The following is a 57671-nucleotide window of genomic DNA, read 5'->3' as shown; positions in this document are numbered from 1 at the left end:
GCGCCGGGTGCGACGGTCGAACTGATGCTGCCTGGCGACGCTCTGTCCGCCTCGGCCAGCGTGCCTATATCGGCTGTCCTGGAAGGTCGCGACGGCAGCCAAAGTGTGCGCGTCGTTGGCGCGGGCAACCGCTTGCGCGATGTGCCGGTGCGCATGCTTGGCCTCGCTGGTGCCAGCGCCCTTGTCCAGGGCGGTCTGGCGGCCGGCGATCTCGTCGTCGCGGCCGGCGGCGAATTTCTCGAACCTGGCTTTGTCGTCCGCCCCCATCTCGCTGCGCGTTGAAGCCATCATCGCCCGAATCAGGATTCAACCCATGTCGATTACTGCGACAGCGCTCCGCCGGAGCCGCTTTACCATCGTGGCCGCCATCGCTCTCTTCCTGTCGGGACTGGTCGCGCTGCTCGATTTCCCGGCCACCGAGGAGCCCTTTGTCCAGGTGCGTGCCGCCACGGTCGAGGCCTATCTGCCCGGTGCGACCAGCGATCGGATCGAACAGCTTGTCGCCAAGCCCATCGAGGAGCGGCTGCGCGAGGTCGCCGAGGTCAAGACCATCGACACCGTCGTGCGGCCGGGCTCGGTGTTCATCGCGATCACGCTTCACGATGGGACTGTCGCCGGCCGGCTGCCGGCGATCTGGCAGCGTGTGCGCGTCAAGATGGACGAGGTGCGTGGGCAATTGCCTGACGGGATCAGCCCCATCGTCATCAATGACGAATTCGCTCGCGTCGCCGTGCGTAGTTTGGCCCTGACCGGCAAGGGCTATAGCGCTGGGCAACTGCAGGATTGGGCGCGCATCGCGCGTGACCGGCTGCAGACCGTCGAGGGCGTGGAGCGGATTTCGCTGCATGGGGTGCGCGAGGAACGCGTGTTCATCGATCTGGCGCCGGCCAGACTGGCCGCCGCCGGCCTTTCCTATGACGCGGTGGCGCGCCATCTCGCCGAGCGCAACATTGTCGCGACCGCTGGCGAGATCGATACCGGTCGGCGGCTGCTGGCGCTGGAACCGACTGGCGATCTGTCCGGCATTGCGGCCCTGGCGGCTGTGCAGATCCCAATGGCCGGTGATCGCCGCCTGCCGCTTGGCGCGCTCGGCAACATCACCCGGCAAGCGGCCGATCCACCGCAGACAGCGGTCGTGGTCAATGGCCAGCCTGCCGTGGTGCTGGGCATATCGATGCGCACCGGTCTCAATATTCTGTCCTTTGCCGATCGGCTCGATACACGGGTGGCCGAGGTCGAACAGGCGCTGCCGGCCGGCATGCGGCTGACCACCATCACCGACCAGTCGCAGGTGGTGGAAAAGGACCTGTTCAAGGTCGGCCAGACGTTCCTTGAAACCGTTGCGGTCGTGATTCTGGTGGTCGTGATGTTCCTTGGCTGGCGGGCCGGACTGGTCACCGGTGTGATTGTGCCGTTGACCGTGATGGGCACGCTGATCATCATGCGCCTGCTCGACATCGAACTGCACATGGTCTCGATCGCAGCCATCATCATTTCGCTGGGGCTGTTCGTCGATAACGGCATTGTCGTTGTGGAGGATTATCAGCGCCGGCTGGCGGAGGGCGAAGCGGCTGACGTGGCAGCCGAAGCCGCCGGCCGCACCATGGCCCCGCCGTTGCTGACCTCCAGCCTTGCCATCATCCTTGCCTTTGCGCCGCTGGTCGCCGGCACCAGCGACACGGCCGAGTATATGCGCAGCCTGGCCATCGTCATGGCCATCACGTTGCTGCTGTCGCTGTTCCTGGCGCTGACCGTGACGCCGCTGATGTCGCGCCACTATGCCGGTGCGCACGATGCCGCCCATGATGACAAGGGTTGGCTCGCCAGCGTGCGGCGCTGGTATGAAGGCAAGGTCGGCTTCATCGTCACCCGTCCTGCTACGGTGGTGGCGGCCATGTTCGGGTTGTTGCTGGCTTCCCTTGCGATCTTCGCCACCATTCCGCCGCAGCTGCTGGCCGCTTCGGCGCGGCCGCAAATTCAGATCCCGGTCGAACTGCCGGCCGGCGCTTCGACGCGGGCGAGCTATCGGTTGGCCACCGCCATGTCGGCCGTGCTCGCCGACGCGAAGCGCTTTCCCGAACTGACCGGCAACGCGTTCTACGTCAACGATGGCGGCCCGCGCTTCATTCTCAGCCTCAACCCGCCATCGCCGGCGCCGCACCGCATCTATGCCGTCGTCAATCTCGACAAGGATGCCGATATCGAAGCGACCCTTGCAAAGCTGCGCCAGACGTTGGGCGCCCGCTTTCCCGCAGCGCGGATCGAGCCGAAGCGCTTCTCGCTGGGCATGTCCGAAGCCGGTACGGCGGTGTTTCGGCTGACCGGCCCCGATCGCGCCGAGCTGGAGCGCGGCGCGACGGCGCTGAAGCGGGCACTGGCGGCCGTCCCCGGCACCACGGACATTCGTGACGATGCCGAGGGCCGCGTCACCCGGCTGGTGGTTGATATCGATCATGCCAGGGCCATGGCGGCCGGTGTGTCGGCCAGTGCGGTTGCCCGCAGCCTTGAAACCGCGACCGCGGGCATGCCGGTGACGATGCTGCGCCAGGGCGATGTGCTGGTGCCGGTGGTGCTGCGGGCGCCAGAGGAGGCGCGCACCGCGCCCGAGCGGCTGGCCGCCCTGCCGGTGTTTGGCGCCAATGGCAGCGTGGCATTGGGCCAGATCGCCAGCGTGCGTCTGGCCAGCCAGCCAAGCGTGCTGATGCGCCGCGATCAGAGCCCGGTCATCACCGTATCCGCGCATCATCCGGCGCTTGGGTCACAGGAGATTGTCGATCGCGTTGCGCCTGCCATCGAGAAGCTTGCGCTGGCGCCGGGCCACGCGCTCGAACTTGGTGGCGAAATCGAGGAAAGCCGCATCTCCAATGAAGGCATCGAGCGCTATTTCCCCATTGCCTTGATGGGCATGGCAGCGCTGTTCCTTTGGCAGTTCGGGTCGATCCGCAAAACCGCGATCATCATGCTGTCGATCCCCTTTGTGCTGATCGGGGCGTCATTGGGGTTGAAGCTCAGCGGCGAAGCGATGAGCTTCACCGCCACGCTCGGGCTGCTCGCGCTCGCTGGAATCATCGTCAACAATGCCGTGCTGCTGCTCGAGCGAATCCAGGAGGAGCGCAGCGCTGGCCTGCCGCTGAACCAGGCAGTGGCGACGGCTGCTGCGGTGCGCCTGCGCCCCATCGTGATGACCAAGCTCGCCTGCATCATGGGGCTGGTGCCGCTCTATCTGTTCGGTGGCGCGCTTTGGCGGCCGATGGGTGCCGCCATGATCGGTGGACTGGCGCTTGGCACCCTCATCACCCTTGCCCTTATCCCGGCCCTTTACGCGCTGCTGTTCCGCGAGCGGCAGTCGGTAGCCGCTGCTTGACGAAAGACAGATCATGACCCGCTCCCTCCTTGCAACGATTGCGCTTGCCGCTCTGCTTGCCGGCTGTGCCGGCGCGCCGCCGCCAAGGCCGGTGCCGGCGCCACCTTCGCCGCAATGGAGCGCCGATGACCCGGCGCTCGCCAATGGCGCGCTGCGCTTCGATTGGTGGACGGCCTATGGCTCGAAGGATCTTGATCGATTGGTTGCCACGGCCCTGGCAGCGAACTTCGAACTGGCCGCAGCCGATGCCAATCTGAAGGCCGCCGGCGCACTGGCGCGTGAAGCCCGGGCCCGGCGTCTGCCGCAAGGTGGCGTCGCAACCGGCGTGCAGCGCCTTCGCGAGCCATCGGCAACGCAGCCGCCGATCTTCCGCATACCGGAGGCCTTCCCTGATCAGACGATTGCCACCGTTGGCGGCGAACTGTCTTGGGAGATCGATTTTGCTGGCGGTCGCGCGAAGTCCGAAAGGGCAGCCGTTGCGGATGCGCAAGCGGCACGCTGGCAACGCCGGCAGGTCGAAGCCGCCATCGCTGCACAGGTGGTGCGGGCATGGCTCGATCTCGGACGGAATCGACAATTGGCAGCGGTGATCGACCAACGGCTGATGGCGCTGGACCGGCTGATTGCGATGGCACGACTGCGGGTGACGCGTGGCGGCGGCACCGCTGCCGATGTTGCGGCGCTGGAGCAGGTGCGTGCGCAAGCCGCCGCGGAGCGTCCGGCGCTTGACCTGGCCATGCGCAATGCGCTGCGCCGACTGGCGGTTCTGACCGCGAACGACCCGGTGCGCTTCGTCGCCGACGGGGCGGTGGTAAGCACGCAGGCCCGCATGCCGACGACGCTTGCCGTCCACGATCCGCGCGCGCTGCTGCGGATGCGCCCGGATGTACAGCGCGCCGAACAGCAGCTGCTGGCCGCATTCGAGCGGGCCGGTGCGTCACGCGCCGCGCTCTATCCCAGCCTGTCGTTGGGCGCTTCCGCCGGGCTGGCGGCGTCTCCCGCCGATCTTGGCAAGGTTGGCGCCTTTCGCTTTGCCATCGGGCCGTCCATCAACTGGGGGATCCTCAACCTTGGGCTGGTCAAGGCCGGGATCGCCGCCGCCGATGCCAACAGCGAGGCCGCGGCGGCAAGCTGGCAACAGACCCTGCTTGCGGCCGTGGAGGAGGCCGACGGCGCCATCGATGGCTGGCTGAGTGCGCGGCGTGGCGCCGAGGCCGCCAGCGCCGCAAATCGCGCAGCGCAAGTGGCGGTTGAGGCCGCGCGCTCCCGCAGCCGTGCTGGCCTGGCCAGCCCCTTTGAACGCGCCCAGGCCGAGGCAGATCATCTTGCCGCGCAGGCCGCGCAGACCACCGCCGAGGCAGGCGAACGGGACGCCTGGGCGTTCGCCAATCTTGCACTTGGGGCTGGATGGCGCAGCGAGGCTTCCAAGGTCCGGCCAAGCTGATGCAGCCCCACAGATTAACCTTGGCCACTGACTCGTCAGCAACGTGATCCTGAGGTTTCGCCGTTGGGGGTTTGACCTGACCCCCTGATTTTCCTCCACGATGGATTGGGTTATCTCCTTTGCACGCAGAGGGTCGGGGGTTCGAAACCCTCACCGCCCACCAAAAAAGCCGCCGCCTGACCGATCAGGCGGCGGCTCTTTTGTTCGGTTATCGGATCAATGAATGATCAGAAGCCGACGCCAACGGTGAGGATGAAGGCGCGCGGCGCGCCGATCTGCACGAACTGGGCATTGTTGGCCGCGAGGCCGCCACCGAAGCCACCGACATAAAGTTCGTCGAACAGGTTGGTGACGTTGAACTGCACGAACGACTTGGGCAACTGCGTGAAGCTTTCCATGGAAACGCGGATGTCCAGATCGACCAGCGTGTAGGACGGCACCTTGCCATTGTAGACGACGGTGGGGATGTTCTGCGCCGTGTTCTGCGGGTTCGGTGCGTTGATGGTGGTCACCAGGTTCTGGTCGTTCACCCAACGCGGGCCCGTGCGCTTGGCCTGGATGCCACCCGAAACCGGACCGAAGTTGCCGCGGACACTGCCGCCCAGCGTATAGACCGGCGTGCCGGCTTCACGCTTGCCGGCGGTGGCGGCGCATTGCACGGGCACGGTCGAGCCACTGCCGCAATCGATGGCACCGCCACCCGACAGCTGCACATTGTCCTGAATATCCGAATTCAGGTACGAACCGAACACGCGGAACGCGACTTCCTTGATCGGCGCCCACGAGACGTCGGCATCGAAGCCATAACGATCAACGCGGCCCAGGTTGCGGAACACGGTCACATCCAGATCGGGATCATAAGCCGAAGCGAGGCGATCGTTGAACTGGGTATACCAACCGACCAACTGGAACTGCAGCTTGCGGGTGCCGTAACGCACGCCCAAATCGAAGTTGTTGGTGGTTTCGGGACGCGGCTGCGCCTGCGGCGTGGCGCGCGCGAAGAAGAAGCTGTTGTAGAGGTTGTCGGTGCCCGGAACCTGCAAGCCCTTCGAATAGTTGAAGAACAGGTTGGCGCTCTTGGCAACGTCGAGGGTGAAGCCCACGTTCGGCAGGATCTTGTCATACTTCAGCACACGCTGTTGCGGGCCCTGAACCGTGGGGTTGAACCCGGCATAGGCCGTTGCCGCCGCCGTGTTGGTGGTGAAGCACTCCACGAAACCGCCGGCGCTGGACGTGTAGCAATTTTGGTTCAGGTCACGCGTGAAGAAGGGCGCGCGCACCCCCAGGTTCACGTTGAGCTTATCGTCGGCAAAGCTGCCGCGATATTCGCCCGACACCTGGTTCAGGATGGCGAAGGACAGGCGATCGCGGCGTTGCAGGATGTTGCCGCCCGCATCCGCCATCGGAATGTTGACCGGGAACACATCAACCGGCGAACCATTGCTGTTCAGCGGCGCGACCTGGCCGGTCTGGCGGTGACGGGCACGATCATAGCTGTAGGCGAGACGGATCGTGTGATCCTCGTTGATGTCGTAGCGCAGTGAGGCGATCAGGCCGTAACGGCGGGTTTGCGTCTGGTTGGCAGCCAGCACGCGCACCGTGTCCAGCGTGTCGCCATCGCGGTTCAGATCGCGGCCGAAATAGGGCAGGCCGGACAGATAACCGGTCTGGCAGCTCAGCTGGGCGGCCAAGGCGGTCGCGCAGTTCTGGTTCAGGCCGCCAGCTGGATTGAGATCGCGGCGACCTTCCTGGCCCAATGCGGTGCCGCCACCGTTGGCCTTCACATACTGGAAGCTCGGATCAACGGTGAGCACCAGGCCGTCGGCCAGGGTGAAGCGCGAATTGATACGGATGTTGCCGGTGTTCGACGGGTTGAAGCGCTCATCGAAGGTCGAACCGCACGTGTTGTCGGCATCGGCCACGCCAGCGCGGGCGACCGTGTTCACTTCGCAGGGCAGGATCTGATAGAAGCGCTCGTTGCCGGTGGTCGGGAAGCGATCCGGCACGTTGCGCGCCGCGCCGGCGGCGTTCAGGATGCGATCAGTGCGCAGCGGCACCGAACCGAAGAAATTGTTGCGGTTCTGGTTGTAATGGCCGGCAACCGAGATGAAATCGCCGTTGCTGCCGATCGGCTGATAGATGCGGGCGTTCACCTGTTTTTTGTCGATCACACCGCGATTATTGTAAACATTGTCGTTCTTGGCCATGCTGCCGGCGATGAACATGCGCGTGCCGAACGAGGTGAACGTGCCGGTATCGATTTCACCGAACAGGCGGCGGAAATTGTAGCTGCCCAACGAGCCGATGACACGGGCGCCGATGGCTTCGGTCGGCAAACGGGTGCGATAATTGACCGTGCTGCCGGTGGCCGCGGCGGTCGGGCTGTCGACGTCGGTCGACCCGAAGTTGACGTTGACCTGCTCGATCAGTTCCGGATCGAGCTGCTGGTTGGAGAAGAGCGCATAGTTGCCGGAATCGTTCAGCGGCACACCGTCGAACGTTTGGCTGATGCGGGTGTTGTCAAAGCCGCGGATGTTGAGCGTGCCGCCTGCCGAACCGAACGGATCGTTGTTCTGGAAGCTGACGCCCGGCAGCTGGTTGATGATGTCGTTGACCGTCTGGCCCGGGGTCTGGTTGCGGATGAACGCCTGGGTCAGCACGCCCTTGGCCTTGGAGGTCTTGGGCTGCACGACGCCCTGCACGCCGGCGGCCTGGCCGTTGCGCGCGGCGGTTACCACGATCAGTTCCTTGTCGAAATCGAGCGTACCGGTGGATTGGGCCAAGGCAGCAGCGGGCGAAATGAGTGCGAACAGCGCCACACCGATATGAAGACGGGATTTCATAGGTTTTTTCCCTTCAATGAAGGCGCGCCAAAGCGATTCGGCCCTCGGATACAGTCATCACCTGTTGAGAGTGGTTCATTGCAATCTTGTTACAGTTTTGTGGCGCTCGAATGATCTTGGCCATCCGAAGGCCATCGGAAATTGCTGCGTTGCAAAATGGACACACACGCCGCCGGTCATTTCCGTTCGCCAGCACCAACTCCGGTGTGCCGGCTAGCCAAAAGCTCCCGTGTCCCGCACCGCTGCCGGCGCATTTCCGGCCGAACGAGTGCGCGTGCGCGCTTGGCTCGCGCTGTTGCTGCATCGCAACACACGGCGCCCATTTGCCTGCAAGGGGCGCGCGTCATGAACAGGCCATGAACCTGTAACATAAACGTCATAAATGGCCGGCAATGGCGTCGTGTCGCCCGCCGGCCGAATCATCTTGTTCGTGCCGTTCTCACGTCCCACCAGCCCCAGGGGGTCCTTCCGATGCGTCATCTTCGTCTTGGTGTTGCGCTTGCCGCACTTGCTGTTCCCGCACTTGTCCAGGCGCAGGAAGTCAGCTCGGCCATCTCCGGGTCGGTGACCAGCGCCTCGGGCGCGGCGGTGGCCGGTGCTTCGATCGAAATCCTGCATGTGCCCACCGGCACGCGCCGCACGGTCACCACCAATGCCGATGGCCGCTTTGCCCAGTCGGGCTTGCGCGTTGGCGGTCCGTTCACGGTCACCATCAAGGCGGACGGCTATCAGGGCCAGACGATCGAAGGTATCCAGGCCGGTGCCGGCGAGAATTTCAGCGTCAACGCCGCGCTTGAAGCCTCCGGGACGGAAGCCACGATCGTCGTGAAGGCCAGCTCGCTGCGCCGTTCGGGTGTGGTGACCACCGGTTCGGCCACCGTGTTGTCGGCCAAGGACATCGCGTCGATCACTTCAGTGAACCGCGATATCCGCGATGCGGCGGCGCGTGATCCGCTGACCAGCTTCGATCCAAACTTGCGCGGCGTGTCGATCGCCGGCGCTTCGGCCCGCTCGAACCGCTTCACCATCGACGGTGTGGCGGTGCAGGACGATTTCGGCCTGAACCTCGGCGGTCTGCCGTCGCTGCGCGGCATCGTCAGCCTGGAAGCCATCGGCCAGCTGGCTGTCAAGTCGGCGCCGTTCGATGTGGCCCAAGGCAATTTCACCGGCGGTGCCATCGATGCCGTGCTGAAGTCCGGCACCAACGAATATCATGCGGTTGCTTATGGTGTGATCGGCGGCAAGGGGCTGACCGGGCGCGAAGTGCGCGGCACGGTCATTCCGCAGGCCCTGCCGTTCCGTGATTATGGCTTCTTCGCGTCGGGCCCGATCATCAAGGACAAGCTGTTCGTCGCCTTGAACTATGAAAAGCTGACCGAAGGCAATATCGTCAACTCCAACGGTATTTCCGGTGAAGGCTTTGCCGCCACCATTCCGGGCATCGGCGATGCGACCACCAATGCGGACGACCGCAATATCGTCAATGGCATCATCGGCACCACCAACAGCCGGTACAAATATGATCCGCTGAATACATGGCAGCAGGAAACCGAAAGCGACCGCAAGATTTCGGGCAAGCTGGACTGGAACATCTCGGACGGCCAGCGCTTCTCCTTCACCTACATCAACCACTTCAACTCGGTGCCGCTGCCAGGTGGCGGTTCGTCCAACTCGAACTCCACGCCGAACGTCGGTCTGAAGTCGAACAGCTATGAAGGCACGGAAGCCACCAAGATCTACACCGGCCAGCTGAACTCGACCTGGTCCGATCGGCTCTCGACGGAACTGCGGGTCAGCTATCGCGATTATGAACGCGGCCAGATCGGCTATGCTGATTCCGGCTTTGCCCAGTTCCAGGTCTGCACCAATCCGACCGGCATTGCGGCTGGCACCAACCCGACCAACAACAACATCAACTGCGGCACCAACGCGCGCGTGACGTTTGGCACGGATTCGTTCCGTCACTCGAACTCGCTGGCGACCACGAACCTGAACTTCCAGTTCAACATGCGTTACAATGCCGGCGATCACCGCATCAAGTTCCAGGTGGAAGGCGCGCGCCAGAAGATCAACAACATCTTTGTACCGAACAGCCGCGGCAATTTCTATTTTGACTCGGTTGCTGATTATGTTGCCGGCAATGCCAACCGCGTCACGTTCGCCAACTCCATCGACGGTGATCCAAATTCGGGCGGTGCGGCACGCTTCACACTCTTCTCTTACGCGTTCGGTCTTCAGGACGAATGGAAGATCACACCGGAACTGACCGCGCTGATCGGCGCCCGGTTTGATGGTTATTCGATGGATGATGGCCAGATTTCGCTGAACCAGAATTTCGTCAACCGCTATGGTTTCCGCAACACCGCCTCGCTCGATGGCGTTTCGGTGTTCCAGCCGCGCTTTGCGCTGAACTGGAAGCCCAGCGACCGGGCGCGCATTTCGGGTGGCGTCGGCATCTTCAGCGGCGGCGTGCCGCTGGTGCTGTTCTCGAACAGCCTGGCCAACGATGGTGCGCGTCTCAACACGATCGATCTGGAGCGCCAGTTCGTGAATGGCGTGGCCACCGGCAATTTCATCGATCGCAACAGCACCGCCACGGTCAGCCCGGAACTGCAGGCCCAGATCAACGCGGCCGGCGCTGCGGCGCTGAACAACGTCGATGGCTTCGGCTTGCAGAAGAACGCGGCGGTGAATGCCTATCTTGGCCGCAACCTGTCGTCGCTGGCGCAGGCCACCACCAACTCTGTCGATCCCAATTTCAAGATGAACTCGGTGGTGCGCGCCAACTTCAGCGCCGAATATAGCGCTGATCTCGGGTTCCTGGGCGATGGCTGGGTGTTCCGCGGCGACATCGCCAAGACCTGGAACCGCAACAGCTATATCATGGTTGACCTGCGTGCGATCGCCAACGGCACCTTGCCTGATGGCCGCCCACGCTATCAGGGCATCGCCGGCAGCGCCGGCAATGATCTGCAGTTGCGCTCGGCCACGGGCGGCGGCGCCTTCGTTGCGGCAGCCTCGCTGTCCAAGGATTGGGACAACGGCCTCAGCGTGCAGGCAGCTTATACCCGCAGCCGCATCACCGATTTCCTGACCGATACCGGCGGCACCACGGCGGCAGGCTCTTATGGCGTTACCGTGCGGGATCCAAACCGTCCCGATCTGGCCACATCCAGCCTGCAGACCGGCAACCAGGTCCGCCTGACGCTGAATTATCGTCATTCCTTCTACAAGGATTACGAAACCAACTTCCAGATCTTCGGTCTTTATCGCCAGGGTCGCCCGTACAGCTTCACCTTCAACGATCCGGGCGCCGGCCGTGGCACCGTGTTCGGCACTACCAATGGCAACCGTTACCTGATGTACGTGCCGAACGTGGCCAATCTGGTGATCCCGACGGGCACGGCTTCGGCCAACACACAGATTGATCCCCTCGTGCAGTTCAGCGGCACCCCGGCGCAGTTGCAGGCGTTCCGTGATTTCATCCTGGGTTCCGAACTGGCTGGTTTCCAGGGCCAGATCGCGCCGCGCGGCATCGCCCGCAACCCTGATTTCTACACGGTCAACCTGCACTTCTCGCAGCAACTCCCGACCTTCATCGGCAAGAGCCGCATGACAGTGTTCGCGGACATGGAGAATTTCCTGAATCTGCTCAGCGACAAGTTTGCCTTCCGCGAAATCGACGGTCGCGCACAGAACGTGCGCCTGGTCGATGTGGCGTGCCTCAACGCGGCCGGCACCGTGATCGGCTCCTCGGGATCAGGAACCTCGCTGACCACGCCGTGCGCGTCCTACCGCTACTCCGGTTTCACATCGCCGGCGTTCGCCTTCCCGAACATTCAGCGCACATCGGTGTGGGCGGTTCGCATCGGCGCACGCGTCGAATTCTGATCACATCCAACAGTGCGACAGGAGGGGCGGCCGCACGGTCGCCCCTTTTGTTTGCCATCAGGCCGTTGTGACGACAATCAAGGCCGGCGCGCTCCGGCGGCTTGCGCTGCCTTGCGTCTCTTCGCGATGCCCGCCAGCCCAAATCCCAGCACCAGCATCGCCCAACTGGTCGGTTCCGGAACGCTGGCTTCATAATCGTTGATGTCAAAGGTGGGGCCGACCGGCTCATAATCGGATTCATAGCGGGTCAGCACCGCCCAGGATTTGCCATGCCGCCAGTCGCCCGGCGGAAATTCCAGAAGCACCGGGCCGGCCAGCCAGAAATCATTGTCGCCACTATGGAAGCTGACGCCGGCGCCGCTGGGGCGATAGCCGGGCTGGGTGACGATGTTGTCGGGCTTTGCGGCTGGCAGCGCCGGCGGTGGCGGCGGCGGCGGGTTGAGCGCGATGGCCAGCCCCCCATAGCTGCCTGAAATCGCCGTGATCGCGCAGTTTCCGCCGCCACCCGCGCAATTGAGCGACATGATGCCGACGGCGGCTGATCCGTCTGCCGTGAAACTGAAGTTCACCGTTTTGGTCACGGCGCTGGCCGGAACGGCAAAGAGTGCCAGTGCGACCAGGCGGGTCAGGTGCGCGAAGTGGATTCGGGCCATTGCAATATCCTTTCGGGCTGAAAGGGGAAGTGTGGTCCTGCCGGCCCGGGCCCGCCATCGTGGCAACTACGCAGGCTGGGGCCGCGCCGCCTTTTGATAAGATTTGATTGCCACCGCGCTGCAACCAATCTGCCACGCCATTGTCATGTCCTGGGCCTAAGGCTTCCGGGCAAGGGCGTTCTACCTGGGTTGAGACAGGGGGCTTCGATGGCTTCAATGCCGCTTGCTGTTGCCGATGCACTGATGTTCCGCGAGACCGAGGTTCGCAGCCGCGTATCGTCGCCGCCGTCGCCACCGCCAGCCTGGCTGTTCGACGAGGATGAGCGCCCGGATGAACGCACCCCATCTGGCAAGTTCAAGCTGCGCACCGTGTGGATTTCGGACATTCATCTGGGCACACAGGGCTGCAACGCCGATCTTTTGCTGGATTTCCTGAAATCGGTGCAGCCGGAAACCCTGTATCTGGTCGGCGACATCATCGACGGCTGGAAACTGCAACGCGGCTGGTATTGGCCGCCGCGCCACAATGATGTGGTGCGCCGCGTGCTCAAGATGGCGGCCAAGGGCTGCCGCGTCGTCTATATCCCCGGCAACCATGATGAAATGCTGCGGCCCTATGCCGGGCTGGGCTTTGGCGGCGTGGAAATCGCGCTGGAGGCGATCCACACCACGGTGGATGGCCGGCGCCTGCTGGTCTGCCACGGCGATGAATTTGATGGCGTCGTGCTGTATCATCGCTGGCTCGCCTGGGCCGGCGACATTGGCTATTCCCTGCTGCTGCGCCTGAATGTCCACTACAATGCGGCGCGGCGCCGGCTGGGCCTGCCCTATTGGTCGATTTCGGCACACATCAAGAAAAAGGTTAAGAACGCCGTCGCCTTCATCGGCAAGTTTGAAGAGACCGTGGCCGAAGCGGCGCGGCTGCGCGGGGTCGATGGCGTCGTGTGTGGCCATATCCATTCGGCCGAGATCCGCGATTTCGGCGGCATCACCTACATGAACGATGGCGATTGGGTCGAAAGCTGCACCGCGCTGGTCGAACATGGCGATGGCCGCATCGAAATCCTCGATTGGGCGGCGCGCAATGCCGCCCTGGCGCAGGCGCGGGCCGCCGCGGCAACGCCCGTGCCGGCCATGGCTTGAAGGACGATGATGAAGCTCACCCTCGTCACCGATGCCTGGGAACCGCAGGTCAACGGCGTGGTCCGAACCCTGGCGACGACGGTGCGCCTGCTGGCGATGCGCGGCGTGCGTGTGCAGGTGATTTCGCCTGATCAATTCTGGTCGCTGCCGATGCCGTCCTACCCGGAAATCAGGCTGGCGATGACCTCGCGGCGCCGCGTGGCGCGCATGATCCGCGAATTCCGCCCCGATGCACTGCACATCGCCACCGAAGGCCCGCTGGGCTGGCTGGCGCGCGGCTGGGCAGTGGCCAACAATTTCAAGTTCACCACCAGCTTCCACACCCGCTTTCCGGATTATGTCGCGGCGCGCATCGGCATCAATCCCGATCGTGTGTGGCGGGTGCTGCGCCGCTTCCACGGCCAGGCCAGCGCCATCATGGTGGCGACGCCGCGCCTGGCCGCCGAACTCGCCAGCCACGGCCTCTCCCACACCATGCCATGGTCGCGCGGCGTGGATACCAATCTGTTCCGGCCCGATGCCGCGCCGCATCCGGCCGCCGCTGGGCTGAAGCGCCCGCTGGCCCTGCATGTCGGCCGCGTGGCGGTGGAAAAGAACATCGAGGCCTTCCTGAGCGCGCCGTGGGCGGGTGACAAATTGGTGGTGGGCGACGGCCCGGCGCTGGACAGCTTGCAGAAACGCTACCCGAACGCGCATTTCCTCGGCGCGCTGCATGGCCCGGCGCTGGCCAGCGCCTATGCCGCCGCTGATGTGCTGGCTTTCCCCAGCCGCACCGACACGTTCGGGCTGGTAATGATCGAGGCGCTCGCTTGCGGCACCCCAGTGGCCGGCTATCCGGTGCCCGGCCCGCTCGACATCATCGGCCAGGATGGCTTTGGCGCCGATGGCCGGGCGTCGGGCCGGATCGGCGCGGTGTCGCAGGATCTGTCGGTGGCGATGAGCCAGGCCACCCGCGCCCGTCGATCGGATTGCGTGGCCGCCGGGCGCCGTTACGGCTGGGATGCCTGCGTCGATCAGTTTCTGGCGGCGCTGGTGCTGGGCGATGGCGCGCCGGTGCCGATGCTGCCGGCGCTGCGACCCGCCCTCGTTGCCTGAACGTCCGGCCTGAAAGGCCAGCTTGCGGCGCGCATGGTGCAGCCCTATCCCTTGGCCATGCAGGGGAGAGCGTGACGATGCGAGCTATGATGTTGATGGCGGTGTTGCTGGCCGGTGCCGCGCCGGCGGCGGCCGAAACCGTGGCAATCAGCGCGGCGCGGATGCTCGATGTGAACAGCGGCCGGATCAGCGACCGCCCGTTGGTGATCGCCGTCGATGGCCGCATCACCGCGGTTGGCGTGCAGGGCACGCTGGCGGTGCCAGCCAATGCGCGCCGCATCGATCTGGGCAACCACACCATCCTGCCCGGCCTGATCGACATGCACGTGCATCTGACCAGCGATCCCACCCTGTCGGGCCTGCAGGCGCTGCGCTATCCGAACAGTTTCTGGACGGCGATCGGCGTTGGCATGGCCAAGCGCACCATCGAAGCCGGCTTCACCACAGTGCGCAATGTGGGCTCGGCGGAGTTTGCCGATATCGGCCTGAAGCTGGCGATCGAGCGCGGTACCATCCCCGGCCCGCGCATTGTGCCCGCCACTTATTCGATCGGCGCCACCGGCGGTCATTGTGATAGCAACGAACTGCCAGCCAATTATGTCTTCGACCGCCCCGGCATCGCAGATGGCCCCGAAGGCGTGCGCCAGAAGGTGCGCGAACTGCACCGGCGCGGCGCCGAAGTGATCAAATATTGCGCCACCGGCGGGGTGTTCTCCATCGGCACCAGCGTCGGTGCGCAGCAGTATTCGCAGGCCGAAATGAACGCCTTGGTCGAAGAAGCGCATATGCTGGGGCTGAAGGTGGCGGCGCACGCGCACGGCAATGATGGCATCAAGGCGGCGATCCGCGCCGGGGTCGATACGGTCGAGCATGTCAGCTTTGCCGATGCCGAAGCCATGGAAATGGCGAAGAAGGCCGGCACCTGGTTCGACATGGACATCTACAATGATGATTACATCCTGGCCGAAGGCGCCGCCAACGGCGTGCCGGAAGAAAGCCTGGCCAAGGAGCGGCAGGTCGGGCTGAAACAGCGCCAGACCTTCCAGGCGGCGTGGAAGGCCGGCGTGAAGATGGCATTTGGCACCGATGCCGGCGTCTATCCACACGGCGACAACGCCCGCCAGTTCGCCAAGATGGTGGAATGGGGCATGGCGCCGGTCGATGCCATCCGCGCCGCCACCATCCGCGCCGCCGAAGCATTGGGTCGCGCGGACGTGGGCCAGATCGCGCCGGGCCGCCATGCCGACATCATCGCAGTGGCCGGCGATCCGACCCAGGACGTAAACCTGCTGCGCGATGTGAAGGCGGTGGTGAAGGGCGGCGTGCTTGTGAAGGACGCCATGGGTAAGGCCTCGCGCTGACATGCCACGTTGGTTCACCGCCTTGTTCTGGACCAGCATCGCCGTGGCGGCGCTGGTGGTTGGCCTCGCCAGTTGGGACGCGCTGATCGCCAGCCCGCCCGACCCTGATCCGGTGCTGAAGCGCAATGTGCGCATCGATCGCGATCAATGGGGCGTGCCGCACATTCACGGCCACACCGATGCCGATGTCGCCTATGGCATCGCGGTCGCCCATGCCGAGGATGATTTCCGCAATCTGGAAGAAGTGCTGGCCGCCGTGCGCGGCCGCGCTGGGGCCATATTGGGCGAAGACGGCGCCAAGCTCGATTATGTCGGCCATCTGATCGATGCGCGCGCCGTGGCGGATGCCGGCTACATGGGCTTGTCGCCGGCGACGCGCGCGCTGGTGGAGGCTTATGCCCAGGGGCTCAATGATTATGCCCGCCGCCACCCCGGCGAAATCCGCCTGCAGGGCCTGTTTCCGGTGACGGGCCGCGATGTGGTGGCCGGCTTTGCGCTGCGCTCGCCGTTCTTCTTCGGCATGGACCGGGTGCTCGGCGCCCTGGCCGAAGGCAAATTGCCGCCGCGCGACAGCGGCCCGCCCGATGAGCGCGGCAGCAACGGCTTTGCGGTCGCCGCCGCCCGCTCGGACGACGCGACGACGCGGCTGATCATCAACAGCCACCAGCCGTGGGAGGGCGGGGTCAGCTGGTGGGAATTGGTGGTGCACAGCGATGAAGGCTGGGATTTCGCCGGCGCCAACTTTCCCGGCGCGCCGTTCCCGCTGCTGGGCCACAATCGCAATCTGGGTTGGGCCAACACGGTCAACCGCCCCGATCTGATCGATGTTTACAAGCTGACCCTGAACCCAGATCGCACGCAATATCGCCTGGATGGCAAGTGGCTGCCGCTGGAGGCCAAGCGCGTGTGGCTGCGCGTGCGGCTGGGGCCGCTGATCCTGCCGATCCCGCGCATGGTCTATCGCAGCCGCCACGGCGCGGTGATCCTGAACGAAGTCAATGGACTCTGGGGCGGCTTCGCGATCCGCCACGCCGGCATCGGCGATGTGCGGCAGGTGGAGCAATATTACCGGCTGAACAAGGCGCGCAATTTCGCCGAGTGGAAAGCCGTGATGGCGATGCAGGCGGTGCCGGCCACCAACTTCGTCTATGCCGACCGCGAAGGCCATATCGGCATGTTCTACAACGCCTTGTTCCCCGATCGGCGGCCGGGCTTTGACTGGAAGGGGGTTTTGCCCGGCGACACATCGGCCACGCTGTGGCGCGGGTACAAACCGTGGAATGCGATCCCGATGGTGGTCGATCCGCGCGCCGGCTGGGTAGCCAATTCCAACAACAAGCCCACGGTGGCGACCGCGCCGGATGAAAATCTGAAGAGCGCCGATTTCGCGCCCGAACTGGGCCTGGAAACCTACACCACCAATCGCATGTACCGCTTTGTCGAGTTGTTCGGTGGCATGAATGGCCCGATCAGCCGTGATGCGTTGCTGCGCATCAAGTTCGACAAGGGCTACAGCCGCGCTTCGGTGGCTGGGCAATGGATGGCGGCGGTGCTGGCGGTGGACAGCACCGGCCAGGCCGATCTGGCCGCAGCCCAGCGCCTGCTGGCGAAATGGGACTGGACCGCCGATGGCCGCGGCGCAGCCGACAGCCTGGCCTTGGCGGTAATGGCCAGCGTCGGCCGCGAGGTCTATGCCGGCGAGGCGCTGCCGCCAGCCGCGCCGAAATTGCGCGAAGTCGTCAAGGCCTTGCTGGCCACCTTCGGCCGGCTCGATGTGCCGCTGGCCGATTATCAGCGCCTGCGCCACGGCGGCGCCGATCTGCCGGTGTTCGGCGGGCCGGATACGCTGCGCGCCATCTATGCCAAGGTCGCGCCCGATGGTCGGCGCGTCGCCAACAACGGCGATGGCTTCATCATGCTGGTGGAATGGCCGAAGGACGGCGCGGTGACGTCGCGATCGATCCACCAGTTCGGCGCCGCCACCATCCGGCGCACCAGCCCGCATTATGCCGATCAGGCGCCGCTGTTCGTGCGCGAGGAATGGAAGACCGTGGATTTTTAGGCCCTGCGCGATGTGACCAGTTGCACGAAGGTGCAGCCATGATATCCACACCCCATGACATCGCGCGTTTCCCGGAAACTTGCCGAACGATATGAACATCTTACCGTTTCAGAACGGATGATTGCCGGCTGGCTGACCGACAATATCGATCAGCTGCCGTTCGAAACTGCCGCCTCCATCGGCGCGCGGGTTGGCGTTTCGGCGATGACCGTGGCGCGGCTGGTCAAGCAGTTGGGCTATGCCAATCTCGCCGCGTTGAAGGATGATCTGCGCGACGATGCCCGCGATGCGCCATGGTTGCTCACCCGGCCGGCGCCGTCGGCCGATGTGCGATTGCAGGCCGAAACCGCAGCGATTGCCGGCGTTTATGCGCAGGCCGAAACCGCCGAATGGGCCGCCGTGGTCGGCTTGCTCGCGCAGGCCCCGCATGTCCATGTCGCCGGTTTTCAAACCGAGGCCGGGCTGGCAGCCGGCTTTGCCCGCCACTTGTCGTACGTGCGCCCGCATGTCGGCACGATCAACTCTGCGGCCGGCATCCATGATGTCGTGCTCGATTCCGGGGCCAGTGATGTGTTCGTGGCGCTGGATGTTCGGCGCTATTCGCGGCAGTTCCGGGTGCTCGCCGAAAAGGTCGCGGCGGCTGGCCGGCCGCTGGTGGTGATCACCGATCCCTATTGCCCCTGGGCGCGCGACCTCACCCCCCATATCCTCACCGCCGAAGTGGCGTTGGGGCATTTCTGGGACATGAACACCGCGCTGGCGTCGTTGCTCAATCTGCTGGTTGATGGCGTCGTGCAGCGCATTGGGCCGGATCTGGTGCATCAACGCCTGGCGCTGCTCTCGGAAAACTATAGCGATTTCATTGGTTTTCAGGGCCGGGCCCTGCATCTGGGGGCGCGGGGCCAGGCACTGGCGGCCAACCCGGCGGCAGCGGCGCCAGACAGCGAATGATCCGGCCATCGGGCAGCGGGATCGCCAGCGCGCGGGCGTGCAGCCGCATCGGGCCATTCCCGTCCCCATAAACCGGATCGCCCACGATCGCGGCGCCGATGTGTGCCGCGTGCACCCTGATCTGGTGGGTGCGGCCGGTTTCAGGGCGGAATTCCACCAGGCGCGTCGCGGCATCCAGCACCTGCCAATGCGTGCGCGCCGCCTTGCCATCGCCGCGCACCACCATTCGCCACCCGGCTTCGGCGCTGGAAATCTTGGCGAGCGGCGCATCCACCAACCCCGCCGGTTCGGGGGGCAGGGAAGACAGCACCGCCCAATAGATTTTTTCGACGCCGCCGCTGGCAAAGGCCGCCGCCAGCGCCTTCACCCCGCGCCGCGACAATGCCACCGCCAGGCAGCCTGACGTGTCGCGATCCAGCCGGTGCGCCGCCACCGGGCGAAAGCCGTGGATCGTCAGGCCGGGCAGATGATCCTCCAGGCTGGCCGGCGTGCGCGGCCCCGGATGCACGGCCAGCCCGGCCGGCTTGTCGATCACCGCCACATCGGCATCGCGGTACAGGATCGGGAAGGGAAACGCCAACGCGTTCATTTATCAGCCTTTTCAAATCATGTTTAAGCCATCTTCACCGCGTGCCGTTTCCTTGGCTGCGCCCCGCATCTCCTGCGGCGGCGGGAAGCGGGAGTATCCTAGATGACCGTGATCAACACCAACATCAACGCGCTGACCGCCCAGAATGCGCAGCGCACTGCAAACACTGCCATGGGCACCGCCATGCAACGTCTTTCGACGGGCATGCGCATCAATAGCGCCAAAGACGACGCCGCCGGCCTTGCCATCAGCCAGAAGATGACGGCCGATGTGCGCGGCCTTGCGGTGGCCATGCGCAACGCCAACGATGGCATCAGCATGGCGCAAACTGCGGAAAGCGCCATGGGCGAAGTCACCAACATGCTGCAGCGCATGCGCGAACTTTCGGTGCAATCGGCGAACGGCACGCTCACCGGCACCGATCGCACCGCGTTGCAGGCCGAAGTCAAGCAGCTCGTCGGCGAAATCGACAATATCGGTGTGCGCACCAACTTCAACGGCCAGAAACTGCTCGATGGGTCGGCGCGTTCGGTGAAGCTGCAAACCGGCAGCCGCGCTGGCGAAACCGTGTCGTTCTCGCTGGGTTCGTCCCGGGCGCGCGATCTGGGCCTGGGTTCCAGCCCGGCGCTCACCGCCACCGGCGCCTTCGAAGGCACCGCGGCCAACCTGGCCACCAACCATGCGCTGCAGGGCGGCGACCTGGTGATCAACGGCGTGCAGATCGGTTCGTCATCGGCCGATGATGACAATGTCTCGTCCACCAACAAGGCGGCATCTGCGCTGGCCAAGGCTGCCGCCATCAACGCCGCCACCGAACAGACCGGCGTGCGCGCCGTGGTCGGCCAGACCGTGATGACCGGCACGGCGATGACGGCCGCCGCCCTGACCGGCACGGTGACGATCAACGGCATCACAACCGCATCGATCACCACCACCACCAACGCATCCGACAGCCGCCGCATCGTCCGCGATGCCATCAATGCCATTTCCGGCCAGACCGGGGTGCGTGCCGTGGACACCGGCGACAACAATGCCGGCCTGCGGCTGGAAGGCGATGATGGCCGCAACATCGAAGTCGCGCTCGATACACTGACCGCAGCGGCCACCGGCCTGAAGACCGGCGCCCAGTCGGGATCGTTCAGCCTGGAAAGTCTGAACGGCCAGGCCATCGAAGTGGGCACCAATAACAGCACCACGGCCCGGCTCACCCGGTCGGGGCTGGCGGCCGGCAGCTTCGATCGCGGCGTTTCGACCGTTTCCTCGGATGTCCGTGCCGTGGCCACCGGCGCTGCCAACGCCCGCACGCTGAACAGCGGTGATCTGTCGATCAATGGCATCGCCATCCGCGCCGCCAATGGCGATGATGACACGTTCAGCTCGACCGCGGCCCCATCGTCGGTGAAGGCCGGCAGCGCCATCGCCATCGCCAATGCCATCAATTCGGCCAGCGACCAGACCGGCGTGACGGCCAAGGCCAACGCCCAGACCATCCAGTCCACCACGACCACGGTGATCGGCACCACGGCCACGGCCACGCTGGGCATCAACGGCACCTTGCTGGACGTCACGCTGGACCAGACCCACACGGCCCAGCAGACCCGGGACAATGTCGCCAAGGAAATCAACAAGTACACCGGCCTGACCGGTGTGGTGGCCAAGGACAACGGCCTGGGCGGCCTTGACCTCACCGCCGAGGACGGCCGCAACGTGACGGTGTATTTCGACAGCGATGAAGGCGCGGCGGCCAACTTCGGCCTGGGCGGCGCCACCATCAAGGGCACCGGCACCAGCTACACGGTGGTGGGTGTCACCGATCCGGCCGATCTGTCGGCCTCGGCGGTGCAGACGGCGTACAGCACGGTGCGGCTGGAATCGGCCAAGACCATCGATGTCCGCGCCGGCAGCCTGGCCTTTGGCAGCACGTCGAACTTCGGCAACCTCGGCTTTGAAGAAAATGCCTATGGCACCAACAAGGGCGGCCTGCGCATCTCCGAAGTCGATGTGTCGACGGTGGAAGGCGCCACCGCCGCGCTGGATGCGATCGACGAGGCGCTGGGCAGCGTCAACCTCGACCGCGCCAACATCGGTGCCGTGCAGAACCGGCTGGAAGCGGCGGTGAACAATCTGTCGTCGAACAGCACCAACCTGCAAGCGTCGCGCAGCCGGATCCAGGACACGGATTTTGCACAGGAATCGACGAACCTGTCCAAGAATCAGGTGCTGGGCCAGGCCGCACAGGCGATGCTGGCGCGGGCCAACCAGTCGGCAAGCCAGGTCACCCAGCTGCTGCAGTAAGACGAGGGAGGGCCAACCCCCTGCAGCCGCGCAAGCGGACAAAGGGGGCTCGTCTGGGGGCGGTGCCGCAAGGTGCCGCCCCTTTTGCCATGCCTCCCCCTTTTGCTTGTGCAGCCCCCCCACACTTGCTATCGCCGCCGCCTGCCAGGTGCGGAGCGGTGGCCGAGTGGTCGAAGGCGCACGCCTGGAAAGTGTGTATGGGTCAAAAGCTCATCGAGGGTTCGAATCCCTCCCGCTCCGCCAATTCGTCCGCCAAATTGCCCAAACTGGCGCGGCCACAAAATCACCTTGTCCGTCAGCGCCGGACATCAAGTTCGCCCGAAAGAAACGCGTCGATATCCCCTTGGCCAAACAGGCTGGCGTCGCCGGGCAGCGAGTGTTTCAGGCATGTCAGCGCCAGACCGATCCGGGCGGCATGATCGACCGTGCCTTCGGACAGACCATGCAGCACGCCGGCAGCAAAGGCATCGCCGGCGCCGATACGGTCAACGATAGCTGAAACCCGTATCTCTTCGGTCTGGACATGGCGGTCGCGCAGGTCGATCCGCACCTTGATGCGATGGCAATCGGCGTCTTCGATGTGCCGGGCGGTCGATGCGATCATCTGCAGTTTCGGAAAAGCCGCGAAGGCCGCCTCGGCGGCTGCCCGGTAAAGCGGTTCGCCTTCGCCCGGGAATTGCTTGCCGAGCAGCAAGGCCACGTCGCGATGATTGCCAAACAGGATATCGGCGTGGCTGATCAATCCGGACAGGATCGATTTCGGATCGCCATTCCATTGTGCCCATAGCTGTGCGCGGAAATTTCCGTCGAACGATATCGGTACGCCCAGCGTGGCAGCGGCTTCGGCCGCGGCGAGGGCGGCGGCTGCCGGCACCGGGCCCAGCGCCGGTGTGATGCCCGACAGGTGCAGCCTGGACGCACCGGCAAGCAGTTGCTGCCAATCGAACAGATCGGCCGGGGCCGTGGCAAAGCTGCTGTGGGCGCGGTCATAGACGATTTCGGATGCACGCAGCCCGGCACCGGGTGACAGGAAATACAGCCCCATGCGGCCGGGGCTGGTAACGATATTGCTGGTTTCGACTCCGCCGGCGCGCAGCGCCGCCACGGCGCCGGTGCCCAGTACATTGTCGGGCACAGCGCTGATCATGGCCGTCCGATGGCCAAGCCGGGCAAGACCCACCGCCACATTGGCTTCCGCACCGCCGACACAGAGATCAAGCGACGGCGATTGCATCAACAGGTTGCGGCCCGGGGCTGACAGCCGGATCAGCAGTTCACCGAAACAGACGATATGTTTGCTCATGACAGCCCTCGCCAGCCGGCACCCCCCGCATCGGATCGACAGGTCGCGCGGGTCTTCGCTGTCGAACATGCTGAGGGTGGCCAAATGCAGAAATCGATTGCATCAGGCGCAGCAAGCGGCGTTGCTTGCGCCTGATCAATCTGGAAGAGCCGGTTTTCCCCAAGCATCTCTGGTTCAATCAGGCAATTACCGGCCGTTGGCAAGGGCAATATCCCCCGGAAGTTCGCGCATATGCAGGCCATATTTTCCTTGTAGAACAATTTGTTGTGGCGGAAATTCGCGTGCACGCTGCCGCCACGGGCCGAGGCTGCGGCCAACGTCGGCCTGGCAGTACAATATCGCCCAAGGTGTGAAAGCGATTGCAGCAATAACGCCATGATCGCATCCTGCCTGGAACGGGGCCGCCTTGTTGTGCTGCGGAGGCACATTGGCAGCGGGCAGCGCAATTGCCTTGGAACCGTTCCGCCACTGGCACTTTGTTGCCATTCTCCGTAAGAGCAAACTGGGGCTGATATTCTCCCGACAGTCTGTATCTGCAGGGGCATTTGGGGTTGCGCGTCGAAACTGGTGACATACGGTTCGGGAAGGTCTGTCAGGGCCATGCCGGTGGAGGACCTCGTGTCCGATAGCGATCCGGCGGTCGATCCGAAACCGCTGGTGCGCATGCGTGATGTTGCGCGGGCGCTTGGCGTGTCGGTTTCGACTGTGTCCCGCGCTTTGTCGCAGCCCCAGCTCGTTTCGGTCGAGACGCTCGACCGGGTGGGCGAGATGACGTCGCGCATGAAATATCGCCCGAATTTGGCCGCCCGCGATTTGCGCACGCGGGCAACCCGTGCGCTGCTGGTGGCAGTGCCCAGTTTCAGCCCGTTGTTTCTGGAGATCTTCCGCGGCGCCGAGCAGGAAGCGGTGAAGCAGGGCTATAGCGTGTTGATGGCGCACACGGGCAGTGATGCGGATCGGGAACATGTGTTTCTCGATCAGGTCCTCAGCCAGCAGGCGGATGGCATCGTGTTGGTCACGACCGTGGATCAGGATCGGCTGGCGGAGCGGCGGGCAAGCCTGCCCACCATGGTGGCGGCATTTGACAGCATATCCGGCATCGGGGTGCCCAATATGCGGATCGACAATGTCGCCGGTGCCCGTGCGGCGGTGCAGCATCTGATCGACCTTGGCCATCGGCGCATCGCGCATATTGGCGGTCCGCTCGACCAGTCCATGGCCCGGGATCGTGCGGAGGGATTTGCCGAGGCCATCGGCGCTGCCGGGCTGGAGCCGGCGCATTGTCCGCGGCAGACGGGCGAGTTCACCCTGGCATCGGGCGAGGCGCTGATGGCACGATTGCTGACGCGCTATCCGCGCCCCACGGCGGTTTTTGCCGCCAATGACGAGATTGCCGTGGGTGCGCTGCAGGCCATCAAGCGGGACAATCTGCGCATCGGGCGCGATATCTCCGTGATCGGTTTTGATGATCTGCGAATCGGCATGCTTTATGATCCGCCCTTGACGACGATGGGCTTCGACAAGGTGGAACTTGGCCGGCTTGCCATCAGGGCGTTGGTCGCCAGCATCGCCGGACAATCCGATCTTGCCGACTTCACCCTGCCCACCTCGCTCGAGATTCGGGGCACGACCGGCCGGCCGGCAGCCGAATGACAGACGGCACAAGCAAGGGAACAGCTGACGCATGCAAAAGCCCAAGCGATCCGTGACGATCCACGATGTCGCCCGTGTTGCGGGCGTGTCGATCGCCACCGTGTCGCGTGCCTTCAACAATCCGGAATTGCTGAGCCCGGATGCCCGCGGCGCCATCGAACAGGCCGTCCAGGTGTTGAACTACCGGCCGCATGTTGCCGCCAGGCGGCTGCGCGGCAGCCGGACAAACCTCATTCTGGTCGTTGTCCCCAGCCTCAACCCGTATTTTCTCGATATTTTTGCCGGGGCCGAAGATGCGGCCAAGGCCGCCGGCTACGGCGTGCTGGTCGGCCATAGCGAACGGGTGCTGTCGCGCGAGCGGGATTTTGTGGAACAGGTGGCGGCGGGACGCGCCGATGGCCTGATTCTGGTGACCACCGTTGGCGGTTACGACAGCGACGATTTCCGGCGGATGCCGCCCGCAGTGATCGCGCTGGATGTGGGCGAGGCCAATGTTCTGCCGAAAGTGCAGATCGATCACGTCGCGGCGGCCGAAATGATCACCAGCTATCTGATCGATCTGGGCCATCGCCGCATCGCCCATATCCTGGGCGCGCCGGGTTCCAGCCTCACCAGCCACCGCCTGGATGGATTCGTGCGGGCGTTGGCGCGGCGCGGCATCGCCCATGATCCCGGCTTGTGCCTGCCGGGCGATTTCACGGTGGATGGTGGCGCGGCTGCAGCGGCCGCAATCGTCACCATGGCTGATCCGCCAACGGCGGTGTTCGCCGCCAACGATCAGACCGCGATCGGCGCCCTGCAATTTTTCAAGAGCGTGGATTGGCGTGTGCCGGAGGACATTTCGGTGGTTGGTTTTGATGATGAGCGACTCGCGGCCATTGCCTCGCCTGCGCTGTCCACTGTGCATGTCCCGACCCATCAGATCGGCTTTCGTGCCATGCAGAAGATGATACTTCTCCTTGCATCACAGCCAATTGAACAGGATACGATCCTGGAAGCCGAAGTGGTCGTCCGTCGATCTGCAGGGCCGCCACGGGCGCTGCAACCAAAATCCGCCACCTGATCGGCAAGCCGCCGCCGCCCGGCGTTTCCGCCATTGACAGGCGGGGTGCGAACGGTGATCAATCGTTTTCATAAATCACGAGTGACTCTGCGTGCAACGTGGGTCGGCAACCGGCGCCACCAGCACGCCGGCTTCGATTCAAACGGGTGGGGATGGACTGCATGAAGCAAATTATCGGCCTTGCACTGCTGTCGGGCGTGGCACTCGTTGCCGTGGCCTGCTCGCCGGCGTCGGATACCAAGGATGCCACGCCGGCCGAAGTGCCGGCAGCCGGCGCCGCACAAGCAACAACCGGGGTGACAACCGGGGTCGAACGCCTCGATCCGGCGCTTGATGCCCTTATCAAGCCCGATGCCGTGCCGGTGAAGATCGCCAGTGGCTTCCGCTTTGTCGAAGGCCCGTTGTGGCTGGGCGACCGGCTGCGCTTTTCCGACCTGATGGACAACAAACTCTATGAACTGGTCGATGGCGGCGAGCCCAAGCTGATCATGGACAAGTCGGGCGGCCTCGACAAAATGGCGCCCGACAGCTTCCAGGGCTCGAATGGCACCGTCGTCGACAAGGATGGCAGCATCCTGATGACGCAGCATGGCGCGCGCCGCATCATCCGCCTCGACGACAAGATGAACGTGACGGTCTTTCTAGACAAGGTCGATGGCAAGCGGCTGAACAGCCCGAACGACCTGGCTTTCACGCCGGATGGCGCGCTGTGGTTCACCGATCCGCCCTATGGCCTGGTGGCGCAGGACAAGGATCCGGCCAAGGATCTCAAATTCAACGCTGTCTGGCGTTATGCCGGCGGCAAGGCGACGCCGGTGATCACCGATCTGCCGCGCCCGAACGGCATCGGCTTCTCGGCCGATGGCAAGACGCTCTACATCTCCAACAGTGAGCCGGAAATGTTCGTCAACGCCTATGACGTGGCCGCCGATGGCACGGTTTCGAAGGCGCGCCGCTTCATCACCTTCCCCGGCCCCAACCCGGTCGATGTGCCCGATGGCCTGAAGGTCGATACGGCCGGCAATGTCTGGGCGTCCGGCCCCGGCGGCATCCGCATCATCAGCGCCGCAGGCAAGGTGCTCGGCCAGATCAAGACGCCGGATCGCGCCCAAGCCAACATGATCTGGGGCGGCGATGATCTGAAGACGCTCTACATCATGGGTGCCGGCAATGTTTACAAGCTGCGCACCGAAGTGGCCGGCCAGAAGCCGCTGTACAGCAAGGCCGCCGCCAAGTGAGCGGCCGCATCGGTCGCCGTGACGCACTGGCCACGCTGGCTGGCGGCGCGGTCGCTGCCGCCGGCATGGCTGCGCCTGCCCGCGCGCAGGGTGCCTCGCAAGCTTCCGGGGCCAAGCCGATCCTGCTCTATTGCGACCTGAAGGTCGATCCGGCGCGCGAGGCGGAAATGCTCGAGCATTTCCACAAGCGCTTCAAGCCGGCCGGGGCGAAGTTCAAGGGCTTCATCGATCTGAAGATGCTGAAGCTGCGCACGCTGATCCAGGGCGACAAGCTGCCGCCGGCGGTGAATTACCGGTTCCAGCTTACGTATGAAAATGAGGAACTGCGGCAGATCTGGATCGCCTCCAAGGTGCACGCCGATCTATGGCCGGGCATCGAGAACACGCTGACGGACAAGAATTTCCACGTCTCGCTGTTTGACGAGGTCTGACCGGTGAAGCGGCTGGCGCTCACCCTGCTGTCAATCGTGGCGTCGGCCGGCGGCCCGGCCTGGGCGCAGGTGCCGCCGGCCGCGGAGCGCCCGGTGCCGCGCGAAAGCGAATCCAACGCGCAGACCGGCATCACCGTAGAGCGCTTCATCGGCGATGCCGCGATGGCCGCGCCGCGCATCCTGGGCAACGCCATGCTGGCGCGCACCATCCTGTCAAAAGGCGATCCCAGCCAGCCCGGCTGGCCTGGCGCCCTGCTGGTGCACAAGAGCGAGATTTTCGCCGCCAGCCTGGAAGCCGGCGAGGCGACCAGCATGATGCAGCCGGGCGACCAATGGATTGGCTATGTCAAGGCCGGCCAGGGCACGCTCGACGACGGCAAGCAGCGCTGGGCACTGAAGCCGGGCCATGCGTTTCTGGTGCCCGCCGGCATGGGCCACCGCATCGCTGCCAGCACCGACGGCCCGCTGCAGATGACCATTCTCGCCGGCCCGCCGCAGGCCGGGGCCACGCCCAGCCAAGCCATTCTTGTGCGTGACAGCGCGAAACTTCTCTATGTCGAGCAGGGCGCGCATTGGGTGAATTTGTCGAAGGCACCGTTCCGCGATGTCGGGGAACGCTTCCTGCTGGTCTACATGGCACCGATGACCATCGCCGGTGCCCATGCCCATGCGCCGGGTACCGAAGAAGCCTGGATCAAGCTGACCGCCGCGCCGGCGTTGCTGCAGGTCGGCAGCGAAATCCGCCCGTGGAAGCAGGATCAGGGCTTTGTGGTGCCGCCCAACGGCCGCACCGTGCATGCCGCGATCAACCACAGCAACCAACGTCAGGCCTGGTTCTATTTCTCCACCATGCCGCGGCCGGCCAATGCGCCGCCGCGCCCGGCACAGGCGGTGGACCCGGCCTTTGCCGCAGCAGTCGTCGCAGCCACCGTCGCACCGGAACCCCTCGTTGCCGCAGCCGCACGCAAGCCAGCGGCCGGGTCTGCACGGCCATGATCGGTCTTGGCATGGGATTTCACCAGTGATGCGCAACTGTTTCTCCCTTCTCGCGGGTTCGGCAGCGGCAGCGCTGGCCCTGACCTGCGCGGCGGCCATGGCGCAAGGGGCACACCCGCCGACGGCGGTGGCAGGCGGCACCGATGCGGCGGCCAATCTGCCGGATCGTCCTGGCAAGGATCTGGTCATCCAATCATGCAGCGGCTGCCATCAGCCCGATATCGTCATCGGCCAGAAGCGCGACGCAGCGGCCTGGCGTGACCTGGTCGATCAGATGATCGCCCGCGGCGCCAATGTCGAAGAGGCAAAATACGAAGAGATCATCACCTATCTGGCGCAAGGCAGTGATCGGGCATCGCCCGGCTGACCACAACCCAACCGGCAACGACCGGCGACATTGACCGCAGACCATCCGGAGCAGGAGGGGAGAGAACATGACAGACGTCACTCGGCGCAATTTGTTCGCAGCAGGGGCGGTCGCGGGGGTGGCTGCCAGCAGCGGCCTCGGCCTGCCGGAAGCGCCGGCGGCTGCCGGCCCGATGCCCGGCCCGGGTGGCGGTGGCCCGGGGTTGGCCGATGTCTGGGGCCAGGATTTCCTCTATCAATGGAGCCCACCGGCCGATTACAAGCGCAACCTCACCGTGGGCCCGCGCACCATCCGGCTGAGCAGCCAATCGACGCCGCGGCTGACCGGGGCGGAAGGAACCGATTATGCGGCCCTGTTCAAGGGCATGCACGATGGCGGCTGGAGCGCCTGCGAAGCCGCCTCCAACGCCTGGCTGGAACGCAAGAAGCCGGACAGCGAAATCCGCGAGATCAAGGCCCAGCTCAAAGCCAATGACGTCGTGTTCTATGGCCTGCACTGCGCCGGCAACATCATCGCGCCCGATCCCGATGCCGATCGCTGGCAGCGCCACATCGTCGACACCATTCATGCCGCCGAGGAAATGGGCTGTGAGCTGATCCTCACCCACGCCGGATCGATGCACACCAACCGCAACTGGTCCCATCCGCAGAACTGGAGCCGCGAGGCCTGGATGCGCACGGTGGGCGCACTGAAACGCATCTGCCGCGACACCGCTGGCAGCAAGGTGAAGATCGCCATCGAGGCGGTGAACACCGAAAGCATCAACAATCCCTGGGCGCACAAGCGGTTGCGCGAGGATGTGGGCGATGACCGCATCAGCGTCGGCCTCGACATCACCAACATGGTGTTCCCCAACGTCGCCTTCCGGATGAGCGAAATGCTCGACCTGACCTTCGACCTGTTGGGTGACCAGATTGCCTATGTCCACGCCAAGGATTTTGTCTGGAACGACATGCTGCCGGGCATGAGCTGGGCGATGAACGGCACCGGCAACATGGATTATGAGCTGTTCCTGGCGCGGCTGAGCCGGCTGAAGACCAATCCCTACATGCTGGTCGAGTTCCTTACCGTGAACGAGGAATATCAACAGGCGCAGCGCAACATCCGCGCCATAGCCGCCAAACTTGGCGTGAAGATCCACGGCACCCAGGTCTGAAGGAGGATTTATGCGCAATTTCAGCACTTTCGCACTGCGCACGGCCCTGCTGGCCGCCGCATTGCTGCCCGCCATGGCCATGGCCGCCGATTTCAGCGGCAACTGGGTGCGGGATACCGGCCGCAGCAAGCCGGCGCCTTACCCCAATTACTGGATCACGCGCGCTGCACCGGGCGGCGGGGGCGGCAACAACAACGCCTTCGTGGTGCGCGTCGAACAGAGTGCCACCGATGTGAAGATCATCCATCCGGTGTTACCGCAACGCACGTTGATGCTGGATGGCAAGGCGCGCACCGCACCGGCCTACACCGGGCTGGTGCCGGCCACGACCAGTGCCGCCATGGCCGGCGAAACGCTGAAGGTGACGCTGGTGCAGCCGTTCGGCGGCATGCCGGGGAATGTCACGATGACAGCCACCGAAACCTGGTCATTGTCGGCCGATGGCAAGCAATTGACCATCGACGTCGTGCGGGAAATGCCGGCGACGACCCAGCGCTTCAGCGAAGTGTTCACGCGCCAATAAGTGCAGAATGGCCGAATATGCCGGCGTCCGCAGCCTGCGGGCGCCGGTTTTTCTTGGCGCGCCGGCCGCCCTGGATCAGGCCGCAGCCGGCACGTCCTTGATCGGATCGCGCACCAGGACGAGATAGGAAACGGCGCCGGCCAAGGCGACCGCGGCGGCGATCACCAGCGCATAGACAAAACTGCCGGTGCGATCGACAATCACGCCGGTGATGATCGGCGCCAGCGACCCGCCCAGATAGCCGCCGAAATTCTGCAAGCTGCCCAGCGAAGCCACCAGCCGGCGCGGCGCCGCCACGCTGACCAGCGCCCAGCTGCTGCCGCTGGCCAGGTTGATGAAATACATCGCGCCCGAAATGCAGGCGATGGCCAGTGTCAGGCTGGGCGTATAGGCCGCCGGGATGGTGAACAGCGCGGCAAACACCAGCCCGATGCAGATCGGCAGGCGGCGGCTGTTGATCGGCTGCATGCCGCGCGCCAGCAGATGATCGGCCAGCACACCGCTGGAGAGTTGCCCGAAGGTACCGGCGAGATAGGGAATGATCATCACCCAGCCGGCGGTGGCCAACGGCAGGCCGCGTTCCTTTTCCAGATAGGCGGGCAACCAGGTGAGATACAGCCACACCATGTAGATGACGCCCATGAAGCCGAAGATCAGCCCCCAGGTCGTGCGCTGCCGGAACAGCCCGCGCCATTCCGCCGACGACATCGAACGATCATCGGCCGGCTGCCCGTCTTCGAGATAGGCGATTTCCTCAGGGCTCAGCGGCACGTCGCGGCGATCGCGGTAAATCGCATACCAGGCCACGGCGATCAATATGCCCAGCACCCCCATGATGATGAACATGCCGCGCCAGCCAAAGGCGAACATCAACGCGGTGAGCACCGGCGGCGCCAGGGCCGGCGCGATGGTGGTGGAGGCGACGAAAATGCCCGTCGGCCGCCCGCGTTCCTTCAACGCAAACCATTCGCTGAACACCTTGGCACCGGCGGGGAACTGCGGTGCCTCGCCCACCCCCAGCAGCAGGCGGGCGATGAAGAACTGGTTGACCGTGCGCACGAAGCCGCCGGCCAGTTGGGCCAGCGACCACAGCAACATGCCGAACCCCAGCGTCACCCGCGCGCCCAGCCGATCGAGCAGCGCGCCCATCGGCAGCTGGGCAAAGGCATAGGGCAACGAAAAGGCCGAGAGCAGCAGCCCCATTTCCGATGCGCTGAGGCCCATTTCGGTGCTGACCGCACTGTTGGCGATCGAAAGCGTGCTGCGATCAAGATAGTTGATCAGCCCGGACAGCACGAGCAGGACGAGGGCAGCCGTCTGGATTTTCTTCAGCCGGGCGGTTTTCATCACGATGCTGGTTGTCCCGGTTGCTGGAGGGATGGAGCGATCAGATCCGGCCGAATTCGGCCAGCAGATCCTCGACCGTCTTGCCCTGCTTGACCCAGGCGCGGGTATTCTTCTCCCGCTCAGCCTGCTCTTCGGCCAGGGCCAGCATTTCCTCGGCCTTTTCCAGCGGGACCACGCACACGCCGATCGTGTCGGCCACGATGAAATCGCCGGGCCGCACGATCACGCCGCCGCACTGGATCGGCACGTTGATCGACAATTCCTCCTTGCGCGCCGAAAACATCGTGTGGGTGCCGCGCGGCGTGATCGATCGTGTCCAGATCGGCCAGTTGATATCTTCCAGTTCGTCGATATCGCGGCCGGCGCCATCAACGATCATGCCGCGGATGCCGCGATTCTGCGCCAGCCCGCCCATCAGGCCGCCGCACACCGAAACCTCGGTATCGCCGCCGGCATCCACGCAGATCACATCGCCTGGCTGGCCCATTTCCAGCGCGCGCAGTGGATCGACCAGATCGCCGCCCGAAAGCTGCACAGTGATCGCCTGGCCGGTCACCTTGGCCTTGAACGCCGGCTTGATCGCCGATGCCATCACATTCTGGCGATACATCACGTCGGCAAAGATGCAGGAGATCGAATAGGTCGGCAGCAGGGCATCGAATCGCGCCAGCAGATCGGGCCGTCGTTCGAATTCGTTGAAGATCTTCAGCATGGGGAACTCCGTGAGGCTGTTCGTTGAGAGCGGCAGACGCCGGATGCAATGATTCAGTGGCAGACATGTAAACCTTTGCATAGAGGAGCAGCCGATGAGAAGATCAAAAATTGCGAGGGTGGCGCCGGCTGGACACGGCCGCGCCGGGCATGGAAAGAGGGTGATGCACGGGGTGCGGAGCAACAGCACGCGGCGCGGTGGCGCCAGCAGTGGAGCAGGCTGATGGGTGATCATTTCCTGGCGCTCGACTGGGGGACCACCAACCTGCGGGCGTGGATCGCCGACCGCGACGGCCGCCCGCTTTCGCGCCGCGATTTTCCGCTGGGCTGTGCCGGCCTTGCCCCCGGCGAGGCGGCGGCGCGCTTTGCCAGCGAGGTGCGCCCTGCCATGCAGGCCGAACAATTGCCGGCGATGCTGTGCGGGATGATCGGGTCCGCCATGGGCTGGACGGCGGTGCCCTATGCCGATTGCCCGGCCAGTTTCGATGCGCTGCAACGCAGCCTGCACCTGGTGGACAGCGCCGGCCCGCCGGTCTGGATCGTGCCCGGTCTGCGCACGCTGCGCCGTGATGGCTGTGGCCCGGATGTGATGCGCGGCGAGGAAACCCAGCTGTTCGGCTGGGCGATGGCCGATCCGGCACGGCAGCGCGGCGAACATCTGCTCTGCCACCCTGGCACCCACGCCAAATGGGCGCGGCTGGTTGATAACCGCATCGAAGGCTTTGTGACTGCGATGACCGGCGAGTTGTTTGCGCTGCTGCGCCAGCACAGCGTGCTGCGCGTGGCCGACGCCATCGAGAATGACGCGGCGTTCGGGCAGGGGCTGGCGGCGGCCGGTGACGGCGGTGCGCTGGCCTCCCGCCTGTTCACCACCCGATCGCGCGTGGTGGGCGGCAGCATGGCATCGGCCTGGGCCGAATCCTATCTGTCGGGTCTGCTTATCGGTGCCGAAGTGGCGGCGACTCCGGCATTGCTCGGCATTTCAAATCCGGGCCATGTCGTGATCATCGGCGATCCAACGCTTTGCAGCCTTTATGGGCGGGCGCTGGCGCAGCGCGGCACAGCCACCAGCCGGTTCGATGGCGAAGCGGCCGTGCTGGCCGGCCTTGCCGCCCTCTATCGCGGAACTGTTGCATGACACTCTCCTTCGCCCAGGCCTTTGCCGCCATGCCGCTCGTCGCCATCCTGCGCGGGGTGCGGCCCGATGAGGTGATCGGCATAGCCGAGGCCATCCAGGCCGCCGGCATCGGTATCGTCGAGGTGCCGCTCAATTCGCCATCGCCGTTCGAAAGCATCACGCGGCTGGCGGCGTTGCGCGCTACGCTCGTGTCGGGCGCCGGCACGGTGGTCAGTGTCGCCGCCGTGGAGGACGTGGTGGCCGCCGGCGGGCAGATTGTGGTCGCCCCCAATAGCGATCCGGCCGTGATTGCGCGCAGCATCGCGCTGGGTGCGGTGCCCATGCCCGGCGTGGCGACCGCCACCGAGGCCTTTGCTGCACTGGCGGCCGGAGCGCACATTCTCAAGCTGTTTCCGGCGGCCAGCTATGGCACGGCCCATCTCAAGGCGCTGGGCGCGGTGCTGCCGTCCGAAGCCGTGATTGTTCCGGTTGGCGGAGTCGGCCCGGCTCAGATGGCGGACTGGTGGGCGGCCGGCGCGCGCGGCTTTGGCCTGGGCAGTGATCTCTACCGCCCCGGCATGAGTCCCGCGGACGTGGGCGAGCGCGCCGTCGCCGCCGTTGCCGCGCTGCGTGCGCTGCGATGACACGCCCATGCCGTCGAAAAGCGGCATTGCTTGCATCGGGATGAAATCGATATCATTGGTGGATCGCACAGATCACCGCATTGGGGAGGCTCATGATGAACGCGACTTTTGGTCTTCGGGCCCGCCATGTGGTCGGCTTGCTTGCCGGCGCCGCGCTTGGACTGGCGAGCGCGGGACAGGCCGCTTCCAAGGCCGATTATCCGGGCTATGGCGGTGATCAAGGCGCCACCCGCTATTCGGAACTCACGCTGATCACCAAAGCCAATGTCGGCAAGCTGGTGCAGGCTTGGCGGTTCGACATGCCGGCCGGCGGCCTGCAGGTGCAGCCGATCATCGTGGATGGCGTGCTTTATGCCACCACCACAGATGGCAAGGTGGTGGCGCTCGATGCCGCCACCGGCGCGCTGAAATGGTCAACCGGCTTTCCCGGTGCGGGCGGCGGTCGTGGCCGCGGGCTGACCTTCTGGCGCAATGGCACCGACCGGCGCATTCTGGTTCCCGGTGGGGCCTATGTTTATGAAATCAATGCCGATACCGGGCAGCTGATCCCGTCGTTCGGCGATGCCGGCAAGATCGATCTGCGCCTGCAACTGCGCGGGGATGATCCCAGCCGGAATCTGATCAACATCGGCACCCCGCCCAGCCTGTATGGCGATATTTTCATCACCGCCGGCGGCGTGCCGGAAACCTCGCCTTCGGCGCCCGGCGACATTCGCGGCTGGGATGTGCGCACCGGCAAATTGCTGTGGTCCTTCCACGCCATCCCGCATCCGGGCGAGCCGGGTTACGAAAGCTGGCCGGCCGATGCCTGGAAGACGGCCGGCGGCGTCAATGCCTGGCAAGGCGTGATTGCCGACGAGTCCACGGGCATCGTCTTCGCCGCGCTCGGATCACCGGCCGATGATTTCTGGGGCGGGGAACGGCTGGGCAACAATCTTTATGGCAACAGCCTGGTGGCGATCGATGCCAAGACCGGCAAGCGACTGTGGCATTTCCAGACCGTGCACCACGACATGTGGGACGCCGATTTTGCCGCCCAGCCGATCCTGACCACCGTGCGGCGCGGTGGCCGCCCGGTGCAGGCCGTGGCGGTGACCAACAAGGCCGGATTTATCTTTGTGTTCGACCGCAAGACCGGCAAGCCATTGTTCGACATCAAGGAAGTGAAGGTGCCGCCATCGGATGTGGAAGGCGAAGTGGCATCGCCAACGCAGCCGATCCCGGTGTTGCCGGCGCCGCTGGGCCTGCACGAAATCAGCCCTGACACGCTGACCACCCGCACGCCGGACGCCAACGCCGCGGCGCGGGCAAAGCTCGCCACCATGAAATATGGCCCGGTGTTCACGCCGATCGCCAAGGACAAGGATACAATCGTCATCCCCGGCTTCAGCGGCGGGGTGGAATGGGGCGGCATGGCGGCCGATCCCAAGGGCATCCTTTATGCCAACAGCGAGAATATCGCCTGGTACACATCGATCATCAACCAGAACCGGCCGGGGCCGGAACGGTCGAAGTTCAACTTTTCGGGCTACAACAAGTTCCTCGATCCCGATGGCTATCCGGCCACCAAGCCGCCGTGGGGCACGTTGAACGCCATCGATCTCAACACCGGCAAATATCTCTGGAAAATCCCGTTCGGCTATTATCCCGAACTGGCTGCCAAGGGCATGGCGAACACGGGCAGCGAAAGCTATGGCGGCCCGGTGATCACCGCCAGCGGCCTGCTGTTCATCGGCGCCACCATCTATGATCGCCAGTTCCGCGCCTTTGAGGCCGCCACCGGCAAGGAATTGTGGAAGGCGGAGCTGCCCTATGGCGGCGTCGCGACCCCGGCGACCTATCTGGCGGGTGGTGAGCAATATGTGGTGATCGCCGCCAGTGGTGCCCGCGACCGCAAGGGCCCCAAAGGCGCAGCCATCGTGGCGTTCAAGCTGGCCAAATAGGCATCACCGCGCCGTCGTGATGTGCAGGAAGCGCGCCGGCTTGTCGCCCAGGTTGATGTTGGCGTGGGCGGTGATGCCGGTGGGCGGTACCTTGTAGGCGGTGCCGGCGCGCAGCGTGCGCAGTTGCTTGCCGATCAGCGCGTCCACATCATCCAGCGCGATCCAGATCTCCTCGCTGCCGGCGACGACACTGTAGGGGCGCGCGATGGCCAGCGCGGGCAATGCCACCTGGCTGATCGCGCCGATGCGCTGCAGGCCGTCGGCCGCGGTCACCACCGGCCGGCGCTGGTTGTGCCAATCGGTGACGGTCATGCGCTCGCGCCGGTGATCGACAAGCGAAACCGTCGTGGCCGGCGCAGCGCCCGGCGCCAGCCGTTCGGCGACGACATGGAAGGTGAGATAGTCGTTGCCGGTCGCCGTCAGACGGAAATCGCGGCCGGGCGGCAGGATGAACGCCTGGCCCCTCGCCAGCGCCAGCGTGCGGCCATCGACCGTCAGCGTGCCGGTGCCGGCCTCGACGATATAGGTTTCCTGCATGTCCTTGGCGTCGCCTTCGGCGGGATGGGCCGTCGAACCGGGCTCGAGCATGGCATAGCTGACTGCGGTTGCGGCGGTCAGCACGGCACCTTTGCGAATCGGGCGCACCGGATCGCCGCCGGTCAGCCCGGTGAGCAGGTCGCGCATGTAGAGATTGCCGTGGGCGATGCGCGGATAGGCATCGTCGCGCTCCCCCATGAACAGATCGATGTCCGGCGCGTTGGCAGGGTCGATCGGCTTGTTTTCCAGCTGGGCATAATCCGGCAACGGTGGCCGTGGCTTGCGGATCGCGGGGCCCATGTAGATCAGCTGGATCGGGTCCTTGCCAGGGTTCAGGTTGCTGTGCGGGGCAAGGCCACTCGGCGGGATCTTGTAGGCCTGGCCCGGCCGCATCCGCACCAATTGCTTGCCCAGCATCAGTACCGATTCGCCCTTCACAGCCAGCCACAATTCTTCCCAATTGTGGCTGTGGGGTTGCGGCATGGTGCGTGGCGCGATCGTGCACAGCAGCATGCCGGACGGCCCGCCGTTGCAGATGTGCAGCCAATGCGCGCCGATGCGGCGATCATTGTCCCAGCGGCTGACCACCGCGAATAGCGTCGTTGGTGCGGTGCCTTCAGGCACCGGCTCGCTGCGCACATAGAAGGTGAGGGGGGTCTTGCCGCTGTTAATCAGGCTGAAATCGAAATCCGGCGTCAGCACAAAGCCCAGGCCCTCGCGCAAATCATGGCTGCGGCCGTTGACCTGCACCGCGCCGGCGCCTTCGGCGGTGTAGAAGATCGCGCGGCTGCCGGCCGGCATGCGCCCCGTCGCCGTGGCGCCCGGCGCCAGTGTCGCCCGGCTGACCGTCGTGATGTCGATCAACACGCCGCCGCGGACGCGCGGCCGCAGCGGATCGGCGTCGCCCAGCGGAGTCAATATGTCGTGAAACACCAGGCTGCCGAACAGCGTTCGCGGCTTCGCCGCCCGCCAGTCGCCCAGGAACATCCTGACATCGGGATCAGTTGCCGGGTTGACCGGGCTGGGATCGAGTGCGTCCTGCCGCTCGCTGTTCGGCGCCGGCTGGGCCGCCACCGCCAGCGGCACCAGCGCCAGGCCCAATACCGCACCGATCCTCAAAATCGTCTTCATCGCGGCTCTCCTGTACGGGTTGCAGCCTCAGGCCGGCCGGCCACTGATGCGTTCCGATTCGGGCAGCGAATAGAAATCATAGGTGATCTGCCAGCTCATCGGTTTGCCTCGGTCGGCGTGGACATGGATATAGGCTTCCGGGCAGGTGGTGCGCGGCGAGGTCCAGAACACGAAGTCGGACAATGGCTTGTCGGCCGTGACCCGCACGCCGGCACCGGTGCGACGGTTTTCGACGCTGATGTCGTAATCGGCGGCAGTGGGACCAAAGCCTTTCAACTGCATGCGGACGGGCTTGTCGATCGGCCCCCGGTAGTTCAGCTTGTTGGCCGATACCGCCACCGTGTCACCGCGCACATTGAAAGCCTCCAGCGTCCACGGGAAGCGCACTTCCACATCCGGGCCACTCGGCTGCCCGTCCAGCACGAAGAAATTATGATCATACATCTCGGTGTCGATGGGGTTCCTGCCGGTCGATTCGAGGCGGTGGGTGAGCGTCAGTTGTTTGCGGCCGGGCGGCAGCGCGACGGTCTTGATATAGCGATAGCCATAGCCCGACGCCGGATCGCTGACCTCGTGGACAAACTCCACCGCATTGCGCCGGACCTTGGTGGTCCATTTGCCGCCGTCGACGATTTCCAGGGTGGGAAAGCCGCGGATCGGCTCGGCCGGCTTGCGCAGCACGCCGACGCCGATCTTGATGAAGGTGCCGCCAATCGGCGCCGCATCAAACCCCTGGCCGGTGACATAATCCTGCACCGGCCCGGGAATGGCATCATGCTTCTTGGGATCATAGGCCGGGAACCAGCGCCCGAAATAACTGTGGCCGCCAACCTGCAGATCCGCGACCGCACCTGACCAATCGAAGCGCGTACCGCGATAATAGCCGCGGTCCGCATCAGGCATGAACAGGACGGCGCGCACCAGACCGTTTTCGATCTGCACCGCTGGCGCTTGCGGCGCGTCCGGGTCTGGGCTTGGCACTGGCGCGGCGCGCAAGGCGTCCGGCAGCAGCAAGGCCGCCGCCATCCCCTTCAGCAGGGTGCGACGGTCATCCCGCGCGGCCATGCCGGAGTCTGCTGCGGCAACGCTTGGATCGGTGTTGGCATCCATCGCAGAGTCCCCCCTTCGCCTTGAGCGACATCGTTGCGGCCGCCTAGCATGATTTCGTTTTCATGTCTGCCGCATGTTTGCAACCGCCCGTGCAGCCTGTGGCACATACGCAACAATTGCCAACCGATGTGCGCCTTCGCATTCCGATATTGCGTTTCGGGCCGAGCATGGGCAGTATCCCCTTGCGAATAGGGGTCGCAGCGCCCTGCTACGCACTGATTGCCCTTGATCAATTCCTTCACAATCCGAACCAAATGCGCGATTGAAGGGCTGGATCAAGGAATGAAAACGATTACGGCCAATAAGGCCATTGGCATCCTTGGGGGGTTTCATGCGCACGAAAAATTTGATGATCGGTTCTTTGCTGGCAGGGGCGAGTCTGGTTGTGGTGGCCCCGGCTGCCTGGGCCCAGGACGCGCAGGCATCTGGCAATGCAGCCCAGATGGCAGCCGCGGAGACCGAAGCCCCGGCCGAAATCGAAATGGTCGTTACCGGTTCGCGCCTGCTGAACAGCGGGACCGTCAGCCCGACGCCGCTGACCACTGTGGCCACCGTCGATCTCTTGCAGACCACGCCGACCATCCTGGCGGATGCGCTGTACAAGTTGCCGGTGTTTGCCGGTCTGCCGGCGCAGCAGCGCAATCCCGGCAACTCCGGCGGCAATTCCGGTGCCAACGCGCTGAACCTGCGCTCCATTGGTGCCGAGCGCACGCTGGTACTGTTCAACGGTCAGCGTCTGCCGGTCAACAACATCGATCAGATCCCACAGATGCTGATCAGTCGCGTTGACATCGTCACCGGCGGTGCTTCGGCGGTTTATGGTTCGGACGCTGTCGCCGGCGTCGTCAACTTCATCGTGGACAAGAAGTTCGAAGGCCTGAAGCTCAACGCCTCGGCCGGTTTGTCCACCTACGGTGACAACTTCGTCCAGCGCTATGGCGTTGCGGCCGGCAAGACCTTCGGCCGCTTGCACCTGATGGGTTCGGTCGAACATTTCAACGACCCTGGCATCATGTCCAAGCTGGTGCGTCCGTGGGGCCAGGACGTCTATTCGACCCAGGGTGCCGGCACCGTGGCCAACCCGTTCCGGTCGATCATCAACACCCGCATCAGCAACACGTCGTTCGGCGGCAAGATCCTGGCCAGCAGCCCCGGCCAGCCCACCAACCCGCTGCTCAACCAGAACTTCACCACCAACGGTGTGCTCACCCCGTTCGTCAACGGTGCGGCCACCGGCGCCAGCACGATCCAGAGCGGCGGGGAAGGCGGCTTCCACAAATATGCATCGCTCAAGACGAAACTGGTCAACACGCAGATTTTCCTGCGCAGCGACTATGAATTGAGCGACAATGTAAATGTCTGGCTGCAGGGCACTTATGTTGAAACCAACAACCAGAACAATCACGAAGTCAACGAATTCCGCAACTACACGATCAGCGCGACCAACGCGTTCTTGAGCCCGCAGATTCAGCAGACGCTGGCGAATGCCGGTGTCCGCAGCTTCCTTTATGGCAAGATGCTGGGGCAGGCCACGCCGCGCCAGCCTGAATCCTTCCTGCAAACCACCAACTTCGCCGGTGGTGTCGATGGCAAGGTGAATCTGTTCGGTTCCGACTGGAATTGGGCGGTGGCCGGACAGTTGAGCCGGGAAAAGCAGAATACCTTCAACAACGCCAACATGGACGGGGCCAAGGCCGCCGCAGCGCTCGATGCCGTGGTCAACCCCGTCAATGGCCAGATTGTCTGCCGGGTGACGCTCACCAACCCAGCCGCCTATCCGGGCTGCGTCCCGATCAACGTCTTCGGGCCGACGTCGGAAAGCCAGGAAGCACTGGACTATGTCCTGTTGCAGACGCAGTTCACCCGCGTTTCCACGCTGAGCGCGGTCAACGCCAGCTTTGCCGGTTCACCCTTCAGCACCTGGGCCGGCCCGGTCCAGTTGGCGATCAGCGGCGAAGCGCGTGAAGCCACGGTGAAGGTTGCTTCGGATTTCCAGCCGACCGACCTCGTCGATTGCAGCACGCTGCCGAACTTCCCCGGCACGACGCGGCCGCTCAATTGCAGCACCACGCAGGCGCGCTGGGTCAACAACGTCGTTGCCCGTCTGAACAAGCAGTCGGTGTCGGTGAAGGAAGTCGCGATTGAAACCGACATTCCGTTGCTGAAGGATATGTCCTTCGCTGAATCGCTCAACGTCAACGGCGCGGCGCGTTACACCGATTATTCGGTGTCGGGCGTGGTGTGGACCTGGAAGGTCGGCCTGGATTGGCACATCAATCGGGATTTCCGTGTGCGCGCAACGCGTTCGCGTGACATTCTGGCGCCGAGCGTGACGCAGTTGTTCGGTGCGGTCGTCGTCAACCCGTCGGGCATCACCGACTTGCTGACCGGCGTCAACGGCGTGGCCCCGGTGGAAACCCGTGCCAACCCGAACCTGGTGCCGGAAGTGGCCAACACGCTTACCGGCGGTATCGTGTTCACGCCCAGCTTCCTGCCCAACTTCTCGCTGTCGGTCGATTACTACCGCATCAAGATCGACAACGCGCTCGCCAACGTCACCGGCAACAACGCCACCGTGGCCCGCCTGTGCGTGGAGAGCAACGGCACGTCGCCGCTGTGCGCCTTGTTCCAGCGGCCGCTCGGCCCCACCAACACGTCGCCGGCGAACTTCCCGACGCGCATCTTCGCGCAGCCGGAAAACATCGCCGCCTTCCTGAGCGAAGGCATCGATACGGAAGTGAACTACAACTTCCGCGTCGGCGAAGGCCGGGTCAACCTGCGCGGTCTGGTGACCTACACGATGAAGCAGACCTCGCAGACCCTGCCGGGCACCACCGTGCTGGATGCCGCCGGCGCCGCGGGCCTGCCCAGCATCCGCGCGACGCTGAACGCCCAGTATACCAACGGGCCGTTCCGCTTCGATTGGCTGCAGCGCTATGTGAACTCCACCCGCCGCGACGCCGATCCGGCACAGGTGTGGGCCGAAGGGCCGGTGCCGGCGCGCACCTATACCGACCTCACCGCCTCTTATGACATCAAGGCGCTGGGCGGCAACACGCAGGTATTCCTGAACGTCCAGAACCTGTTCAACACCGCGCCGGCCGTGCACGGCAACACCGGTGGTTCGTCATCGGTGCCCGGCCTGTTCCTGGCCACCACCAACGGCCACGATATCATCGGCCGTTACTTCACGGTCGGGTTCCGGTCACGGTTCTGAGATGTTGGCTGTCCAACCCCGATAACCAACATTGCTCCGGACCATGGCGCCATGGTCCGGAGCTTTTTTCAGGCGGCGGCAGATGACGGACAGGCGGTTTTTTCTGGCTTCGGGTGCTGCGGCGCTGGGGCTGCCGGCTTGGGCACAGGCCCCGGACGCGGTGCCGGCCCGCAAGCTGGCGCGGATCGCCATCAGCAGCTCAACCTATCGCGCACATTATGAAGGGCGCTTCAGCGTCGCTACGGCCATGCCGCGCCTGTCGCACCGGACCTTGCCGGCCTATGTGAAGCAACGTTTCGGTGTCACCCGCATCGAACTATGGGATCAGCAGTTCGGCGCCGCCGGCCACAGTTTTGCCGAATGCCGGGCGATTCGCGCTGCTGCCGATGCTGCCGGTGTGCAGGTGGTCAGCGTGGAGGTGGAGGATATGCCGCCTCTGGACGCCGCTGATGCTGATGACCGGGCCCAGGCTGTGGCCGAAGCCAAGGTCTGGCTGGACAAGGCGCGGGTCCTTGGCTGCACCTCCATGCGTTTCAACGTCAATCGCAGCCGCGGCGAGATCAACCAGGCGGCCGCCATCGCCGTGCTGCGCCAGATGGCCGATCATGGCGCCCGGCTGGGCGTGATCGTGCTGCTGGAAAATCATGGCGGGGCCACCGCTGCCATCCCCAATCTGATTGCGCTTGTGCAGGCCGTGAACCACCCGTTCGTGAAGGCCGAACCGGATTGGGGGGCGTGGGCGCCGCCCGGAGATCGCTATGAAGCGATGAAATCCGCGATGGCGGTGACGCATATCGTATCGGCAAAGGGGCTGGTCTTTGATCCGGAAACCTATGTGCACACGTCGTTTGATGCAGCGCGTCTGGTACGGGACGCCGAGGCCACGGGTTTCAAGGGGGTTTATTCGGTTGAACTCTACAACAACCCTGCGCCAGCCGACACGGACCGGGCCGTCGCGTCATATATCAAGACGATAACCGGCGAATTGGCCTGACCTGGCGAACTTGGGTCATGCGCTGAACAATGGCGTGTCGGAGCCATCCAAGTTCAGCCTTTTGAGCAATGGCAAGCAGTCTTGAACTGGCGCAGAGCGGTTCAAGGATAACGACGTGCAGCGGAGACCCTGCGAAATTGGGTCAGTATTTGCAGGAGTTTCCCAAGCAATAAAGTTGCGGCACGGGGATTTTCTTTAACTTTGCTCCTGCCTCAATTGCCTTTCGATAGCCGATGGTGCCTGCTCCACGTCCTCAGCGCACCACCAACCGCGCCCGATCAAGGGTTTGCCGACCGTCGGTTAGCGCGATCAGATGTACTCCCGGCACCGGCGACCACAGCGCTGTCAGCCGGTCGCCGTCCCGGGTTGGCGCCACTCGCCGCCCGTCGATCGTGATGGCCAGCCCAGGCAATGACCCCGTCGCCCGGATCGTCACCTGCTGCTGCGCCGGCGGAATATCGGGGTCGATGGCGACCATTGCCCCGTCGGCCGGTGCCAGCAGCCGCGGCCGCAGCGCCGCCGCCTCGGCAATCCGCACGGTGGCAAGCTCTGTCCCGCGCAGGAACAGCTCGTCGCGCGGCGGCTCGATCGCCGGCTGCCAATGCACCCGCCGCCGCACCACCCCTGCCGGCAGCGCAAAGCCCCGCCCCGGCACCGCGGCGTGCAGCGCCAGCATGATCCGCGCCCAGGCCGGCGCTGCCCCGGTCATCCCCGACACCCCCACCATCGGGTCACCTTCAAAATTCCCCACCCAGACCCCGACCGTGAATCGATCCGAAAAACCGATGCACCAATTGTCACGCAAGGCCTTTGACGTTCCGGTCTTCACGGCCGCCGGAAACGGCATGGCCAGGCCATTGTCCTCGCCGAACGTCGCCGTCCGCGCCGAGGGATCGGCGAGGATGTCGCGCACGATCCCGGCCGCTGCCGCTGCGATCACTACCCTATCGGCCGGCGCCGCATCGCCCCGCACCTGGGGCCGGATGCGCAGCGGTGACCAGCGCCCGTCCCGCGCCAGCGCCCGGAACGCTGCCGCCTGTTCCAGCAGAGTCACCTCCGCCGACCCCAGCGCCAGCGAAAAGCCGTAATAATCCCCGTCGCGGCTGATCCCCTTGTAACCGACATCGTACAGCCGGTCGCGAAACGCATCGACCCCGACCAGCATCAGCGTCCGCACCGCCGGCACGTTCAGGCTGTTGCCCAACGCCGACCGCGCCGTCACCGGTCCGCGAAAGCTGCGATCGTAATTCTGCGGAATGTACAGGCCCGAGGCGGTATCGAGATCGACCGGCGCGTCGTCGAGCACCGACGCCGCGGTCAGCAGCCGCCGCTCAAAGGCGAGCGCATAGAGTTGCGGCTTCAGCGTCGATCCCGCCTGCCGCGGCGCCGTCACCCCATCGACCGCCGCCGCGGTCGACGCCGGCCCCGCCGATCCCACCCAGGCCAGGATCTCCCCGCTGGCATTGTCGACGACGATCACCGCCCCGTCGCGGGCATTGCGCGGCGACAGCGCCGCCAGTTGCCGCACCAGGGCCTCGGTCGCCAGCCGCTGGATATCGAGATCGATCGTCGTCTGCACTGCGCCCCTGGTGCCCGGCACCAGCAACCGGTCGCCCAGTTGCGGGGCCAGCCCCGGCCCGAGGATCGCCGTCCGCGGCCCCAGCATCGCCGCAGCCGTCGCCGCCACGTCATGGCACAACAGGTCCGGCGCTGCCCGGCAGGCGCGTGCCGCCACCACCGCTGGGCCTGCCGAGGGCCCACGCGCCAACGCCGTCAGAACGGCGGCCTGCGCCGCACCGATCCCCGCTGGCGCCCGCCCAGCCAGCCCGCGCGCCGCCGCATCAATCCCAACCAGCTCGCCGCGCAACGGCAGCAAATTCAGCCACGCTTCCAGGATCTGCCGCTTCGTCCACGTCCGCTCGATTGCCCAGGCCGCACGCGCCTGCATGATTTTCTGCCGCCAGGATCGGTCTCCCGCGCTGCCCAGCGCCGGCTCCAGCAGCGCCGCAAGCTGCATGGTGATCGTGCTCGCCCCCCGCGCGCTCTGCCCGCGCAGCCGGTCGCGCAGCGCGCCGCCGATCGCCGTCCAGTCCACCCCGCCATGGTCCGCAAAGCGCCGGTCTTCTGACGCCACGATCCGCGCGATCAGCGCGCTGCTGATCTGCTCCAGCGGCACCCAATCGAGCCGCCGCACGTGCGGATCGGTGCGCCGCACTTCGAGCACCCGGCCATCGCGTGCCAGCAACCGCGCCTCGCTTGTCGCCGCCGCGCCACGCACCGCCGCAAACCCCGGCGGCGCATCGGGCATCGTCACCACGAACAGCAGCAGCGCCGCCGCGACTGACACTGACAGCCAGCGCAATCCTGTCACCCCGGCGTCCGCCTCACCGCCCCGCCACCACCACCGGCGCATTTGGCAGCATCGCCATCATTTCCGGCGCATAGAGCGCCTCGACCCGCGTCGGCGGCAACCGGAACGTTCCCACGCTGCCCAACCGCACCGTGTATTCATAGGTCACCGCTGCCCGGCCAAGCGCCGCATAATGCGCATGCACCGCATCGCCGCGCCGTTCGACAAAGCTCGGCTGCTCGCCGCTGCCGCCTTCAGTGCCGGCCAGCAATTGCGACCGCCCGCCCAGCGAGCCGCCAAGGATCGTCGCGCCGGCCGGCATTGGATCGTTGATCACCACCCATTCCGCCGGCGCCCGCGGCGTTACTGTCAACCGCACCCGCATCACGTCGCCGCGGCTCCACCGCCCCGCCATGGCCTGGCTCACCGCCGTCACCTGCCGGCTCAAGCCGAAACCGCTGGCAAACGCCGCCTTCAAGGGCACCGCCGCCCGCGCCGACACCATCAACCAGGGCGCCCCACCACCCGCATGGCTGCTGGTCAGCGCTGCCGGCAATTTCGGCCAAGCGAGGGTTTGTGCCGCCGGTGCCCCGTTCCACGCAAAACTGACCTTATCTGCGCCCAGCGCCACCCGCGTCGTCCCCGTTACCGGCGCCGTCTCGAACGCCCGCGAAAACGCCCGCATCGCCAGCGTGCCGAGCGCATTGGCCGGCGTCGTATCCCAATGCCCCCGCCGCTGCCCCAGCATCAACGTCCGCGCGATCCGCGGCGCATCCGCGCGCCACCCGACCCGGCGACTGCTCAGCAACAGCAACTGCGCCGCCGTGGAATCCGGGCTGGCCAGCAGCTGGAACGGTGAATCACTGCGCGTGATCCTCAGCGTCGTGCCCTGCACATCGATCCGCGCGCGCAACACCGCCTCGGCCTGCGCCAGCTTGGCCGCGCCATTCGCCACCGGGAGCCGCTCGAGCACCTCGATCCAGTCGATCACCGTGACCGTCGGCCAAGTATCGGGTGCCACGTTCAACGGCTCGACCATCTGCGGTGTCGCCGCGCCCGCCGCCGCCAGCGCCGCCACCGCCGCCACCAGGCGCGGCGGCCCGTCGCCCGACAGGTCGGCAAAGCCCGCCACGCTTTTACCCTTGTCGACCACCAGCACATTCGCGTGGCTGCGCACCACCCGCCCGGCGACAAAGCCGGTCAAGCCGCGCACCATCGCGTTCCGCGTGGCCTGGGGCAGCGCCCAACCACTCGCTGCCGACAACCGCAGGATATACGCCGTCAGCGCATCATCCCCGGCAATCCACGCCGCCGGAAAAAAGCGCACCAGGCCATCACCATCCAGATACCCCGGCAACGCCGCCGCCGCATTGTCCCATGCCGCGCGATCGCCCAGCGCCACCGCGCGCGACAATCTTTGTTCCATGCAATCATAGGGATAGGCGGCCATATACTGCCGCACGCCGGGCAAATCGCCGCCCAGCGATCGGCTTGCGGCCACCACCACGCCGCCGCGACCTGGCAATGCGCCGGCCGGCGCCGCGAGCGGCAGGGCAGGGCTCCCTGCCGGGAAAAAGCTGGCTGCCAAGGTCTCCACCGGCACCGCCGGTGCCACAGCCTGCGTCACCTCCACCTGATCCGTCTGGCCGCTCGCCGCCTTCGCCGCCACCCGCCACACGACCGGGCCACTCGCCGGCGCCACCACCCGCCACGCCGCTGTTTGCGCCCCGCCCGCGGCCACCACCAGATCGAGTGGCGGCAGCACGATCGCGCCGGCATTGCCCGTCATCCGCACCCGCATCACCGATTGCGTCGTGTTGCGCGCGAGCACCGTCGCCACATAGGCGTCGCCATCGCGTACCAACGGCGGAATCCCGGCAAGCAACTGCAGATCCTGCGTCGTCCGGATTGTCGTCATCCCCGTCCCGAACAGGTCGGGCCCCGCCGTCGCCACCGCCACCAGCCGGAAGCCTGACAGGGAATCATTCAGCCGCAACGGCACCATCGCGCGGCCCTGCGCATCCAACGGCACCCGTGCCCGCCACAGCAGCAGCGGATTGAAATCGCGCCGCACCATGCCCGCACCAGCGCCACCACCGCCCCCGGCCGCCACCGCCTTGCGGCCATAATGCCGCTTGCCGACCACCTGGGTTTGCGCCGTCGCCACCACCACGCCCAGCGGCCGCTCCGCCATCATCGCCGTCAGCACATCCCAGCTGTCATTGTCCTGCAATTGCAACAGCGCCTCATCGACCGCGGCAAACGCCACCTCGGCATCCCTGGGCAACACCCGCCCCTTTGGCGGCGTTACCGTCACCTGTGCCTTCGCGGCACTGCGCACAGCATAGCTCGGCCGGTCGCTGGCGACCGTCACGCCCAGCCGGTGGCGGTCCCAACCCACCGTCAGCTTCGCCATCCCCAGCCGGTAACTCGGCTTCGCCAGGTCGACGAGCGACGTTGGCGACGCCGCCTCGCGGCTGATCCACGGCAGGTTCCACCGCCGCGCCAGGTCCGCCAGCCACAGCCGCCACCCCGCCACCCGACCGCGCACCGCCAGCACCGACACATAGACATTGGGGGCATAGCCCGCCTTCATCCGCACCTCGACCACCGGGTCCTTGCCCGAAAGCTGGGTGACAAAGCTGTCGATCACGCCGTCGCGCAACACGGTGACCAGCGCCGTCGCGTTGCGGAACGGCATCCGCACCTGCAGCCGGGCGACGCCATCGGCTGCCACTGCGGCGCCTTCCGGCACCACGTCCATGCGATCGCCATTGTCGCCGCCGAACCACCAGTCGTCATCCCCCGCCAGCCACACCGACGTTGACGCCCGCGCCACCCGACCGGCCGCGTCCTTCGTCTCTGCCACCGCCACCACTTCGCCCGACACCCCGGCATCGAGACTGCACCCCAGCCGCCCCAGCGCATCGCTCGTGCCCGCACACTCGGCATCGAGCTGCTTCGTCTCGCGGCTGTTGTCGTAGGCGTAAAAGCCGCCGATCAGCCGCTTTCGGTAACTATAAGTCTCGCGTGAAAACAGCTTCACCGTCACCCGTTGGCCCTTGACCGGCCGTCCGTCGAGATCAACCACCACCATCTGCAATCGCAGGTCATCAGCCTTCGCCAGCCAGCCGTCGGTTTTCACCCCCACCCGCACCGCCGCCGGCTCCAGGTTGATCCGCGCCGACGTCGTCGCCACTTCACCATTGGCGTCGTCATAATCCATTTCGGCGACCAGCCGCGATGGCACCGCCACCGGCACCAAGCCGTCGATCACGATCCGCGCCACCCCCTTGGGGCCCAGCGCCACCGGCTCGGTGCGCGCCCGCATCGGCGCTCGCGCCACCTCAGGCTCCTCGCCATCGCTGCCCAGTGGCACAATCCCTGCCACTACTGCCTCGCCGCTGAACGACCAGTCGTCATAGCCGGGGACGCTGACCGTGCGTGGCTCCACGATTGTCCGCAGCTTGACCGGCGCCGCCGCCACGGCCCCGCCCGAAAGATAAGTCAGCGCCAGGTCCACCGGCACCTGCGTCGGCGCCACCAGGTGCCCGCGCGGTCCCGCAACGCTTGCCCGCACCGCCGGCAACCGATATTCCTCGACCTTGAAACTGCCGACCGCACGCTGTTCGCCATCCGCGCCAACCATCTGCAGCTGATAATCCCCCAACGGTGCTGTCTTCGGCACTGTCCAGCTGGCCGTCGCGCTCGCCCCCTTCACCGCCAGCACCGTCTCGAAATCGGTGTCAGACCCCAGATGCCGGATGGTCAGCTTGTCGGTGGTGAACGGCGGCGGCGCCGCAAAGCCCGCATCCGTGCGCTGGCGCGCCAGCAGCTTCATGTTGATCGTCTCACCGAGCCTGAGCAACGTGCGGTCGAATACGGTGTGCACCACCGTCGGCTGGTATCCCCAGCCCTGCGTCAGGTTGAAATCGCTGCCCTGGATGCCGCTGCCCCAGTTCGACAAGGTGAAGCTGTAATCGTCCGCCGTCCGCGCGCTGATCATCAGCGGCCGGTCGGTGCCATATTTGCAGCTGCCATAGCTCGATGGCGGCGGCAGCACGTCGCCGATCAGCGCCCGCCCGGCCGCATCGCTGCGGCCCTGCCACAACAGCCGCCCCGAACAACTGTCGGTCACCCGTACCACCGCGCCGGCCACCGGCGTCGCATCGGCCAGCCGCGTCACCCAGGCAAGGCTGCGGCCTTTGCCCCACTGCCAGTGCACCGCCATGTCCGTGACCAGCGCGCCGGTCGCCACATAGCGCGTGCTGCCCCCTCCTTGCAGTGCCCCGAGCAGCGCCTTGCCGAGCGCCGGCGACGCGATCTCGACGACATGGAACCCGCGCGTCTTTAACGGAATCCCCACCACCTCGAACGTCCGCGGGTCCTTGTCGCGCCCGATGCGAAAGCTGCGCGCGCCGGCACCTTGCCCAATCAACGGTGTGCTGCGCGTCGTCTCGATGCTCTGTGTGTCCTTGGAACCCGCGATCGGCTCTTCGACGCTTGTGCGTTCCTCGGCCTCATCCAGCCGCCGCAACCACGCCGCCACCGCGCCATCACTCTCCACCGGCAGCGCCCGCGCATTCAGTGCGATCCCGCGCGCCGCCACCGGCGTTTCGATCCCGCGAAGGGTCACGGGCAAAACCCCGCCCTCTGCTGCCTCCAAAATCCCGAATGTCCCCGCAAATTTTGCCAACGGCGGGAAATCCCCCGTCGCCACCGTCAGCGGAAACCGCCCGGCATTGACCAGAACCCGCCCGGCATCGTCGCGCAGACGCGCAGGCAGCACGATCCGATACTGCGCGCGTTCGGTGAAAGGTGCCGCCCATTCGACCTGCCCCATGGTCGCCACCCGCTGCTTCGGCGCCACCGGCGCCAGCGCCCGGCCATCGGGCGTTATCAGCCGTACCGCCATTGCCTGTGCCAGCGCCACCTCGCCAGCAAAGCTCAGCCGCATAGGTTCCAGTGGCGAACAGGATGCCGCGCTGTTGACCCGCGCACATTCGAACCGCGCCGTGAATGCCGGCCGCACCTCGACCGCCGCCCGATAGGGCGCACCTGCCTTCAACCCTGCCGCGGAAACGATGCTGCCGCCCCAGAGCAAAGTCACCTTGCCCCCGGCCGGCAGCGTGCGCCGGCATTTCGCTGCCACGATCACGGCCCTGGGCGGCACCGCATCGTCGCCATATTCGGGCTTGCGCCACCCCGCCGCTTCCAACAGCCGGCGCACGCGATAGTCGCCGGCCGCCCCGTTCAGCACCTTGTCGCGCGCCGCATCGGGTTGGATGTCGAGCGGCACAGCCTCGCCGACCCCCTCGATCAGACAAGCCGCCCCTGCGGCTACCGACACCGCCGTCGGCCGCGCGTTCAGCGCCAGCAGGAACAGCTGATCCTCCTCGACCCGCCCATCCTCCGGCAGTGCCGCCCGCACCGCTGGCCCGCCGGTGTCGAAGCCGAACTGCCGGGCGCCGCCGACCGCCGCGCCGCGCGCATCGCGCAACCCCGGCATCAGGGTGTAGCGGCACAATTGCCCGCCGGGCAGCGCCGCCGGCAGGTCGATCACATAGGTTTGCGTGTCGGCCCAACGCCCGCTGGCGCCCGTCGAACAATTGCCGGCCACCGGTGTCGGCAGCCGCGGATCGCCCAGCGCCACCATTGGCGTCGTGAAATGCACTGCGATCTGTTCGGGCGCCTGCACGCTGCCGGTCGGCGAAAAGCGATCGACTTGCGGCGTCGGCGCCCCGCCAACGGCAGCCGCCGCCAGCACGAGCAACGCCATCCCGATCGTATGCCCATGCCTGGTCATCACAATCCTTTGTCCCAGCCTCGACACGATGGCTGAAGCGCTTCCATTGGACAAGTCTTCGCTTGCCTGGCCGTCGCTGGCGCTTGGCTCGTCAAACCCATGCCATATCGGCAGCCAAGAAGATGGTTGCCGACAAGGAATATGACGGCGGATTTTACAGAAACGGGTTCCGCATTTTGCTCGCAGACGGCGGCATTGCGCCCCGCATCCCGTCCAGGTCAAACCGCAAACCGCTCACGACCCGTTGCTCTACAGCCAGCGCCACAAAATCGAAATCATGTTCGCCTGCAGCACAGACTGGAGACGCATCCATACACTACGACCGATGCGCACACGCCTGTTTCTCAGCCATCTGCATCTCAGCAACGGTCATCTTCTGGCTCGGTCAATTTGGCGCGGCTCAGTCTCCCGGCACTGGGGCGACTGGTTCGGGGCCACCGGTTCGTCGGGCCCATAGGGGAAAACCCACCCGACGCGGACGCAACCAGCCAATTTGTTAGCAAACAGACACTTGATGTGGAGGCTTAACTTATTCTAAACGGGTGACTGTAGGGACGTCCGCATTCGGTACGACGAAAGTGGGGGCCATGTTGTGGCCACCAGAGATTACAAAGGCTTGATGATGCACATGCGGGCGATTCTGTTGACAGCCACCATGTTGCATGGAGCCGCTGCCGCCCTCGCTCAAGAAGCGTTGCCACCCACGCTTGCGGCCAGGGCGTTGCCGGGCGGAGCGGATGTGGTGCACGGAACCGTGACGATTGACCGGTCAAACCCCGGCAGTCTGCATGTCATCCAGTCCAGCGATCACGCCATTGTCAATTGGCAAAGCTTTGATATCGGTGCAAATAATCAAGTGGCTGTCGTGCAGCCGGGCGCCAATGCCGCAGCCTTGTTCCGCGTCACCGGCAATATGGACAGCCAGATCGCCGGCACGCTGACCGCCAATGGCCAGTTGTTCCTGATCAACCCCAACGGAATCGCCATCACCAAGGGCGGCAGGGTTGATGCCGGCAGCTTCGTTGCCTCCACGCTGGACATTGCCGATGCCGATTTCCTGAGCGGCACCTTCCAGTTCCGACGCAATGGCCAGGCGCGCGGCGTGGCCAATGCCGGCACCATCACGGCCGGATCCGCCGTGGCGCTGCTGGGCAGCAATGTCGTGAATGAAGGCGTGGTTTCGGCCCGGCTTGGCCGCATCGGTTATGCCGCTGGCGATGCCGTCACCATCAATTTCAGCGGCGACAATTTCCTGTCGGTCGCCGTCCCGGCCAGTGAAGCCGACAACATCACCGATGCCTTTGGCCGGCCCCTGTCGGCGCTGGTGCAGGCCGGTGGCAGCACCAGTGCCGAAGGCGGGCGCATTTATCTGGCCGCCGCCACCGCCCGCCAGCTGATGCTGGGTGCCGTGAAGGTGAGCGGCGAACTGGTGGCCACCACGATCAGCCAGGGGCCCGGCGGCACGGTTTCGCTCGGCAGCGTGACGATCGACGGCGGCCAGGGCCTGGTGCAGTTGGAGGGCGTCATCAATGCCAGCGGAGCCGCCGGCACCGGCGGCAATGTCGGCATCACGGGCGGCGCGGTTGGCGTCAGCGGAGTCATCAGCGTTGGCGGCGACACCGGCGGCACGGTGACCATCGCTGCCGACAAGGCCTTGTCGCTGGCGGGCACGGTGGATGCGCGCGGCGTGCGTGGCAATGGCGGCAGCGTTTTCTATCGGTCGGGCGGCGATGTTCTGGAAAATGTCGCCGGGTTGACCGATGTTTCGGGCGGCATCAACGGCGGTTCGGTCTCCGTGCAGGCCGCCGGCGACCTGATGTCCAGTGGCACCTATCTGGCCAATGGTCTGTTGGGGCAGGGCGGCCACATCGATGTGACCGGGGCTTCGGTGCGCCTGCTGTCCACCCAGTTGGCGGCGCGCGGCTTGCAACAGGGCGGGCTGATCCGCATTGGCGGCGGCTTCATGGGCGGCGCGGCAGACCGTACAACCCAGGCTGATCATGCGTTGTTTGAAGGCCGGTTTGGCGACCTGCCGGGCCTGGCCAATGCCAGTGAGACCTTTGTCAACGATGGCGTGGTGATCGATGTGTCGTCCGCGCGCGGCTTTGGCGGCAGCGCGATCATCTGGTCTGACCAGCAGACCACCATGCTGGGCAATGTGCGCGCCACCGGCTTGCGCGGCGGCGGCGCGGCGGAAATTTCCGGCAAGGAGGAGCTGCGCTACGTCGATCTCGCCAATATCGATACCGGCATGGGCGGTCGGGTGCTGCTCGACCCCAGCTTCATCACAATTGGTGACGCCGTGTCGGTGTCGTCCTGGTCCTACACCTTGCTGCTGGGCCGGGGCAGTCCCATTTCCAGCATCCCTTCACTGGACCTGACCAGCAGTGTGGCCGCCAATACGACCTTCGGCAAGGGCGTCGCGCTGAATGCGGCGGGCGATCGGCTGGTGGTGAGTGCGCAAGCCGATGCAGGCTTTGCCGGGAATGTCGCCCAATCGGGCAGTGTGCGCCTGTTCACCTTTACCAGCAGCAACTTCACCGGCGGAGCGCTGGCCGGCATCATCGGTCGTGGCTATACCGGCACCGGCAATCTGGATCTGGGATCGGCACTGGAATCTGGCGACTTTCTCGGCAATTCGCTGGCGCTGAACGCCGCTGGCGATCGGTTGGTGGTGGGCGCCAACGGCGATGACGGTTTGAACAATGGTTTCTCCAACTCCGGATCGGTGCGGCTGTTCACGTTCAGCAACACCAGCTTTGGCAGCCCCACGCTGGCCGGCATTGTCGGCCGCGGCTACACCGGCGGCAATAATGTCGATGTGGGCTCGGGGTTGGAAGTCGATGATGCATTTGGCGTTTCTCTCGCGCTGAATGCTGCCGGTGATCGCATGGCCGTCGGTTCATTTGGCGATGACGGCGCCGGCAATCTGTACAGCAGTTCCGGTGCGGTGCGGCTGTTCACCTTCACCAACACCAGCTTTGGCGGCGGCGCACAGGCCGGCATCATCGGCCGTGGCTACACCGGTGGCAACAATATTGATCTTGGCACCGGCCTGGAAGCCGGTGATCTCCTGGGCATTGGCCTGGCCATGAATGCCGCCGGTGATCGGCTCGCCGTGGGTGCCTTTGCAGACGATGGTTTTGGTGCCAGCGGCAACCTGGATTGGGGATCGGTGCGGCTGATCACCTTCACCAACACCAGCTTTGGCGGTGGCGCGGTGGTTGGCACCATCGGCCGTGGCTATACCGGGGCTGGCGATATCAACGTGGTCTCGACCCAGTCTGCGGGCGAACTCATGGGCTATGGCATTGCGTTGAACGCGGCTGGCGATCAGCTGGCGATTGGGGCCTTCAACAACCTCGGCTTCGTACCGAGCGCCACGGCCTACGGGGCGATTCGCTTTTACAGCTTCTCCAACACCAGTTTTGGTGGCGGCACGCTGATCGGCACCATGGGCCGGGGTTACACTGGTGCCGGCAATTTCGACACCACTGCGCTTGGCACCACGCTGCAAATTGGCTCTGCCTTGTCGTACAGCGCTGATGCCAGTTCGCTCGTGATCGGTTCCAACACCGGGTATGTGCTGGCCGTGCGGCAGCCGGCATCGGGGGCGTCACCCGGCAACCTCAGCTTTGCCACCAATCCCGGCGGCACCAGCAATATTTCCGTGACCGGGCTGGCAGCGGCGCTGTCCACCGGCCAGTCGATCAGCCTGGAAGCATCGAACGACATCACGCTGCAAAAGGCGCTCACCGTCAACAACGCCAGCGGCGATGGTGGCGCGCTTTCCTTGCGGGCGGGCCGGTCAATCCTGCTGAATGCGTCCATCACCACCGACAACGGCAATCTGACGCTGATTGCCAACAGCGGCGGCAATGATGCGACCACGGTCAACGCCAACAAGCAGGTCGGTGCGGCCAGCATCACCATGGCCAGCGGCACCAGCATCAATGCCGGCACGGGCGCGGTTTCCGCCACCCTCGCCAATGGCACTGGCCTGACCCTCAAGACCAGCGGCAATGTCACGCTGAACAGCATCACCGCTGGCAGCATCGCGATCAGCAATGCCGGCCCCTCCAGCGGCAGCAATGTCGTGTTGAACAGCGGTGCCGTGCTGACCGCATCCGGCACCGGCCGGGCGATCGAAATCGCGGCGGAAACCGGCAACTTCACCAACAACGCCGGCAGCAGCGCTCTGGTGCTGACCGGCGGCGGCACTTATGCGGTGCTGTCAGAAACGCCCGATAACACGCTGGAAGGCGTGACCGGCTATCTGAAGCGCTATGGCGTGGCCACTGCGTCTGCCTTCAGCGCCCTGGCACCCGGCGGCAGCTTCTTTGCCTATCGCGTCCAGCCCAGCCTTTCGGTGTTCATCAGCAACGCCAGCCGCATGTACGGGGCCAGCAACCCGACGTTCAGCTACAGCCTGGCCGGCTTCATCGATGGTGACACCGCGGCCACGTCGGTCACCGGGGCGCCAACCCTCACTTCGACCGCCACCGGCACCAGCAATGTGGGCAATTATGCCATCACCGGCAGCCTGGGCAGCCTGTCGGCTGCGCAGGGCTATACGTTCAGCTTCTTTGATGCCTCGCTGAACGTCTTTGCGCGTTCCATCACGGTCACCGCCAATGCCCTCAGCCGGATTTATGGCAATGCCAACCCGGCGCTGACCTTCACCGTGGGTGGCCAGGGCCTGGTGAATGGCGACACGCTTTCTGGCGTTCTGGCCACCACGGCAACCACCGCCAGCAATGTCGGCAGCTATGCCATCACGCAGGGCACAGTGGCGGCCAGCAGCAATTACAGCCTGACCAGTTTCGCCGGCGCCAATCTGTCCGTCACCGCCCGGCCGTTGACCGTTACGGCCAATGCGCTCAGCCGGGTGTATGGCGATGCCAACCCGACGTTCACCTACACGGTCGGCGGCTCTGGGCTGGTGAATGGCGACCTGCTGAGCGGCGTGCTGGCCACCACCGCCAGCGCCACCAGCGGTGTGGGCAGCGTGGCCATCACCCAGGGCACGCTGGCGGCGAGCAGCAATTACAACCTGGGCTTCACGGGAGCCAATCTCAGCATCACCGCGCGGCCGTTGACCATCACCGCCAACGCGCAAAGCCGGGTCTATGGCAACGCAAACCCGGCGCTGACCTACGGCATCTCCGGGCTGGTCAATGGCGATGCGTTGACCGGCGGGCTGGCCACCACGGCCGCCGCCGCCAGCGGCGTCGGCAGCTATGCCATCACGCAAGGGTCGCTGGTTGCCAGCAATAACTATGCGCTCAGCTATGTCGGCGCCAACCTGGCCATCACCGCCCGGCCCCTGACGGTCTCGGCTGATGCGCTGAGCCGGATCTATGGCAATGCCAACCCGGCGTTGACCTTCACCGCCAATGGTCTCGTCAATGGCGACACCCTGTCCGGCGGCCTCGCCACCACGGCGGGCGCCTCCAGCGGCGTTGGCAGCTATGCCATCACGCAAGGCACGTTGGCGGCCAGCAGCAATTACACCCTGGGTTTCACGGGCGCCAACCTCAGCATCACGGCCCGGCCCCTGACGATCACCGCCGATGCGGCGAGCCGGATTTACGGCAATGCCAACCCGGCGTTCACCTACACTGTGGGCGGCCAGGGGCTGGTGAATGGCGACGTGCTCAGCGGCGCGCTCGCCACAACCGCCACGACGGCCAGCAACGTCGGCAGCTATGCCATCACCTTGGGCAGTCTGGGCAACAGCAATTACACCATCCAGACCTATACCGGTGCCAATCTTGGCGTCACCGCGCGGTCGCTGACCATTTCTGCCGACGCCCAAAGCCGGGTCTATGGTGAAGCCAACCCCACCCTGACCTACAGCGTGGGCGGCATGGGGCTGGTGAATGGCGATACGCTGTCCGGCGCGCTGGCCGTGGGCACCGGCCCGACCGGCCCTGTTGCTTCCTACAACATCGTGCGTGGCACCCTGGGCAACAGCAATTACAGCATCGACACCTATAATGGCGCGCTGTTGACCGTGACCAAACGGCCCATCAGCATCACCGCCACCAGCTTGACCCGCAGCTATGGCGACGCCAATCCGGCCTTGACCTACACGGTCGGCGGCATGGGCCTGGCCTATAGCGACACATTGTTTGGCGGCCTGGCCACAACGGCCGGCGCCACCAGCAGTGTCGGCGGCTATGCCATCACGCAAGGCACGCTCGCGGCCACCACCAACTATTCAGTCACCGGCTTCACCGCCGGCACGCTGACCGTCGATCCGCGCATTCTCACCATCAACGCCAATGCCCAAAGCCGGGTCTATGGCAACGCCAATCCGGCGTTGACCTACACGGTCGGC

Annotated in this window: 35 protein-coding genes and 1 tRNA gene (2 of these 36 cut by a window edge); 25 read left to right on the top strand and 11 right to left on the bottom strand. The window is 65.3% G+C overall.

Annotated elements, in window-relative coordinates; all coding sequences use genetic code 11:
• The 3 genes in view from AC6UUM_RS12950 to AC6UUM_RS12940 are tightly spaced (at most 31 nt apart) and all read left to right on the top strand, a layout consistent with a single transcriptional unit that may run on beyond the window.
• Nucleotides 1-282 carry the final stretch of an efflux RND transporter periplasmic adaptor subunit gene (locus AC6UUM_RS12950; protein WP_500802687.1) on the top strand. It extends 780 nt beyond the left edge of the window, so only the last 282 of its 1062 coding nucleotides appear in the window; the start codon falls outside the window, past its left edge; the stop codon is at nt 280-282.
• Nucleotides 283-313: 31 nt separating this feature from the next.
• Nucleotides 314-3364 carry an efflux RND transporter permease subunit gene (locus tag AC6UUM_RS12945; protein ID WP_500802686.1) on the top strand — a complete coding sequence of 1017 codons (3051 nt, stop codon included), beginning with the start codon at nt 314-316 and terminating at the stop codon, nt 3362-3364.
• 13 nt (nt 3365-3377) lie between these two features.
• The gene (locus AC6UUM_RS12940) at nt 3378-4808 is read left to right on the top strand and encodes a TolC family protein (protein ID WP_500802685.1); all 1431 of its coding nucleotides are present in this window, start codon (nt 3378-3380) and stop codon (nt 4806-4808) included.
• Nucleotides 4809-5035: 227 nt separating this feature from the next.
• Here AC6UUM_RS12940 and AC6UUM_RS12935 read toward each other — a convergent pair whose 3' ends face one another.
• Nucleotides 5036-7651 (bottom strand): TonB-dependent receptor, encoded by a 2616-nt coding sequence (locus AC6UUM_RS12935; protein WP_500802684.1) that lies wholly within the window; start codon nt 7649-7651, stop codon nt 5036-5038.
• A 471-nt stretch (nt 7652-8122) separates the two neighbouring features.
• On the opposite strand from AC6UUM_RS12935, the gene AC6UUM_RS12930 reads away from it, so the two are divergent.
• Nucleotides 8123-11542 carry a TonB-dependent receptor gene (locus tag AC6UUM_RS12930; RefSeq protein ID WP_500802683.1) on the top strand — a complete coding sequence of 1140 codons (3420 nt, stop codon included), beginning with the start codon at nt 8123-8125 and terminating at the stop codon, nt 11540-11542.
• A 77-nt stretch (nt 11543-11619) separates the two neighbouring features.
• Here the strand turns inward: AC6UUM_RS12930 and AC6UUM_RS12925 are convergent, their stop codons facing one another.
• Complete coding sequence (locus AC6UUM_RS12925; RefSeq protein ID WP_500802682.1) at nt 11620-12195, bottom strand: PEPxxWA-CTERM sorting domain-containing protein; 576 nt, start codon at nt 12193-12195, stop codon at nt 11620-11622.
• Nucleotides 12196-12402: 207 nt separating this feature from the next.
• On the opposite strand from AC6UUM_RS12925, the gene AC6UUM_RS12920 reads away from it, so the two are divergent.
• From AC6UUM_RS12920 to AC6UUM_RS12900, 5 genes are all read left to right on the top strand, one after another.
• A complete protein-coding gene (locus AC6UUM_RS12920) occupies nt 12403-13338 on the top strand; it encodes a UDP-2,3-diacylglucosamine diphosphatase (RefSeq protein ID WP_500802681.1) in 936 nt (311 codons plus the stop codon).
• 9 nt (nt 13339-13347) lie between these two features.
• Nucleotides 13348-14433, top strand: a complete 1086-nt coding sequence (locus AC6UUM_RS12915; protein ID WP_500804971.1) for a glycosyltransferase family 4 protein — start codon at nt 13348-13350, stop codon at nt 14431-14433.
• Nucleotides 14434-14510: 77 nt separating this feature from the next.
• A complete protein-coding gene (locus tag AC6UUM_RS12910; RefSeq protein WP_500804970.1) occupies nt 14511-15794 on the top strand; it encodes a Xaa-Pro dipeptidase in 1284 nt (427 codons plus the stop codon).
• A 1-nt stretch (nt 15795) separates the two neighbouring features.
• The gene (locus AC6UUM_RS12905; protein WP_500802680.1) at nt 15796-17856 is read left to right on the top strand and encodes a penicillin acylase family protein; all 2061 of its coding nucleotides are present in this window, start codon (nt 15796-15798) and stop codon (nt 17854-17856) included.
• A gap of 54 nt (nt 17857-17910) precedes the next feature.
• Nucleotides 17911-18807 (top strand): MurR/RpiR family transcriptional regulator, encoded by an 897-nt coding sequence (locus AC6UUM_RS12900; protein ID WP_500802679.1) that lies wholly within the window; start codon nt 17911-17913, stop codon nt 18805-18807.
• On the opposite strand, the gene AC6UUM_RS12895 is transcribed toward AC6UUM_RS12900, so the two are convergent.
• Nucleotides 18716-19396, bottom strand: a complete 681-nt coding sequence (locus tag AC6UUM_RS12895; RefSeq protein WP_500802678.1) for an RluA family pseudouridine synthase — start codon at nt 19394-19396, stop codon at nt 18716-18718. The two genes, AC6UUM_RS12900 and AC6UUM_RS12895, sit on opposite strands and share 92 nt — an antisense overlap.
• Nucleotides 19397-19498: 102 nt before the next feature.
• On the opposite strand from AC6UUM_RS12895, the gene AC6UUM_RS12890 reads away from it, so the two are divergent.
• Nucleotides 19499-21691, top strand: a complete 2193-nt coding sequence (locus AC6UUM_RS12890) for a flagellin N-terminal helical domain-containing protein (protein WP_500802677.1) — start codon at nt 19499-19501, stop codon at nt 21689-21691.
• Between the two features lie 152 nt (nt 21692-21843).
• A tRNA-Ser gene (locus AC6UUM_RS12885) sits at nt 21844-21934 on the top strand.
• Nucleotides 21935-21986: 52 nt separating this feature from the next.
• Here AC6UUM_RS12885 and AC6UUM_RS12880 read toward each other — a convergent pair.
• Both AC6UUM_RS12880 and AC6UUM_RS12875 read right to left on the bottom strand, forming a co-directional pair.
• A complete protein-coding gene (locus AC6UUM_RS12880; protein WP_500802676.1) occupies nt 21987-22994 on the bottom strand; it encodes a PfkB family carbohydrate kinase in 1008 nt (335 codons plus the stop codon).
• Nucleotides 22991-23371 (bottom strand): hypothetical protein, encoded by a 381-nt coding sequence (locus AC6UUM_RS12875; RefSeq protein ID WP_500802675.1) that lies wholly within the window; start codon nt 23369-23371, stop codon nt 22991-22993. Before AC6UUM_RS12875 ends, AC6UUM_RS12880 begins: the two co-directional genes overlap by 4 nt.
• Before the next feature lie 190 nt (nt 23372-23561).
• On the opposite strand from AC6UUM_RS12875, the gene AC6UUM_RS12870 reads away from it, so the two are divergent.
• The 8 genes from AC6UUM_RS12870 to AC6UUM_RS12835 all read left to right on the top strand — a co-directional run bounded on the left by AC6UUM_RS12870 (nt 23562) and on the right by AC6UUM_RS12835 (nt 30421).
• On the top strand, nt 23562-24647 hold the full coding sequence (locus AC6UUM_RS12870; RefSeq protein WP_500802674.1) for a LacI family DNA-binding transcriptional regulator: 1086 nt from the start codon (nt 23562-23564) through the stop codon (nt 24645-24647).
• A 31-nt stretch (nt 24648-24678) separates the two neighbouring features.
• Complete coding sequence (locus AC6UUM_RS12865; protein ID WP_500802673.1) at nt 24679-25710, top strand: LacI family DNA-binding transcriptional regulator; 1032 nt, start codon at nt 24679-24681, stop codon at nt 25708-25710.
• A gap of 161 nt (nt 25711-25871) precedes the next feature.
• Nucleotides 25872-26948 (top strand): SMP-30/gluconolactonase/LRE family protein, encoded by a 1077-nt coding sequence (locus tag AC6UUM_RS12860; RefSeq protein ID WP_500802672.1) that lies wholly within the window; start codon nt 25872-25874, stop codon nt 26946-26948.
• Nucleotides 26945-27379, top strand: a complete 435-nt coding sequence (locus AC6UUM_RS12855) for a hypothetical protein (RefSeq protein WP_500802671.1) — start codon at nt 26945-26947, stop codon at nt 27377-27379. The genes AC6UUM_RS12860 and AC6UUM_RS12855 overlap by 4 nt, the downstream gene beginning before the upstream one ends.
• A gap of 3 nt (nt 27380-27382) precedes the next feature.
• On the top strand, nt 27383-28375 hold the full coding sequence (locus tag AC6UUM_RS12850) for a cupin domain-containing protein (RefSeq protein ID WP_500802670.1): 993 nt from the start codon (nt 27383-27385) through the stop codon (nt 28373-28375).
• A 25-nt stretch (nt 28376-28400) separates the two neighbouring features.
• Nucleotides 28401-28742, top strand: coding sequence for a hypothetical protein (locus tag AC6UUM_RS12845; protein ID WP_500802669.1), 342 nt, complete (start codon nt 28401-28403; stop codon nt 28740-28742).
• Between the two features lie 67 nt (nt 28743-28809).
• Nucleotides 28810-29898 (top strand): sugar phosphate isomerase/epimerase family protein, encoded by a 1089-nt coding sequence (locus AC6UUM_RS12840; RefSeq protein WP_500802668.1) that lies wholly within the window; start codon nt 28810-28812, stop codon nt 29896-29898.
• A gap of 10 nt (nt 29899-29908) precedes the next feature.
• On the top strand, nt 29909-30421 hold the full coding sequence (locus AC6UUM_RS12835) for a hypothetical protein (RefSeq protein WP_500802667.1): 513 nt from the start codon (nt 29909-29911) through the stop codon (nt 30419-30421).
• Between the two features lie 75 nt (nt 30422-30496).
• On the opposite strand, the gene AC6UUM_RS12830 is transcribed toward AC6UUM_RS12835, so the two are convergent.
• Nucleotides 30497-31768, bottom strand: a complete 1272-nt coding sequence (locus tag AC6UUM_RS12830; protein ID WP_500804969.1) for an MFS transporter — start codon at nt 31766-31768, stop codon at nt 30497-30499.
• A gap of 40 nt (nt 31769-31808) precedes the next feature.
• Nucleotides 31809-32480 carry an RraA family protein gene (locus AC6UUM_RS12825; RefSeq protein WP_500802666.1) on the bottom strand — a complete coding sequence of 224 codons (672 nt, stop codon included), beginning with the start codon at nt 32478-32480 and terminating at the stop codon, nt 31809-31811.
• 222 nt (nt 32481-32702) lie between these two features.
• Between AC6UUM_RS12825 and AC6UUM_RS12820 the strand changes: the two genes are divergently transcribed.
• The 3 genes from AC6UUM_RS12820 to AC6UUM_RS12810 all read left to right on the top strand — a co-directional run bounded on the left by AC6UUM_RS12820 (nt 32703) and on the right by AC6UUM_RS12810 (nt 36183).
• Nucleotides 32703-33617 (top strand): 2-dehydro-3-deoxygalactonokinase, encoded by a 915-nt coding sequence (locus AC6UUM_RS12820; protein ID WP_500802664.1) that lies wholly within the window; start codon nt 32703-32705, stop codon nt 33615-33617.
• Nucleotides 33614-34240 (top strand): 2-dehydro-3-deoxy-6-phosphogalactonate aldolase, encoded by a 627-nt coding sequence (locus AC6UUM_RS12815; protein WP_500802663.1) that lies wholly within the window; start codon nt 33614-33616, stop codon nt 34238-34240. The genes AC6UUM_RS12820 and AC6UUM_RS12815 overlap by 4 nt, the downstream gene beginning before the upstream one ends.
• A gap of 92 nt (nt 34241-34332) precedes the next feature.
• Entirely contained in the window at nt 34333-36183 is a 1851-nt protein-coding gene (locus AC6UUM_RS12810) for a pyrroloquinoline quinone-dependent dehydrogenase (RefSeq protein WP_500802662.1), read from the top strand.
• A 3-nt stretch (nt 36184-36186) separates the two neighbouring features.
• Here the strand turns inward: AC6UUM_RS12810 and AC6UUM_RS12805 are convergent, their stop codons facing one another.
• Together AC6UUM_RS12805 and AC6UUM_RS12800 are read right to left on the bottom strand one after the other, a co-directional pair.
• Entirely contained in the window at nt 36187-37851 is a 1665-nt protein-coding gene (locus tag AC6UUM_RS12805; protein ID WP_500802661.1) for a cupin domain-containing protein, read from the bottom strand.
• A gap of 27 nt (nt 37852-37878) precedes the next feature.
• Nucleotides 37879-38961: a hypothetical protein gene (locus tag AC6UUM_RS12800; RefSeq protein WP_500802660.1), complete on the bottom strand. Its 1083-nt coding sequence runs from the start codon at nt 38959-38961 to the stop codon at nt 37879-37881.
• 349 nt (nt 38962-39310) lie between these two features.
• Here AC6UUM_RS12800 and AC6UUM_RS12795 point away from each other — a divergent pair, with 349 nt between their 5' ends.
• Nucleotides 39311-42178: a TonB-dependent receptor domain-containing protein gene (locus AC6UUM_RS12795; protein WP_500802659.1), complete on the top strand. Its 2868-nt coding sequence runs from the start codon at nt 39311-39313 to the stop codon at nt 42176-42178.
• 82 nt (nt 42179-42260) lie between these two features.
• Nucleotides 42261-43172 (top strand): sugar phosphate isomerase/epimerase family protein, encoded by a 912-nt coding sequence (locus AC6UUM_RS12790; protein WP_500802658.1) that lies wholly within the window; start codon nt 42261-42263, stop codon nt 43170-43172.
• 253 nt (nt 43173-43425) lie between these two features.
• On the opposite strand, the gene pbpC is transcribed toward AC6UUM_RS12790, so the two are convergent.
• The gene (gene pbpC / locus AC6UUM_RS12785) at nt 43426-45543 is read right to left on the bottom strand and encodes a penicillin-binding protein 1C (protein WP_500802657.1); all 2118 of its coding nucleotides are present in this window, start codon (nt 45541-45543) and stop codon (nt 43426-43428) included.
• 13 nt (nt 45544-45556) lie between these two features.
• Nucleotides 45557-51328 (bottom strand): alpha-2-macroglobulin family protein, encoded by a 5772-nt coding sequence (locus AC6UUM_RS12780; protein ID WP_500802656.1) that lies wholly within the window; start codon nt 51326-51328, stop codon nt 45557-45559.
• A 742-nt stretch (nt 51329-52070) separates the two neighbouring features.
• On the opposite strand from AC6UUM_RS12780, the gene AC6UUM_RS12775 reads away from it, so the two are divergent.
• A protein-coding gene (locus AC6UUM_RS12775; RefSeq protein WP_500802655.1) for an MBG domain-containing protein crosses the window boundary here: on the top strand, nt 52071-57671 show its 5' portion. It continues 4164 nt past the right edge of the window; the window shows 5601 of its 9765 coding nt (coding positions 1-5601); its start codon is at nt 52071-52073; its stop codon lies beyond the right edge, outside the window.

It is taken from the genome of Sandarakinorhabdus sp., from assembly GCF_987265915.1.
The sequence above is the reverse complement of the archived record's forward strand: the minus strand, read 5'-3'. Positions and strand labels throughout refer to the sequence as shown.

What these genes read in the sequence shown, in the direction of transcription:
- AC6UUM_RS12810 (WP_500802662.1), top strand. Translation starts at nt 34,333, where the DNA reads ATGATGAACGCGACTTTTGGTCTTCGGGCCCGCCATGTGGTCGGCTTG.
- AC6UUM_RS12880 (WP_500802676.1), bottom strand. Translation starts at nt 22,994, where the DNA reads ATGAGCAAACATATCGTCTGTTTCGGTGAACTGCTGATCCGGCTGTCA.
- AC6UUM_RS12890 (WP_500802677.1), top strand. Translation starts at nt 19,499, where the DNA reads ATGACCGTGATCAACACCAACATCAACGCGCTGACCGCCCAGAATGCG.
- AC6UUM_RS12930 (WP_500802683.1), top strand. Translation starts at nt 8,123, where the DNA reads ATGCGTCATCTTCGTCTTGGTGTTGCGCTTGCCGCACTTGCTGTTCCC.
- AC6UUM_RS12795 (WP_500802659.1), top strand. Translation starts at nt 39,311, where the DNA reads ATGATCGGTTCTTTGCTGGCAGGGGCGAGTCTGGTTGTGGTGGCCCCG.
- AC6UUM_RS12895 (WP_500802678.1), bottom strand. Translation starts at nt 19,396, where the DNA reads ATGAACGCGTTGGCGTTTCCCTTCCCGATCCTGTACCGCGATGCCGAT.
- AC6UUM_RS12825 (WP_500802666.1), bottom strand. Translation starts at nt 32,480, where the DNA reads ATGCTGAAGATCTTCAACGAATTCGAACGACGGCCCGATCTGCTGGCG.
- AC6UUM_RS12860 (WP_500802672.1), top strand. Translation starts at nt 25,872, where the DNA reads ATGAAGCAAATTATCGGCCTTGCACTGCTGTCGGGCGTGGCACTCGTT.
- AC6UUM_RS12875 (WP_500802675.1), bottom strand. Translation starts at nt 23,371, where the DNA reads ATGGCGTTATTGCTGCAATCGCTTTCACACCTTGGGCGATATTGTACT.
- AC6UUM_RS12905 (WP_500802680.1), top strand. Translation starts at nt 15,796, where the DNA reads ATGCCACGTTGGTTCACCGCCTTGTTCTGGACCAGCATCGCCGTGGCG.
- AC6UUM_RS12815 (WP_500802663.1), top strand. Translation starts at nt 33,614, where the DNA reads ATGACACTCTCCTTCGCCCAGGCCTTTGCCGCCATGCCGCTCGTCGCC.
- AC6UUM_RS12805 (WP_500802661.1), bottom strand. Translation starts at nt 37,851, where the DNA reads ATGAAGACGATTTTGAGGATCGGTGCGGTATTGGGCCTGGCGCTGGTG.
- AC6UUM_RS12920 (WP_500802681.1), top strand. Translation starts at nt 12,403, where the DNA reads ATGGCTTCAATGCCGCTTGCTGTTGCCGATGCACTGATGTTCCGCGAG.
- AC6UUM_RS12835 (WP_500802667.1), top strand. Translation starts at nt 29,909, where the DNA reads ATGCGCAATTTCAGCACTTTCGCACTGCGCACGGCCCTGCTGGCCGCC.
- AC6UUM_RS12830 (WP_500804969.1), bottom strand. Translation starts at nt 31,768, where the DNA reads ATGAAAACCGCCCGGCTGAAGAAAATCCAGACGGCTGCCCTCGTCCTG.
- AC6UUM_RS12935 (WP_500802684.1), bottom strand. Translation starts at nt 7,651, where the DNA reads ATGAAATCCCGTCTTCATATCGGTGTGGCGCTGTTCGCACTCATTTCG.
- AC6UUM_RS12790 (WP_500802658.1), top strand. Translation starts at nt 42,261, where the DNA reads ATGACGGACAGGCGGTTTTTTCTGGCTTCGGGTGCTGCGGCGCTGGGG.
- AC6UUM_RS12900 (WP_500802679.1), top strand. Translation starts at nt 17,911, where the DNA reads ATGACATCGCGCGTTTCCCGGAAACTTGCCGAACGATATGAACATCTT.
- AC6UUM_RS12910 (WP_500804970.1), top strand. Translation starts at nt 14,511, where the DNA reads ATGCGAGCTATGATGTTGATGGCGGTGTTGCTGGCCGGTGCCGCGCCG.
- AC6UUM_RS12865 (WP_500802673.1), top strand. Translation starts at nt 24,679, where the DNA reads ATGCAAAAGCCCAAGCGATCCGTGACGATCCACGATGTCGCCCGTGTT.
- AC6UUM_RS12925 (WP_500802682.1), bottom strand. Translation starts at nt 12,195, where the DNA reads ATGGCCCGAATCCACTTCGCGCACCTGACCCGCCTGGTCGCACTGGCA.
- AC6UUM_RS12780 (WP_500802656.1), bottom strand. Translation starts at nt 51,328, where the DNA reads ATGACCAGGCATGGGCATACGATCGGGATGGCGTTGCTCGTGCTGGCG.
- AC6UUM_RS12945 (WP_500802686.1), top strand. Translation starts at nt 314, where the DNA reads ATGTCGATTACTGCGACAGCGCTCCGCCGGAGCCGCTTTACCATCGTG.
- AC6UUM_RS12940 (WP_500802685.1), top strand. Translation starts at nt 3,378, where the DNA reads ATGACCCGCTCCCTCCTTGCAACGATTGCGCTTGCCGCTCTGCTTGCC.
- AC6UUM_RS12840 (WP_500802668.1), top strand. Translation starts at nt 28,810, where the DNA reads ATGACAGACGTCACTCGGCGCAATTTGTTCGCAGCAGGGGCGGTCGCG.
- AC6UUM_RS12915 (WP_500804971.1), top strand. Translation starts at nt 13,348, where the DNA reads ATGAAGCTCACCCTCGTCACCGATGCCTGGGAACCGCAGGTCAACGGC.
- AC6UUM_RS12800 (WP_500802660.1), bottom strand. Translation starts at nt 38,961, where the DNA reads ATGGATGCCAACACCGATCCAAGCGTTGCCGCAGCAGACTCCGGCATG.
- AC6UUM_RS12820 (WP_500802664.1), top strand. Translation starts at nt 32,703, where the DNA reads ATGGGTGATCATTTCCTGGCGCTCGACTGGGGGACCACCAACCTGCGG.